The sequence below is a fragment of the Lunatibacter salilacus genome (assembly GCF_009797935.1).
GTDB classification, from domain to species: Bacteria; Bacteroidota; Bacteroidia; order Cytophagales; family Cyclobacteriaceae; genus Lunatibacter; species Lunatibacter salilacus.
On sequence record NZ_VOLC01000024.1, the window covers coordinates 57,672 to 106,568 of the forward strand.

Consider the following 48,897-nt stretch of genomic DNA (forward strand, 5'->3'; position numbering starts at 1 on the left):
TATACAAATTTCAAAAATATGGGGGTAACCTTATTTTTGATCTTGATAGTTATTCTTCCAGTATTTTATTATCTAGGAGTTTTTGGAGGGTATGAAGGATTTAAATTTTCTACCTACGAATATTATATTGGCGATGAGGAGTTGGAGAAGGAGCCGTTTGACAGAAGTGTCTTTACATATAAAGATGAAGAAAAAATTAATTTGGGCGTGTTGGATATGCCCCTGTACGTAAGGGTAAGTTTGGACCAATACAGGGGAATTGTCTCCGAAAGCCCTTCCTACATCGAAGTGAACAGTCCCACTTTTAGGGAGGTTGAGTTTTTTAGAATTTCGAACGCAGGAGAAATGGTCTCTATCGAATCGGCAGGCACTCAATTTCCGAGGCCGGATAAACTCAAAAACCCCAACCCATATTTTAAAATTTTGGATTTCGACGGATTCACGAATGATATAGTATTTAAAGTCCGCTCAGAAGTTCCAATAGAATTCGACATAACCGTTTCTCCACAACAAACATTTTTTGAGAATTATACTAGGCGGATGGTAATCATCAGTGGCTATTTTGGCATTATGGTCGCATTGTTTTTGTATAATCTCATCCTATTTTTCTCAATAAAAGACAAAGTATATCTCTTTTACTGTTTTTATATTTTATTTATTGCACTTGCTCAACTGTCCCTTTCTGGCTATTCCTATTTTTTCCTCTGGCAAAATCCTTATCTTTACGAGGTTAGCATTATTGGATTTACTACGTTGTCCAGTTTTTTTGTAATTCCCTTTTTCCGGCTTTTCCTTAAAACATCCCAGTATTTCCCGAAATATGAGAAGTATCTCTACCTAATCGTTTTTATATATGTCATAGCGTTGATATTGAGATTGATGGGTTACGTGTCTGAGAGTTATTTCATCGTTGATATTAATGGATTGATACTTGTTGTTTCATTTATTTCCATAGCTTTTATAGTAGCGAAAAGAGGATATCGATCGGCTTATTTCTTTATGCTGGCTTGGAGTTTCCTATTGTTTGGATTGGTACTTTTTATCTTGAACAACCAAGGAGTTTTGGATTTGGGAGCCTATGCAAACTTGCCCTTGCTGGCTGGAACTGCCATTGAGGCACTCTTGCTTTCTTTTGCTTTGGCGGATAAAATAAATATCCTAAAAAAGGAAAAGGAAAAGGAGCAACATGACAAAGTAGAAGCACTTAAAGAAAATGAACGGCTTATTAAAGAACAGAATATATACCTTGAAGAAATGGTGACCTCCAGAACACGTGAATTGGAGCTTACCCTTAAAAACCTAAAAGACACGCAGACCCAACTTGTAAATCAAGAAAAAATGGCGTCTTTGGGTCAATTGACAGCCGGTATCGCCCATGAAATAAATAATCCCATAAATTTTGTGAGTGCCAATATTTCCCCTTTGAAACGGGATATCAAAGACATTCTTGAACTGATGGAACTTTACAGGGAAAAGGGCAGGTTGGAATTTTCAGAAAAAAGCAAGTCCGAAGTGAGTGACTTCGAAGATGACCTGGAACTGGACTATCTCCTTGATGAAGTCAACCAGTTGCTTTCCGGTATGGAAGACGGGGCCAAAAGAACAGTGGAAATTGTTAGGGGTCTGAAGCTTTTTTCAAGAATTGATGAGCAGGACGTCAAAGAAGTCGATATTCATGATGGATTGGACAGCACCTTGATTTTGCTAAACAGTTCTATGGGGGGTAGGGTCAATGTGAAAAAAGACTATGCAAATCTTCCTATGGTAGAATGTCTCGCTGGTAAAATAAATCAGGTTTTTATGAATATCATCAGTAATGCCGTTCACGCTATGCTGGATCATCCCGTAGAAGGCAAAAACCACGAACTAGGCCTTAAAACCTCCCAGGAGGGTGACAAAGTTATCATTCAGATTTCCGACAATGGACCAGGTATGCCGTCCCATGTTCGGGATAAAATCTTTGAGCCTTTCTTCACTACCAAACCAGTTGGTAAGGGGACGGGTTTGGGATTGTCGATCGTTTATACTATCATTGAAAACCATAAGGGGACTATACAAGTTGAATCAGAAACGAACGTAGGAACAAGTTTCATCTTAACCCTTCCTATAAACCAAAATTAATAAGGCAATGATCCGAAAAATCAATGTGCTATATATTGATGATGAAGATAACAATCTAAGCTCCTTTAAGGCAAGCCTTCGCAAAGATTTTAAAATTCATACCGCTTTAAATGCGGAGGAAGGGCTGCAAATGGTACAAGAGATTGAATTTGAGGTAGTCATTGCCGATCAGCGCATGCCCGGAATGACAGGTGTGGAGTTTTTCGAGAAGTTGGTAGTGGTAAATCCGAGACCTATCCGCATTTTACTAACGGGATACTCTGATATTGTAAGTGTAATTGATGCAATTAACAGAGGGGAAGTCTATCGATTTATAGACAAGCCTTGGAATTTGGAGCAAATAAAGAACGCGATCACCAACGCCGCTGAAATATATGATGCACGGAAAGAATTAAAAGTTAAAAATGACAGGTTACAAAAACTGCACTCTGAGATGAACCAGTTTGTTTATAGCCTTTCCCATGAGCTAAGGGGACCATTAATGAGCATCTCAGGTATCTCCAAGTTGGCGAAAATGGAACCCTTGGAACCATCTATCCTGGAATACTTTGAAATGATCGACTCCGCCACATTAAAATTGGATGATTTTATCTACAAAATGCTGGATTTTTACAGGTCAACTAAGATTGAGAATAAAATTGAACTTATTGATTTCAATTTGATTTTTGACCAGCAAATGGCCGAATATCAAAAAAAATGGAGTATGGATGATGTTGATTTTTCGGTTCATATTGAGGAGCATTTTCACTTCCACTCAGATGAGGCCAAAATCCGGGTGATTCTCAACAACCTTGTCGGGAATGCCTACAAATTTCAGAAAGAATCGGGATCAAAAAAAATAAAGGTAACTATTACAACCTTTAATGAACATGCGGAAATCACGGTGGTGGACAATGGAATAGGGATCGAAGAAAAACACCAAAAAGATGTGTTCAACCTTTTTCATAGAGCAACCCAAAGGAATGTAGGATCAGGCTTGGGATTATATATGGTAAAGGAATCCGTAGAACAAATGAACGGAACAGTAATCCTAAAATCTGAACAAGGAAATGGAACCAGTGTCCAAGTAGTTCTACCCGATTTGAAATAACTGGATATTGTTTAAGTGATTTTTTTCTTGCTTTCAGTTTTGCCAACTTTAAACTTCTTTTCTTTGTTCGCTGGTAAATAGGGCGTAATTTGCGCAAAAATTACTCCAAAAAAATTCTTTTTTATGATTAATCCTTGGCACGATGTAAGTATTGGCGAGCAGTCACCCGAATATGTCACGGGTGTAATAGAAATCCCCAAAGGTAGTAAGGGTAAATATGAACTGGATAAGAAAACCGGCATGCTGCTTTTGGATAGAGTGTTGTTTTCGGCCGTCCATTATCCCGCAAACTACGGGTTTATACCCCAAACCTTTTGCGAAGACCATGACCCCTTGGACATCCTTATCATTTCCCAGATTGACATCCCCTCGATGACGCTTGTAAAGGCAAAAGTCATAGGTGTGATGCGGATGATTGATGGCGGTGAAGCAGATGACAAAATTATCGCAGTGGCTGCGGATGACCAATCGGTCAACTATATAGACAATATCGATGAACTCCCTCCGCACCTGATGAAAGAAACGAGAAGATTTTTTGAAGATTACAAAAAACTTGAAAGCAAAGAAGTGAAAGTGGAAGACTTTTTGGGAAAGGAGGAAGCTACGAAAATCATCCTAGATGCTGTTAAACTCTATGACCGTACCTTCCGTACCATTAAATAATTTTACAAAACCCAACAGCATGTTGGGTTTTGCATTTCCCAGTTTCCAGCTAACCCCATTGGCAACGATTCGGTATTTTTTGGAGGTAAAGACTAATCTACTTATCGTAGGATTAATAATGTTTTCCTTAAGCCTGAAGGCACAGGAGACTGTCGACAAATTACAGGTTTCCGGATACATGGAAGCCTATTATTCCTTTGATGTTAGCAGGCCAGTTTCTCATGAGAGACCATCGTTTTTATATAACTTCAAGCGCCATAACGAATTTTCTTTCAACTTGGCACTCGTTCAGTTGGCATATAATTCCGGTAAAACAAGGGCTAATGTGGGCGCAATGGCCGGAACCTATGCCCAATACAACTTGGCAGATGAACCGGTGTGGGCACAGTTTGTCTATGAGGCATCCGTCGGTGTACAATTGATAGAGCAATTATGGCTGGATGTGGGGATCATGCCCTCTCATATTGGGTTTGAAAGTGCCGTGGGTATGGATTGCTGGCACCTTTCGAGAAGTCTTTTGGCCGAAAATTCCCCCTATTTCCTCACTGGGGCGAGGTTAACGTATGCGATTAATAACAAATTGGAGGCAACCTTATGGGTTACCAATGGCTGGCAAAACGTACAACGTACCCGGGGCCATGAATTGCCTTCATTGGGATTGGGTGTCCAATACAAACCCACTGACGACCTGATTCTGAACTATGCAAATTACTGGGGAAACGAATCGCCTCACCCCATCAATATGTACCGTTTTTTCAATAATTTCTATGTGCAAAAATACTCCGACTTGGTAAATATGACCATCGGAGCGGATTTTGGACTGGAACAACGGGTGTTTAGGCAAGGGTTTAACTACTGGTATGGTGTTACCCTTTCACTACAAAAACCTCTGTCTGATAAATTTACGCTTGCCGGAAGAGCGGAATATTATTCAGATACCAAAGGTGTAATCCTGGCTGACGCCATGCAAGTATCCGGATTATCCTTAAACCTGGATTACAACCTTACGGAGAAGGCTGTAATCCGGGTTGAAGGAAGGCAATTCATCAGTCCTGAACCTATTTTCCAACAGACCTCGGGATGGATGAACAGGGGGAATTTAGCAATCAATACTTCCTTGGCCGTACGATTTTAGCTTAATTTCTCAAGACTTTCTTCCAAGATCTTTAATTTGGATTCTGCATCTGCTTGCTTTTGCTGTTCTTTTTCCACAACATCGGCAGGAGCACTTGCTACAAAACGTTCATTTCCTAGTTTCTTCATTACAGATTGAAGAAAGCCTTTGGTATAGTTTATCTCCTGTACAAGATTCTCTTTTTCTTCAGCCACATTTATTTTTTCCGATATTGGGATAAAGCATTCGTCAGATTTAACAACGAAACTTACGGCCTGTTCCACCTGCTCCCCAAAGGAAACAGAAGATAGATTGGCAAGTTTCACCAATATCCCTTCAAAGGATTCATAAAGGTCAGTGCGTTTTGTTTTGACAGTAAGTGCTAATGCTTCTTTGGGTGAAATACCCTTTGAGGCTCTGATGTTTCTAACCTGGGAAATCACATCAAATATGTGTTGGGCATCTTCAATCACTTTATTTTCAAAGGAAGTCATTGTTGGCCATGCGGATACGATAAGAGCCTCCTTACTTTCCCGTTCCTTGATTTGATGCCACAGCTCCTCAGAGATAAATGGCATAAAAGGGTGTAAAATCTTCAAGATATTCTCAAAATAAACCAAGGTATGCTCGTAGGTTTCCCGGTCAATCGGAGCTTGATAGGCTGGCTTGATCATCTCAAGGTACCAAGAACAGAAATCGTCCCATACAAGTTTATAAGTACTCATAAGTGCGTCCGAAATTCTAAACTTCACGAAGTGGTCTTCGATTTCTGCCAGAGTCTGTTGAAATCTGTTGCCAAACCAGTGAATGGAGGCCTTGTTTTCATTAGGCATTTCGCTTTCACTGATTTCCCATCCGCTGATCAGTCGGTAGGCATTCCAGATTTTATTGCTGAAATTCCGGCCTTGTTCCACAAGTTTTTCATCAAAGGGCAGATCATTGCCCGCTGGTGAGCTGAATAGCATACCCGTCCGTACCCCGTCCGCTCCAAAGTTTTTGATAAGTTCAAGGGGGTCAGGAGAATTTCCCAGGGATTTGGACATCTTCCTACCTAACTTATCCCGAACTATACCGGTGAGGTAGACATTTTTAAATGGCTTTTCCCCGGTATATTCATAGCCGGCAATAATCATTCTGGCGACCCAGAAGAAGAGAATTTCAGGGGCAGTTACCAGATCGTTGGTCGGATAATAATAGCTGAGATCTTGATTTTTCTTACCTGTTTCGAAAAAATCAGCGTCAAAAACCGAAATAGGCCACAACCAGGAAGAAAACCATGTATCCAGCACGTCATCGTCCTGTCTTAAATCTTCTGCAGTGAACGTTGTGTCGAAGCTGGCATTGGCCAGTTTTACTGCTTCCTCCATGCTTTTCGCTACTACATATTCTCCGTTGGGGAGGTAATAGGCGGGAATTCGATGACCCCACCACAACTGTCTGGAAATACACCAATCCCTGACGTTTTCCATCCAGCTTCTATACATGTTTTTAAACTTGGGAGGGAACAGTTTGATGCTGTCATCCATTACAGCGGCCAAAGCAGGCTTAGTAATATCTGTCATCTGAAGAAACCATTGCATGGAAAGCCTGGGCTCTATGACTGCATCCGTTCTTTCTGAGTGACCCACATTGGAAGAATAGCTTTCCTCTTTGGCCAACTGGTTAGCCTCCTTCAGTAGTTTGGCAATTTTTTTACGGGCAACAAACCTGTCTTCTCCGACCAGTATTTGGGCTTTTTCGTTTAACGTCCCGTCATCGTTGAGAATATCGATAACTTCCAGCTTATGCCGGAGGCCAATTTCATAGTCATTGATGTCGTGGGCCGGTGTGATTTTTAGGCAACCTGTCCCAAATTCTCTGTCCACATAGTCGTCCTCAATAATTGGGATGGCTCTATTGATTAAAGGAATTAATGCTTTTTTGCCCTTTAAATGGCTGAATCTATCATCCTCGGGATGAATACAAATGGCCACATCGGCCATAATTGTTTCTGGCCGGGTGGTAGCGATCGTCAAGAATTCCTCGCTGTCTTCAATGGCATACTGGATATAATACAATTTGGAAGGGATTTCCTTGACGATTACTTCATCATCGGAAAGTGCTGTTCTCCCTTGGGGATCCCAATTCACCATACGTATACCCCTATAGATCTTTCCCTTGTTATGAAGATCAACAAAAACACTGATGACGGCGCGGCTCAGGTCTTCATCCATGGTGAATTTAGTTCTGTCCCAATCGCAGGATGCCCCTAACTTTTTTAGTTGCTCCAAGATGATCCCCCCGTATTTTTCCTTCCATTCCCAAGCATGGGATAAAAACTCCTCACGTGTCAGGCTTTTTTTGTCTATTCCCTTTTCTTTGAGCATGGCCACCACTTTAGCTTCTGTGGCAATGGATGCATGATCTGTCCCGGGCACCCAGCAGGCATTTTTTCCTTCCATTCTTGCCTTACGAATCAGGATGTCCTGAATGGTGTTGTTCAGCATATGCCCCATATGAAGTACCCCGGTGACATTAGGTGGAGGGATTACGATGGAAAATGGTTCTTTGTTATGATCTACCTTTGACTGGAATAACTGATGATCCATCCAGTATTGGTACCATTTTGATTCAGAAGTACTTGGGTTATATTTAGATGCTAAAGACATACGTGTTAGATTGCTTGAACCGCAAAATTAACATAATTATTTTTTAACAATCGAAATTCCCTGTGATTAAGCGATAAAAACGGGACCTTTACAAATCAACACATCAATGCGCAAGATTTGGAAACTACTGAGTGAAGGGTGGATTTAAGATGAGCTCGCAAAATTGAGCTTAAATATGAAATTTTCAAGGGTTTAGAATTTCTACCCCTTGGCGTATTTGCTGTTTTTGAACCTTGCTAGTGCGTTGCTGTTTATGATCGGATTGCCAGACACCTTACCTGTAACATGCTTTGCTCTTTATCATATTTTTGAATCAAACACCAGAGATGTATTCGTCGAGGAGGTAGAAGTGATCAAATCGGATTAGATAAAGGGGGCGGTGTATTATGAAAATCGTTACTTTTGGAACAAGAAGCATAACTATATTGTAAGGTGTATGAGATAGTCACAATTGTCGGGGTGGTTCAGTCCCTCTTTGGAATGGTTATTTTTTTAACCAAAAGACCTACCCATACCAGTTTTTTATTTTTATCGGCATGGTTTGCCGTGATTGCAATTTTCTTAGGCTCTTTTCTTTTGCCTTTTGAAGTTGTGGACTACTTTAAACCCGGCATATTCCCAATGTTATTTCTTTTGGGTCCCTTACTTTATTTTTATGTAAGTTCTCTTACAGTGGAGGATTTCAAACCAAATTTCAAGCATCTATTTCATCTAATACCAATGGCTGTTATATCCATTCACCGTTCTACCACGTCGGTGGTTCCAATAATGAGTGCGTCGGAAGATCCACTTTTTATTTACAATAAAGTGTATTACTTTTTATTTGTTCTCAGCCTAATTTTTTATTGGTTTATAAGTCTTATACTTATCCTTAAGTTCCGCAAGAAGATCCCCCTACACTTCTCCAATTATACCCGAAACAACTCACTTACCTGGCTCCTTTTTGTCTTAACATTTTTCCTTTTATTCTTCATGGTTGATTTTGTGCGGCAATTTATTCGAATCGCATGGGACATTGAACTAGCAAGTTTTTCCCTGCTTCCTTTAAATCTGGCAGCATTTGTATTTATCATGATATTTTTTGGGATCAATCAATCGGTTATTTATCGGCCAATGAATCGAAAATTGGAGTCCGATATTCAGGATGAGAATACGGAGAGTTCAGAACCCAAATATAACCGCTCCGCCATCCAGGAAGATGAAGTAAAAGTCTTGAATGAAGATATTGTCACCTATTTAAGAAATAAAAAACCATACCTTAACCCCGATTTTAATCTTGATATGATGGCAGCGGACTTGGAAATTTCAAGACATAAGTTGTCGCAATTGATAAATACCGGACAGAATAAGAATTTTCACAGGCTTATTAACGAATATCGGATTAAAGAAGTGAAAGAAAAGATTGTAGACCCGACTTACGGACATTTTTCAGTGTTGGGGATTGCTTTCGAATGTGGTTTCAATTCTAAATCGGCCTTCAACAGAATATTCAAGGAAGAAACGGGATTAACTCCAAGTGAGTACAAGAGAACCGTTTGATCCCCATAATCCGAAAACCTTCCAGGTTTCGTTGATAATCAGCTAGGTAGTCAAATTACATGGGTGAAACTTGGAAGGTTTTTCTTCAAAATAATCACCTGGTTACAGGAAAGTACTGCGGATTTCAGGAACTGTTTGATCCATAAAGTGGTGCCAATTTATCAGTTGGGACATCGATGTAAGTTATTTCCTATAGATTTGAATATGACTTTTCAACAAGAGGAAAAGTTGAGAGGTCCCTCTTTTGGCATCACCAAATAATTTATCTTATAAACTCATAATATGAAGAAATCAGATTTCCCCTTACTTCCAAAGCAATTAAAATGGTCTGTTTTTATGCTGGATAAAGTAACAATGATTCTCCCCGTCATTTTATTGGTGGCTGCCATCTATTCTTGCGGAGAACAAAACAGTTATGAACAACCTGAGTTGGGCTACCGGTCAGCTGAACTTATGGAGATAGATGGATTACAGTTTAAGGACCTGAACAAAAATGGTCAGCTCGATAGGTATGAGGATTGGAGAATCACACCCGAGGAAAGAAGTGAAGACTTGCTTTCCCAGATGTCGTTAGAGCAGAAAGCAGGCTTTATGATGATCAACTCCCTCAGTATGCTTGGTAGCAGAAAAGCGGAAGCCTCCGGAGGTCAATTCGTGGCAAGTGACCTCGAAGAAGGACAAGTAAAGGAAGACCGATCTGAACAGGCCAACCGGCCAAATTTTATCGGCGGGATGAACACGGTGACGAGTTCATCGCAGATGGTAAAGGAATTTAATAACAGACATTTCATTCTCAGGTCCAATGAAAGTGCACGGATTATATCCGAATGGAATAATAAGCTTCAGGAACTTTGCGAAAGTGAGCCCCTAGGGATCCCGGCAATTATCACTTCCAATCCCCGAAACCATATTACTTCCAACGCCTCCGTGGGAACAGCTTTGGATGCTACAATTTTTACGGCTTGGCCTGGTGAACTGGGCCTTTCGGCTACTCGGGACCTTTCTCTGATAAGGGATTTTGCCGATTTTTCCCGTCAGGAGTGGCATGCTGCTGGCATCAGAAAGGGGTATATGTATATGGCTGATTTGGCCACGGAACCCAGGTGGTCAAGAGTAAATGGCACGTTTGGTGAAGATCCCGAGTGGGTTGCTGAAATTATCAAGGAGATTGTTCTTGGCTTTCAGGGTGAAAAATTGGGCCCGACATCCATTGCTTTGACTATGAAGCATTTTCCGGGCGGTGGATCGGGTAAAGGCGGCCAAGACTCCCACTTTGATTGGGGTAAGGAGCAAGTGTTTCCGGGAGGCAGGTTTTATGAAAATTTATTACCGTTCCGGGCTGCGATAGATGTTGGAGCTTCCGCCATTATGCCCTACTATTCCATGCCCGTAGGCACCGAATTTGAGGAAGTGGGGTATGCGTACAACAAAGGTGCACTTACGGATTTGCTTCGTGGTGACTTGGGTTTCAAGGGGATCATAAATACAGACACCGGACCACTTACACGCATGGTTTGGGGAGTAGAGGACCTCAGCCTTTCAGAAAGGTATAAAAAGGCAGTTGAGGCGGGGTCGAATATTATCTCCGGGGTTTCGAATCCCGCAGATCTTATTGAAGTCGTTAATAATGGCATGTTAGCCATGGACCACATAGATAATTCAGTGATGCTTCTTCTAAAAGAAAAGTTTGCACTGGGATTATTTGAAAACCCCTACAGTGATCCGGATGTGTCAGAGAAGCTGGTAGGTGGAGAGGACTTTCGCGAAAAAGCGGCCCTTGCGTTAAGGAAGTCCATCGTTTTATTGAGAAATGAAAATAGTGCCCTTCCTCTAAAGCCAAGTACAAAGGTTTACTTTGAAACCCTCAAAGCACCAGGTAGGGGAGAACAGGCGAGCCAGCGAAAAGTTTTGACAGAAAACGACGCCAACTATAATTTGGTATTTGTGGACTCTCCATCAGATGCTGATATTGCCATACAGTGGGTGATTCCTTCCAGCTCCCTTTTTAATTCTGAGGGGGCGCCCATATCCATTTCCCTTTCGAAATCTTCAATAAACGTTGACCAAATAAATGAGATAGCTGCAAGTGTGCCCACCATTTTAGTAGTAGACTATACGAATCCTTGGGTAATTGATGAGGTTTTTAACGATGCCGAGAAGGGTAATATAAAGGGTGTTCTTGCGACCTTTGGCACTACACCTGAGGCTTTGCTCGATGTGCTCACGGGAAAATTTAATCCACAGGGTAAAATGCCGTTTTCGACTCCTGTTTCCGATCAGGCGGTGGAAAACAATTTGGAAGATGTCCCCGGTTACCTGGAAGGAGATGGCTATGCCTTGTTTAATTATAGGGAAGGGTTGAGTTATTAGATCGAAGAAAATAGTCAATTAAATTATCCGATTGACTTTAGAAAGCAAAAATGGGAAGCTATGAATACGCTTCCCATACTGTTGTTTAGTTCCAAGTGATTGCCATTCAGAGGCTCGGGAAAAGAATATGGCTAAAGCCAAAAAAGAGTTTGTTGAAATCCATATGCCTCCAGCTGAAGCAGGAGGCAATTGATTTGCTAAAATCAATCTACATCCCACCTGATAAAAATCCTAATGTTTGCCGAAATTCAATAGGAATGCGGCTTTAGCCCATTCATTAAATTTCGACCATCTATCCGGCTTTAGCCAAACAATCGAAGCACAAAAGCAGATTATTTTATTTGAATACACGGTTCTGTACATTAATATTTTGCAGATATTTTATTAAATTTGACAATACCCTCATCAATTTTTAAAATGCCATTTGTTAAGGTTTACATACATTTTATTTGGAGTACCAAAAATAGGATGCCTTTTCTTGATTCAACAGAATTGAGAACAAAAGTTTGGAACCATATAAGGGAAAAATGCAAAGAAGAAAGAAATTTATATCGACCATATCAATGGATATTCTCTTCATTGCCACTGTTTGATTTCACTTGGAACTAATCAAACGATAGAAAAAATGATGCTATTGATCAAGGGGGAATCATCTTTTTGGATCAACAAAAACAAGCTTACCGTCCAGAAATTTGAATGGCAGGATGAATATTTTGCGGTTTCCGTTTCTGAATCAATGCTTGATAGGGTTAGAAAATATATCCGAAACCAAGAGGCACATCGTAAGCGAAAAACATTTCAGGAAGAGTATGATGAGTTAATTGCCAAATATGGCTTCAAAAGATTCGATGACAAATGATTGGCTAATGCCAAAAAAGGAGTTTATGGAAATCCTTGGTCCTCCAGCTAAAGCAGGAGGCAATTGAGGGAATGGGAAATGGCAATAGACTATTCAAAAAAATACTGGATTCAAAACTCAATTGGAATTTGGCTTTAGCCCAATCACTAAAAATCGGCCAAAAACCATCCGGATTCAGCCAAAATTAGATGCACGGAATTAAATTATTTCTTACCTTTACTATTCGTAAATAAATCTTCACTCTTTGCTTGCAGCAATAACCCCCAGGTGCGTGAACCTGGGGTTTTTTTGTTTTGGGTTCGGCTTTCCATTTTGAGCATTCCCTCCCTAAAATTGATTATAGCCCTATTAAAAAATTTCATCTTATAGATTTAAAAAAAAAATTATCCATTCTGTCCAAGAAGGTTTGATTTTTGTATTAAGGTTTGCAATCTTTTACTAGAATTTAATTCTAAAAAAAGGCTTACCTTTGTCCCATATTTACTTCGTGCAAAAGCTATGAGTGATCAGATCAAACACGAGTGCGGAATAGCCATGATCAGGCTAAGGAAACCACTTCAGTATTACATTGACAAATACAAAACTCCACTCTATGCTGCAAATCGACTATATGTCTTGATGCAGAAGCAACTCAACAGAGGACAGGACGGGGCAGGCGTAGCAAATATCAAAATAAATACCGCTCCGGGTACACGGTATATTAGCAGGTACCGCTCCATAGATTCGGAGGCTGTAACCGGGATTTTTCAAAAAATTTCAAAAAAATACAAGAAGGCCCGAAAAAGCGGCTCAGAAGCAGACCTATTGGACGCTTCTTGGATTAAAGAAAATGTTGCATTCAGCGGGGAAGTTTGGCTGGGTCATCTAAGGTATGGAACCCATGGGGAGAACAGCATAGAAACCTGTCATCCTTTTCTGAAACAAAACAACTGGAGAAGTAGAAATCTGGTTATGGCCGGAAATTTCAACATGACCAATGTAGAGGAACTTTTTGATATCCTCGTAGAACTTGGTCAGCATCCCAAAGAAAAAACTGATACTGTCACGGTAATGGAAAAAATCGGCCACTTTTTGGACGAGGAAAATCAACGGTTATTCGATAAATATAAAGGTATCAGCAACCAAGAAATAACAGAAGTTATTGAGCAAGAGTTGGATGTAGCCAGGATATTGAGGCGCAGCTGCAGGGATTTTGACGGGGGATACGCCATGGCAGGCCTAATCGGCAACGGTTCCAGTTTTGTTGTACGGGATCCTATCGGAATACGACCGGCCTATTACTATGCGGATGACGAGGTCGTTGTGGTAGCCTCTGAAAAGCCACCCATCAAGACAGCCTTCGACATTGAGTACAGCGCTATCAAGGAAATTAAGCCCGGGCATGCCCTTGTCATTAACAAAGATGGTTCCTATGGTGAATATGAAATCATTACTCCCAAGGCAAAAAAATCCTGCAGTTTTGAGCGGATCTATTTTTCCCGTGGTACGGACCCTGATATTTATCGGGAAAGAAAAAGCCTTGGTAGGGCATTGGTTCCACAAATCCTTAAAGCCATTGATTTTGATATAAAAAACACTGTTTTTTCTTATATCCCCAATACGGCTGAAACCTCCTTTTACGGAATGATCGAGGGGCTGGAGGATTACCTAAGTGCCAAGAGACGTGAAGTGCTAATTGACGGGAAACCACATTTGGGTGATCTGGAAGAACTGTTGAATTTTAGGCCCCGGGTCGAGAAATTAGTCAGTAAGGACGTAAAGCTTCGGACCTTTATCACCAACGACAGCGATCGGGATATCATGGTGTCCAATGTCTATGACACCACCTACGAAGTAATCCGCCCAGGTGTGGACACTATTGTTGTGATCGATGACAGTATCGTGCGGGGAACTACGTTGGAAAAAAGCATTTTGACTACTTTGGACAAGTTAAAGCCAAAACGCATTATTATCGTATCATCAGCACCCCAAATCCGATTTCCGGACTGCTACGGCATAGATATGTCGAAAATGAAAGAGTTTATTGCATTTAGAGCCGTGGCCGCTTTATTGTCGGACAGGGGGCAATCAGACCTCATGGAGCGGGTTTATGATAAATGCGTTACTTTTCCTGATTCAAATGAGAATTTTGTCAAGGAAATTTATGAAGGGTTCACCGATCAGGAAATTTCAGATAAAATCGCCCAAATCATTACCTCTGAGCACATCAACGCAAATGTGATGGTGGTTTATCAAACGGTAAGTAATTTAAACTTAGCTTGTCCCGACCACTTGGGGGATTGGTATTTTACAGGGAATTTTCCTACCAAGGGAGGTGTGAGAGTGGTAAACCGGGCATTCGTGAATTATATGGAAGGAAAAGGAGTTCGGGCGTATTGACCCGATTTTTCCTTTGTTTTTTACACCTAAGTTTTTATGCCACTATTTATTTATACCCTTGACTTGAAAGGGGTTCCAAAAAAATAAAAGTAGATGAGTATTGATGTATCGTTGTTAAAAACAATCTGTGATCTCCCCGGAGCACCGGGTTTTGAAAAGCAGGTAAGAGATTTTATAGTGAAGGAAGTAGCTCCATTTGTGGATGCAGTGGAGGTAGATAATTTGGGCAATGTAATAGCTATTAAGCGGGGCAAACGAAACCCGGAGAACAAGCGGGTAATGGTAGCAGCCCACATGGATGAAATTGGGTTTATCGTCACCCATATCGATGACAATGGATTTTTGCGTTTCCATACCTTGGGTGGTTTTGACCCCAAGACGCTCACGGCCCAGCGGGTCATAGTTCATGGTAGAAAAGACCTAATTGGGGTGATGGGAAGCAAGCCAATCCATGTAATGACTACGGAGGAGCGGCAAAAAGTGGCCAAAATCACGGACTATTTTATCGATTTGGGCATGGAAAAGTCGGAAGTAGAGAAATTTGTAAGGATTGGTGATCCCATTACCCGTGAACGGGAATTTATTGAAATGGGAGACTGTGTCAACTGCAAGTCTATCGACAACCGTGTCGCGGTATTTATTTTGCTGGAAACTCTCAGGAAATTGGAAGATCCGGCCTACGATGTGTTTGCGACCTTTACAGTACAGGAGGAAGTAGGGTTGCGTGGAGCAAATGTATCCGCACACTTTATTAATCCGGATTTTGGCATTGCACTGGACACGACAATTGCCTATGATGTTCCTGGTGCTTCAGCGCATGAAAAAATAACTGAATTGGGCAAGGGAACAGCTATTAAAATTATGGATGCTTCTACCATTTGTGATTATCGGATGGTAGCATTTATGAAAAAGACAGCCGAAGAAAAAGGGATCAAATGGCAGCCGGAAATACTGACCGCCGGAGGAACCGATACCGCTGGAGTTCAGCGAAACGGCAAGCAGGGAGCCATTGCGGGAGCTATCTCTATTCCAACCCGACATCTACACCAGGTAATTGAGATGGCCCACAAGGCCGATATTGGTGCTAGCGTAGATTTACTGAAAGCCCTTCTCGAAAGTATTGATACTTACGATTGGAAGCATTAGCCGTTTAATCGTTTTTTTGGGATTTTCTTCGACAAGTATTTTATTAACTCCACATAGGAAAGGTGTTCATGATTGCTTATGCTGAAGGACGTTTTATCGTCAAAAAGTAAGCTGAGTTGTTTAAATTCCCGCTTATTGGCTATCACTTTTTCTTCTTGCCATCCTAGAACCTGATTTAGCGAATAGGATTTTTTCAGCCCCTTTAGCGGAATCCGGATGTCGATCCGATCATTACCCGCAGCAATGAACTTGTACCCAGCCATCATCTTTACCAAAATCAACAAAATGGCCAATGTGAGAATGGTGCAGCAGATTAGATAAAAAAGTAAGCTATATGACCCACCTCGGTAAAAGTCTGCGAGAAGATAGCCTAAGCCAATCATCAAAATAACAACAACTAGGCTTAGTGTAATATAGGTATTGGTTTTTGGTTTACTTTGGATCATCCTCTTGTTGAATTTTCAGTAGCGTTTCTTTTGAAAAAGCGATTAGGTCGGGGAAGAAGTTATCGAAATACCTTTGGAATTGGTCGTGATGGAGCATAAGGTGTGAGGTTGCATTTTCCAAGTTGGATTTGAAGGTAGCCCGTTGCGAGATTCCAGTTAGCGCTCGTTGGATTCCGGGCTCTGTTCCATAAGCGACTAGCCAGTTTTCCTTTTTCATAAATGAAAAGGCATATTTGAATTTATCGGGAAGTATTGGTAAATACTCCTCAATCATTCCATACACCTCTTGGGAGAAATTTTCAAGGGGGACATCGTGATAGGCAGACCAGTTTTTAGCTAGGAAGTAATCAAAAAACATATCTGTAATTACGGATGAGTATCTAAAAAATACAGGCTTTAGCAAGAGCTGGGATTCTTTTACTAACGGATGGAAATCCGTGAATCGATCAATTTCTCTGTGAAGCCGAACCCCATTAATAATTTCCCTTTCAAATTGATCCTCTAAGTTTCCTTTTACAAAATCTCCAATGAAATTTCCTACCAATATTTTTGGTTGATCAAATGACAAAAAGGCGTGGGCAAGAAAATTCACTTAAAGTACGGATGTTTTTTAATTCGAAAACAAGTATCATTGTTTTGGGGTAATAGAATCGATATGACAAATATACAGGAAGAATTAAAATTAATAAAAAAACTTTTAAAAACAGAATGGAAGGAGGACCTTGAGCAATACAAGCGTAAGACATTTGGTCGCTCTTTGGCTGAGAGGAAAGCAGACGGGATTTGTTGGTATCCGGTTTCAGTTTCAAAAACAAAAACTGGTTTGGCAGATAAACTGCTTGTGGAGGTAACCCATGCGGATCCCCCTTCTTCCCACGGATTTCAGTCGGGAAAATCCGTTTCCCTTTTTTCCAACACCCCTGAAAATGATTCCTCCAGAGATCGTGTCAGTGGGGTAGTCAATTATGTGCGGGGCAATAGGCTTATGATGACGCTTGGGGTGGAAAATGCCCCGGATTGGCTTGACGGGGGCAAACTCGGTGTGGACTTGCTTTTCGACGAAAACACCTATCGCCAGATGGATGCGGCAATGGATAATGTTATAAATGCAAATCAAGGCCGATTGAATACCCTCAAAGAGATTTTGTTGGGAGATACGCCTCCCGCTACTACACTTCCCGTGAAACTGGATTTGGATGAAGATTGGCTGAATGAAAGTCAGCTTGCCGCCGTTCAGCTCGTATGCTCCGCAAGAGATGTAGCCATTATTCATGGACCTCCCGGCACAGGTAAGACGACTACCTTGGTTGCCTCCATTCATGAAACTTTGAAGCGGATGCATCAAGTGATGGTATGCGCCCCAAGTAACGCAGCTGTGGACCTGTTGGTGGAAAAGTTAGTGCAAAAAGGCATTGCTACTCTGCGTATAGGCCATCCTGCCCGGGTAGACGATGACATCCTTAACCAGACACTGGATGCGAAGACTTCCCAGCATGGAAGCTATAAAACCCTGAAGAAGCTGAAAAAGGAAGTGGCGGAACTGCGACGAAAAGCCAGGCAGTTTAAGCGGAATTTTAGTCATCAGCAACGCGCACAGCGGCAGTACCTCTATGATCAAGTCAGTCAAGCACGAAGGGAGATAGATCAGTTGGAGGACTATATTCGGTTTGATATTTTTCAACAAACCCAGGTATTTGCATGCACTTTTTCAGGAGCGGGTTCACAGGCCTTAAAGGGCATGAGATTTCCTGTGGTATTCATGGATGAGGCAGCTCAGGGACTGGAACCCGCCACTTGGATCCCCATTTTGACGGCCGAGAAGGTCGTCATGGCGGGTGACCACTGTCAGCTTCCGCCTACTATCAAGTCCTTCGAAGCAGCGGCTGCCGGACTTCGCCAAACTCTTTTTGAAAAAGTCATCGAAAGACAGCCCCAAAGTGCCCGGATGCTGGCGATGCAGTACCGCATGCCCGAACTAATCATGGGGTTTTCCAGCAAGATATTTTATAAAAATCAGCTCAGAGCAGCGCCTGTAACAGCTTCCCATAGATTAGGACCGGAAGAACCCATTCTTACCTTTATCGATACCGCGGGAAGCGGCTTTGCTGACTTTACAGACAGGGAAACCCTCAGCACTCAAAATCCTGAGGAAGCTAGATTTGCCTTGGGGGTCATGAACTCACTGCTCAAAAGAATCGGCAGTGCGGTTTTCGATGAAAATGATTGGAAGATAGGCCTAATTTCTCCTTACCGGGGGCAAGTCGAACTGCTTAAAACCTTGGTGAGGGACGATGACTCCTTTCTAATAATAAAGTCGATGCGCGAAAGGCTGACCATAGATACAATTGATGGTTTTCAGGGACAGGAACGGGACCTGATATTGATCAGTCTAGTTCGCAGTAATGCAAGGGGAGAAATAGGGTTTTTATCCGATACACGAAGAATGAATGTGGCTTTGACCCGGGCTAAACGAAAATTGATAGTAATTGGCGACAGTGCCACCTTGGGGGTACATCCGTTTTATCGTGAATTCTTGGACTATGTGGACGAAAATAAATGCTACACCAGTATCTATGAATTGATGGAGGATTAACCATTAATTGTTGGTCACAAACTTCTGGTGGTATGCTTCCGTAAGGTACCTTATTACCGCGCCAAAACTATCTGTTGCTTTTATCATGTCCTCAGGTACTTTCCGGCCATGAAGCCGACTAAGCAGCAATCCATATATAGCGTTGATGCACAGTTGAATTTCATGGCCGGGATCCTCGTCGCCTGCCTCCATGACTAAGTCAATTACGTAAGGTTTGGCTATATTGTAAATCTCAAAGTAGTCTCGGTCTGATTTTAAAAAGTTCCAGTGATAAGTGGCCAATTCACCCACTTTTTCCTGAACTTCAGACAGGTGGCCTTTATACTGGATTTTTTCCGATTTCATCTTTTCAGCCAACTCCGTAAACCAGTTCAAGACCTCCGCTTTTTCCTCGGATGAAATTGGATAATGGGCTATGACATATTGGTGGATGTCGTCTATATTGAATTGATATGCACGAATCAAGTCCTCCATTTGGTACATGTAAATGATAAATTCGGCAATATTTTCGTTTTTCTTCTGTAAAGCCAGCCGTTGCATGGAGTGTTTGGTTAGTTGCTAGTTTCTTTAAATTTGTTGAGTTCTTTCTCGAAATAGTCATCCCATTTTTTCTGCATAACAGGATTTCTTGGATTGGTACTTTCCAGATCGTAGAGCTGATCCATCTGATTCCAGGACCGGAAATGCGTCTTGATAATTTGATTCAACTGCACTTTATAGTTTTTTGGATCAAAAGCATACCCCTGGGCATCCTTAACAATTCGATGGCCGATGATCTGCGCAATAAGAAAATGACCGTTTTCGTGGTGAAGAACTTGAGCCTTGGTAGCAGCGTCGTTATTGGCAAGGAAACTTTCAGTGACCTGTGACAACTCCGGTTGATGCTGTACTTTTGCCCGTACATCCAGACTAGCGTGCTTGCCTCTTGGCGTTACTCTAAGAATTTCTACCTCACAGGTGCTTAGGCAGATGGCATTGATAGTAGATTTACCTTGAATTACTTTTACCACCTTGAAATCTTCCCAGCCAAGCGTACGGTTTGGATTGATGGCTACGGTGCTGGCAAGCTTCTCACCTGGTCTAGCATTGGAGCCGAGAAGGGTCAGGCTTAACAACAAAATTAAGTATACAGGTATATGGGATTTCATGTAGCTATTATTATGGACAGATACTACTCTTAAAACAACAAGAGCAGATTTAGGTTTCATCTAAACTGAATTTAGGAAGTTAATATCCTGATGACTTCAAGAATTAAAATTACCAAATAATATTAAAACCCTAACTATTTGCTATTTTTGCACCCAGTATGAATATGCAAAAAATAAGAAATTTCTGTATTATCGCCCATATTGATCATGGGAAAAGCACCCTGGCTGATCGTCTCCTACAATTTACCAACACGGTAACCGATAGAGAGATGCAGGATCAACTGTTGGATAATATGGACTTGGAGCGGGAGAGAGGCATTACGATCAAATCTCACGCTATCCAAATGAAATACACCTACAAGGGAGAAGAATATACCTTGAACCTGATTGATACCCCTGGACACGTGGATTTTTCCTACGAAGTGTCCCGGTCAATTGCGGCCTGCGAAGGAGCTCTTCTTATAGTGGATGCTTCCCAGGGTATAGAAGCTCAAACTATTTCTAATTTGTACCTAGCGATAGGTCAGGACCTTGAAATTATTCCGGTCTTGAACAAAATTGACCTCCCCGGTGCACAACCCGAGGTAGTAGCCGAAGAGGTCATGGACTTGATAGGCTGTGACAGGGAAGATATTATTCTGGCTTCGGGAAAGGAGGGCTTGGGGATAGAAGATATACTCAATGCAGTCGTTGAAAAGGTTCCCGCTCCAAAAGGGGACGAGGAAGCACCCCTACAGGCCATGATATTTGATTCAGTTTACAATCCTTTCCGTGGCGTGGAGGTTATCTTCCGAATTTTCAACGGAACCATCAATAAGGGGGACAAAATCAAGTTTGTCAATACAGGCAAAGAATATGAGGCGGATGAAATTGGAATCTTAGGTATCCAACAAAAACCGCAACAGACCATGAAAGCGGGCAATGTCGGATATTTGATATCAGGGATTAAGGTAGCGAAAGAAGTAAAAGTAGGGGATACCATCACGCATGTGAAGAGGCCCTGCCCAGCTACGATCCAGGGGTTTGAAAACGTAAAACCAATGGTTTTTGCCGGGATTTATCCTGTAGAAACCACCGATTTTGAAGAATTGAGAGCTTCTATGGAGAAGCTTCAGCTGAATGATGCCTCCCTTGTCTGGGAACCGGAAACGTCAGCTGCCTTGGGTTTTGGATTTAGGTGCGGATTTTTGGGGATGCTTCATATGGAAATCATTCAGGAGCGACTGGAAAGGGAATTTGACATGACCGTCATTACCACCGTTCCTTCGGTCCAGTTCAGGGCCATGATGAACAACGATCAGTATAAAATCGTCAATGCTCCTTCGGATATGCCAGAACCCACCCTATTCAAACATATTGAAGAGCCATTTGTCAAGGTATCCATAATCACTGCAGCCGATTATGTTGGCCCGGTGATCCAACTTTGTATGGATAAGCGGGGCCAATTAAAGAACCAGGTTTATCTAACCGCAGAACGGGTGGAACTCACTTTTGAGATGCCCTTGGTGGAGATTGTGTTTGATTTCTTTGATAAGCTCAAAACTATTTCTAGGGGATACGCCTCATTGGACTATGAACTTATAGGATTTAGGGCTTCCCATATGGTCCGCTTGGACGTAATGCTTAACGGTGAACCGGTAGATGCCTTATCTGCCATCGTTCACAGGGATAAAGCGTATGAATGGGGTAAGCGACTTTGTGAAAAATTAAAAGAACTCGTTCCAAGGCAGATGTTTGAGATTGCCATACAGGCGGCCATAGGAGCCAAAATCATCGCCAGGGAAACTGTCAAAGCCCTCCGGAAAAATGTATTGGCAAAATGCTATGGAGGAGATATATCCCGGAAGAGGAAACTATTGGAAAAGCAGAAAAAAGGGAAGAAACGAATGCGTCAAGTAGGAAATGTGGAAGTTCCACAGGAAGCCTTTATGGCTGTTCTGAAACTTGATTGATGTTATTTCGGTTTTATTAGTTCTCATCTAGTCAAACTACTAAAATATCCTACCAATTCTGGATCGCTTATATCAACAGGCAATCCCGTTTATAATTAATAGGCCTGTGCTAATCCAATAGGGTTTGCGAGCTATGCCTATTTATAACTTTTAACTAATTAACTCACTAATAATGGCAGTACGAATAGACGGAAAAGTAACTTCAGAGGAGATAAAGGAAGAAATTGCTTCCCGTGTAAAGGAAATCAAGGCAGAGGGCGGGAAAATACCCCACCTGGCTGCGATTTTGGTTGGGAATGATGGTGCCAGCCAAACCTACGTGAACGCAAAGGTAAAGGCCTGTGAAAAAGTTGGATTTCAGTCTACGTTGGTGATGCTAAAAGACTCCATTTCCGAAGATGATTTGTTAGATGAAATACAAAAAGTCAATGATAATGCGGATATAGATGGTCTGATTGTCCAGTTGCCACTTCCAAAGCATATTTCCGTGGAAAAAGTGACAGCGAAAATTCTACCGGAAAAGGATGTGGACGGCTTTACACCGGCCAATGTCGGAAGGATGGCATTAAACTGGCCCACGTATATTTCAGCTACTCCCTATGGTATTTTGGAATTGTTGAAAAGATACCAACTAGAAACAAGTGGAAAGCACTGCGTGGTGATCGGAAGAAGCCATATTGTAGGCTCTCCCATGAGTATATTGATGGCACGCAATGACAACCCAGGCAACTGTACGGTGACAATCACTCACAGTAGGACCAAGAATTTGGCTGAAGTGGCTAGATCAGCGGATATTTTGATAGTGGCGTTGGGAAGGCCGGAATTTGTCACGGCAGATATGGTAAAGCCGGGTGCAGTAGTAATCGATGTGGGCATACACCGGATAGAGGATGCTTCAAAAAAGAGTGGATATCGGTTGATCGGAGATGTCAAATTTGAGGAAGTTGAGCCCATTGCTTCGGCGATTACTCCCGTGCCAGGTGGAGTCGGTCCGATGACCATTGCCGCTTTACTTTACAACACGCTCCTGGCTGCTGAAAAGAAAATTTATTCATAAGCTTAGCGTTATATAATTTGTTACACCAGCGGTTCAATCACCCGCTTTATCAAAAATTTGATGGAAAAGAAAGAGGCGGTAGCCAAAGGAATGATGCTTCCCTTGATGGAAGCATTTTATACGATACAGGGGGAAGGTACATTTTCGGGTCATCCGGCGTATTTTATACGACTAGGTGGCTGCGATGTTGGATGTGTGTGGTGCGATGTGAAAGAATCCTGGGAAGCAGGGAAGTGGCCTGTTGTAACTATTGAGGATATCGTAGCGGGTGCTTTGGTCTACCCGGGACGTTTGGTGGTGATTACGGGAGGTGAGCCTTTGATGTATGAACTGGGGCCGCTTACCAACCTTCTTAAGGAAAATGGTTTCACCATCAATATGGAAACTTCGGGGGCACACCCCTATTCAGGTACCTTCGATTGGGTCTGTTTCTCACCAAAAAAATTCAAAAAGCCCCATCCGTCGATTTACGAGAAGGCTGATGAACTTAAAGTAGTGGTATTTCACCCGAGTGATTTTGAATTTGCCGAGCAACACGCAGCAAGGGTAGCTCCCAACTGTGTCAAACTACTGCAACCGGAATGGTCAAAATCTTCGGTTTTATTGGAAAAAATCATAACTTATGCCAAAAATCACCCTGTCTGGCAAATTTCCCTTCAGACACATAAGTTTATGGAAATCCCCTAGTAACCCATTATGCCCCGTTTTCTATTTTGGATATGTTTTCTAATGCCCTTGCTGCCTCTTGTCGCACAGGAATATTCCATTATAGATCGCCGGGCTATCAAATCTTATGAGGACGGAGAACAATTCTCATCCCGCAGACAATGGCCAGAAGCCATGGGGAGCTATCGAGCGGCCTACGAAAGAAGCCACGATTTTTTTGAAGCCTACCTAAGGCATGCACAAGTATTGTTGACCACGGGAAACCCCTCAGAAGCACTTCAGGTAGCGGAAAGAGGGGAGCGTCGCATTAAAGACCAAAACCTGTTCAAAGGAAGGTTTGGTTGGCTAATTTCCCAGCTACTGGTGGAAGTCGGGGAATTTGAATCAGCAATTGCCAAATTGAGAACGATTGAGGAGTTTTTGGAAGAGGAATTTCTCCAATCCGAAAATTATCTGGAGCTAAAAAAGCGAATGGATTTCATTGCCTTTGAAATCACAAATCAAAGGGATATTATCAAGGAAAAACTACCTGAACCTTTGAATACCTTTCAACTCCAATATTTCCCCGTACTTACAGCTGACAGCAAAAAGATCCTTTTCACCAAAAGAGACGGGTTGAAAAATTTTGAGCATGAAGACATTTTTGTATCCTATCTGGAGGATGATCAATGGACAGAGCCTCAGCCCATTTCGCAGACCATCAATACCACCTATAATGAAGGCACTTGCACAATTTCTGCGGACGGCAACATTTTGATTTTTACTTCCTGTGACACCCCTGACTCTTTTGGAAGCTGTGACCTATATATCACCCAAAAGGTAAGTGACAAGTGGCAAAGGGCATCAAATATGGGGAAAAATGTAAATTCCAGGTTTTGGGATTCTCAACCTTCTCTTTCGGCAGATGGCAGAGTTCTCTTTTTTTCATCCAATCGCAGAGAGGGATATGGGGGAAATGATATTTGGTTTAGCGAACGTAATGAAGACGGGAGTTGGTCGGAAGCAAAAAATCTAGGTCCTCATGTGAATACTTCCAGGGACGAGGTGTCGCCATTTATTTTCTTCAACAACGAAGTCTTGTTTTTTGCCTCTGATGGACACCTTGGCTTTGGGGGAAAAGACCTGTTCATGTCTACTTTTTCAATGGGAGAATTTGGTCCACCTGTCAATCTTGGCTATCCCATCAATGATCAGAAAGACCAATTGGCACTATTTATCACAGCACAGAAAGATTATGCATATTACACAGAGAATTCCTACCAAGATGGCAAGGCTGACAGTTCATTTTTGTATCGCTTTAATTTTCCCAAAGAAATTGACTTAGGCGAAAAAATTATTGTTTCGGAAGGAAGGGTTTTGGACAGGAAGACTGGAGAGCCTATCGATGCCCGGCTTTCTCTGGTTAACCTCGCCAACGACAGCACCATGTATGAGTTTCTATCCGATGGCAAGACAGGGGAATTTGTAATGTTATATCCGGATAAATCTCTAACCGGACTTTATGTGGAGAAAAAGGGCTTTATACCAAAAATTTATAATGTAGACCGGGATAGTCTCAAAAACCGAAGTAACATTCAGATAGAGTTGGATCCAATTGAGCGTGGAAAGAATTTTGTCTTCGAAAACGTTTATTTTGATACTGACAAGTCAGAGTTAAAGGAAGCATCAGTCAGTTCGCTAAATCGGCTGTCTAATTTTTTAAGGCAACATCCCCAGGTAAATATTCAAGTGGAGGGGCATACTGATAATGTTGGGGTTACCGATTATAATTTAGCCCTAAGCTTGAGGCGGGCGCAGAGCGTAAAGGAATATTTGGTGGACCTTGGTATTCCATCGGAAAGAATGGAAACTTTGGGAAAAGGGGATAGTGAGCCGATAAAACCAAATGATTCTGAAGAGAATCGATCATTTAACCGCAGAATAGAAGTTATTATCCAATAATTTTTTCCCATAGCAATAGACAGCTCAGTTAGAAAGCAAAAGGCGAATAAAGATTTTTTTCTTACTGCACATCAATATATTTAAACCGAATCGTTATTATAGCGTTAATTCTAAAGCGATTTAAAAAAATACATAAACTTTCGGTTTAATTCATCTACCAGTTTAATGTTTTGCGTAGTTTTCTTTCTTCCTAGGTCGAATGGACACCTTCGCACAAGACTTTTTGTAAATTAATGGGGTATAACCGATTATTTGTGAGGTTTAATTTGATATATTTAGATGAGTTTAAACGATTTAATGCTAATTTATGAGGACAGCTTTACTGGCAGTATTAATCATTCTATCAGCTACATCCTTAGTTCATTCACAGAGTAGAATTGTACGGGGGATAGTTACTTCTTCGGAAGACGGAGGCCCCATACCTGGCGTTACGATACTAATTAGGGGAACCACCCAAGGTACTATTACTGATTTTGATGGACGATATGAAATTTCTGTACCAGCGGACAGGAATATATTGGTTTTCAGATTTGTGGGTCTCCGAAGCCAGGAAATAGCAATTGAGAACAGCGTCTCTGTCGATGTAATCATGGAGCCTGATATAGTATCACTAACCGAATATGTGTTTACTTCCTATGGCGATCAAACAAGGCGTGAGGTTACGGGAGCGATCTCCTCAGTAAGGGGGGAAATTTTCCAAGATTTACCCATGCAGTCATTTGATAGGGCCATGCAGGGAAGAGTCGCCGGCGTGCAGGTCACCTCATCCTCCGGGCAGCCGGGTGGTACCTTGAATGTGCAAATCAGGGGAGTCGGTTCCATCAATGCCGGTACGCAGCCTTTATATATTGTCGATGGTGTTCAGATTGCCGGGGGTAACCTCTCCGGTCAGGGATCTCAAAATGCATTGGCATCAATTAATCCGAATGACATAGAATCCATAGAGGTATTTAAAGATGCAGCTGCAGCTTCCATTTATGGTGCGCAGGCCTCCAATGGAGTAGTGCTTATTACAACCAAAAGAGGAAAGCAGGGAAAAACCAACGTGCGTTTGAGCGTGCAGGAAGGCATCGTTCAGCCTATTGCGTTTTATGACGTTATGAATGCCAATCAATTGGCTTCCATAAAGCGTCAAGCCTATATCAATGCAGGATTAAATCCGGCAGAAGCTGAACAAATCTTTGGGAGCCCTGGTGATAGGGAAATTCAAAATTCGGATTGGATCGGAGAGTTGTTCAGGGATGGCAGATTGAGTGTCTATGATTTATCCATATCGGGGGGGGATGAACGTACCCAATTTTTTATTTCAGGTTCACACACGTTCCAAGAAGGACAAATTATCATGTCCGATTACTCAAGGTCTACAGGTAGAATGAATCTTACTCACCGGGCAAATGAACGTTTTTCAATTAATGCAAACATATCATTGTCCCAACAAATCACGAACGGATCCATTGATCGGGGTAACTTTGTAAACAGTCCCTTTGTCGCAGGATATGTATCCCGGCCCAACGTACCCATTTACAATGAGGATGGGACATTTGCAGATTATCCCAATGAGCACCTCTTTGGGTATAATATTGTACAAGGGGTGAACCAAGAGCTGAGAAGGGGAACAACCTATCAGTCAGTTTCCAATATTCAGATGAATTACCAAATTTTGCCTTGGCTGGCATTTACAGCGTTTGGAGGCGTTGATTTCTCAGACACTAGGGACGAAAATAACAGGCCATCCACAATTCCGGCGTTCTCTGCGTATGGCGGATCTTCCTCGTATTCGGACCGGAGGATAGTTAATACCAATACAAACGGCAATTTTAACATCAATAAAAGGTTTAAAGATGTTCACGCTGTTTCAGGCATTTTGGGATATGAATACAAAGCCGAAACCTTTGAATCCAATTCGGCAACCGGTAGAGGTTTTCCGAATCCAGCACTCAGGTATCTGCAAAACGCCGCTGTTCCCTTTGCTGTAAGCGGGTCATATACCGAATATCGAAGGACTGGGTTTTTCTCCCAAGCAAAATATGACTATGACGACAAATATACCTTTGATTTGACTGTAAGAAGGGATGGATCGTCCCGCTTTGGCGAGCAAAACCAATGGGGAACATTCGGCGCAGTTTCAGGAGGGTGGAGAATTTCTTCTGAGAGGTTTATGGATAATGCCCTATGGGTGGACAATCTGAGATTGAGAGCATCATATGGTATTACCGGTAACTCGGAAATTGGCAACTTCGCGTCACGGACATTGATTGGTTCTTCTGGTCAGTATCTGGGTCTGGGCGCCTTACGATTCAGTCAGTTGGGAAATGATTTGCTGACATGGGAAGAGGCCGGGTCAATCAATTTTGGTGTTGACGGATCCTTCTTTAATGGGCGAATAAACGCAACCGTGGATGTCTGGAGAAAGGACACTCAAAAATTACTATTTGAGACACAGCTCCCCATCGACTCGGGATTTGGTGCCATTACTAGAAATACTGGAAAGCTTAGGAATCAAGGTGTGGATTTCGATCTGCAAACGACTAACGTGGTTTGGGGGAGGTTTAGATGGAATACTGGATTTAACATTTCTGTTTTTTCCAATGAGTTGTTGGAATTGTATGAAGGGTTAGATAGAATAGGTAATGATTTGATTGTGGGCAAACCAATTGATTTTTACTACGGCTATGAATTTGCCGGAATTAACCCAGCCAACGGGTCTCCCATGTATTATGATGAAAATGGAGAGTATACTTATTTGGTCTCCGACGATGACCAAAAATATCTAGGTAGTGCGCTGCCATGGAATTTTGGCGGTTTATCCAATACATTTATATATGGCCCCTTTTCCCTGGAGGTGTTTTTTCAATATCAGTATGGAAATTTAGGATTCAATCAAGACTTATATAACCTGGCTCAAGCTGGTTCTATTGGTCAGGATAACCAAACTGTCGATCAAATTTATTTTTGGAGAACTCCTGGGGATATTACTAACACGCCAAAACCTTACGAAGGGGGGCGAGTTCCGGGTCACTCCGGTTACCAGCAGTTTTCTACCAAACAAATTTCAGATGCCAGTTATATTCGATTGAAGCAAGTAACATTGGACTATAATGTACCTGCTTCAATACTCCAAAAGGTAGGGATAGAGCAGGCGAAAGTGTTTGTGCAGGGGCTTAATTTGTGGACATTGACCAAATATAACGGGTTGGATCCAGAAGTAAATTCGCTTGGATCTACCTACGGAACATATCCCAATTCCCGACAAATCACCGCTGGTTTAAATCTGAATTTCTGATTAATCATGGAAATGAAATCAATACTTATAAAAACGACAGCAGTTATTTCTATGGTGGCAATGGCCTGCACGGATCTTGAAACCAATCCGAGACAAAGCCTTACCCCGGAGGTAGCGTTAAACAGCGTAGAAGGATACCAAGCTGTAGCTAATTCAATGTATCGGTTAGCAAACAACTTTTCGTATTATGGACAGCAAATGATGATTGCTCCCGACATCCTGGCCGACAACCTTAGACTTGTGGCCAACACAGGGAGGTATCAGGGAGAGGAGGCAAACGGAGACCGCGATCATATCGGGTTATGGAATGGAGTAGTGTATGGTGCAATCAACGATGCTAACTTAATTATCGAGGGGATCGATGACGAAGAGGTAAGAGGAGATCAGCAGGACAAAGATTTTATAAAAGGGGATGCTTATTTCATGAGAGCACTTTTTTATTTTGATTTGTGCAGGGTTTATGGATATGAACCAGGCAAGGAAGTGAATGGATTCAACCTGGGCCCCATCCTTCGGTTGAACCCTACATTGGTTGCGTCGGATGCGGATTTTCGTGAAAGAGCCACTGTCTTGGAAGTTTATCAACAAATAGAAAGTGATCTTCAAAATGCACTGAGTTTGACTTCTCCAGTTGCCGTTGGTACTGAGGGGGTTTATTATGCAAATACAGGAGCGGCATTGACACTATTGGCAAGGTTATATTTATATTGGGGAAGGATGGAAGATGCCGCGGCTGCCGCCACTTCAGCCATGAATTTGCTTAATTTGCGTAGCAATGGAGACGGTTTGGTCGAGCCGGGGAATTATGTACAGGGATTTTCCAGAGCCCCCCATCCAGAGTCTTTGTTTGAGCTTGAAATACGCCTTGTTGACTGGACGAGCGTAGATGGAGTAAATAATTCCCTAAACTCCCTCACCTCTAATACCGACCCGGCCGCCCAATTTATCTTGGGAGCATCCAATGAGCTGATGGAAACCTATGAACCCGGAGACGTTCGGAGAAACTGCTGGATAGAAACTACCAGGGAGGGAATTGACGGCCCGGTATATGCCAGTAGAAAATGGACAGGATATAAGGGTGATTTTTTGGAGAACTTACCGATCATTAGGGCCTCGGAATTGTACCTCATCCGTGCTGAAGCCCGCTTTCAAACCAATGCTGCGGGAGCAAGGGAGGATATTAATGCGCTACGGTCAAAACGGGGTCTAGGTCCTATAGATAATTTACTGTCAGGACAGGCACTGTTCAACCGTATCATGTTGGAACGTCGACAGGAATTTGTATTGGAAGGCCATCGTTTTTTTGACCTCAAGAGAAATGGAATGAATATTACCAAGCACGGGAATTTTCTTGAAGTTCCCTATACGGATTATAGAATTCTTTCCAATCTACCCTTGGAACAAATTTTACTTAACGAAGATTTAGTTCAAAATCCAGGTTACTAAACGATGACGATGAAATCTACCTTTTTATTATTCCTTATCCCCCTTCTTTCCATGGTGGTTTATACTTCTTGTATGGAGGAGTCCGGATATACGATTCTTTGGGAGGGTTTTGAGGTTGAATTTGAAGAGGCATCCAGACCCAATGGAGCTGTCCAACGCATTTTCACCAAAAATTCAAACAATCAAGTCGACCAATCAGCAGTAAGGGTGAACCTTGTAGGTGCGCATGTTGCTGAATCCATCAATGTGTTAATTGGGGTAGATCCTTCTTCCACTGCTGTATTGGGAGTGCACTACAGGCTTCCTTTTATGGAGGTAACAATCGCCCCGAATACCAGTTTTATTGACGTACCCATTGAGATTCTTACTGGTAATTTGGAGTCGGATGAAACTCCTGATTTAATCCTTCGGATATTGGATGCAGGTCCTACCAAGATAAGTGCAAATTACAACACGGTAACGGTAGAAATCCGGCTAGCTTGTCCATCAGATTTGGCAGGTAGATACAGTACTGTTAATTCAGGAACTGGAGGAACTATAAATTCTGAGGTGGTCATCACCGAAATAGAGCCGTTTACCTACCGCATATCGGATATCACCGGGGGCGTTTATTCGCAAATATATGGAGGCGAGGATAATCCGGCTATATTTACTGAACTCTGTGATGTAATTACCATCGTTGACCAGCCTGATGTTGTCTTTGGAACTGAAGGTTTTAACGGTTCAGGCAGAGTGAATGCCGACGGCACTATCCGAATTTCATGGAATAATGGAACTGATGAGGATAGCGACAGCGGAGTAACGATCTTGACGCCAATCCCTTAACAATTGCTATCCGTCAGTGATATGAATTCGAATAAAAGATAATTACCTTCCCCCTGGAAGGGGGAATGAACAAAAGTAAGAAATATGAAAAAGGGGATCTTATGTGCCATATTCGTGGTACTATCTCTCACATCAAAGGCACAGAATGTTTTTTCCCAACACACTGACCTACTAGAGGTGAGAAGAGAGGTGTTTGAGCGCTTACGTCAAAATGTACAACAGTATTCGCTAAGCCCCAAGGAGAGAATAGAAATTTCCAGTCGGATTGGTATTCCCATGACTATTTCACTTGAAGGAGACCGGGTTGCCAGATTTCAATACCTAGACGGCGAAAATCACCCCGTGTATTACACCACCCATAATGTAACCGCGGCCATTACCAACGGAGCAAGGACATTGCAGACAGGGGGAAGTTTGAATGTGGAATTAGAAGGTCAAGGTATGATTGTGGGTATTTATGATCAAACAAGGCCAAGGGTCAATCATTCGGAATTCGGAAACCGCGTAACTCAATTAGACGGTTCCACCGAAACGATTAGCAACCACGCTACCCATGTGACGGGGACGATTTTGGCAAGCGGTAACAATGCAAATGCGAGGGGAATGGCACGGGCAGCTACAGGTTGGGCATTTAACTGGGATGCTGATGTGTCGAAAATGATGCAAAACTCCTATGATCCGGATTTGAACCCAAGCGGACATTTGATATCCAACCACTCATATGGGATTCTTGTTGGCTGGTTTCGGGACAATAGCGGCAACTGGGCTTGGTCTGGAAATGAAAGCATCAGCTCCAGAGAGGATTATAGGTTTGGATTTTATACCGCCAAGTCAAGGCAAATAGATGAATTGACATTTGCGAAACCCTACTATACGGTGGTGTGGGCAGCGGGCAATGACAGAAGTGACATCGGCGATGGAACGAGGGAGGCAGATGGACCGGGGGATTCCATAGGTCCTGAGGGGGTAGCCAAAAACAATATCACAATTGGGGCGGTAAATGGAATATCCAACTATACCGGCCCGGAATCCGTGGTAATGAGCTCCTTTTCAAGTTGGGGTCCTGTAGATGACGGAAGAATAAAGCCTGACCTGGTGTCAATGGGGGTCAACGTATTTAGCACGGCTATCATCAATGACGGGGCAGCAGATGGCTATGCCACCCTAAGTGGCACTTCCATGGCCGCACCAAACGTAACCGGCGCAATGCTTTTGCTCCAGGAATTATACCGGAATAGAAATGCAGGAAGGTATATGCGGTCAGCTACACTAAAAGCTCTCACCATTCAAACGGCGAAAGAAGCAGGGATGAATGAGGGGCCGGATTACATGAATGGCTGGGGTTTGCTGGATGCGGAAGCTTCCGCTAGAATGATTATAGACGAAAATGGATCATCCAAAGCCATAAGGGAATTGGTGCTGGACAATGGTCAGACTTACGAATTCGATTTTATCTCCGATGGAATAGAACCTATCAAAGTTACTATAGCATGGACAGACCCTCCTGGTACTTCTCCTTCTCCTTCTCTGAATCCAAGGACGCCGATGTTGGTCAATGATTTGGATATCCGGATCATTGCGGAGGACGGTACCGTATTTTTCCCTTGGACGCTAAATCCCAATGGTGGAGTAAGTGCAGTCGCGGCAAGAAATGCGGATAATTTCAGGGATAATGTCGAGCAAATTGAAATAAAGACACCAAGTTCGCAAAGGTATACCGTTCGTGTGAACCACAAGCGTGCACTTCAACATGCAAGACAGCCCTACAGTTTGGTTTTTTCCGCAGGAGTAGTAGACGGACAGGTAAACACCCTTTATTGGATAGGGCAAAATGCAAATTGGAACAATCCCAATAATTGGTCACTAAGCAGCAATGGGCCCGCAGCGGGAATAGTACCGAACGACGGTACCAGGGTAGTTATCGACCAACCAGTTGCCCAAGGCGTAATTAATTTATCCGCAAACACCCAGGCATTCAGCGTGAATTTATTTGGTAACAGCCCTTTTAACTTAAATTTAAATGGAAATACGCTGACGTTGGAAAGCGGCTTACGTTCTAGCAATCCGGAGGCTGGAATTTCCAATGGTACACTTGCTTTCGAAGCATCTAATACCAACGAAAATGTATTGGATTTCGGCCAAGTCGCCCTATCCAACGTCGATGTAAATGTTAATGAGGGAAATTGGCGTGTGCTTACTTTACCTACTATCAGTTCGCTTGTTTTTAATGATGCTACGGTAAATTTGGACCTAGCCGGTATATCTGTGGGAAATCTCCAAGTAATGGGAAATTCTGCATTGACCGGCAGGTTGGGACAAGTAACATTTACAGAGACTTTGGAAGTAGATGAAAATGCTTCTTTTAGCCCTGAATTTTCTTTTAATTTTAACGGAACTGACGGTGTTTTTGAAGATGCAAGCAAGGGTGAATTAGATCGACTTATAGTTACTAAAGGTTCATTGTCTGTACAGTCCATTGGGCAAAGCCAGTCAATTCGGGTTCTAAGTGGAGAGCTTGAAATCCTCCAAGAATCTGTGGAAACGAATGTGATTGAGATGAACAGGGGTGTTTCTCTAGTTCTGCCCAATAATGGTGCGTTGACAATTATGGAAAATATCCTGTTCGGCTCCGGCTCCGGTACAACCACCATATCCGCTGCGGGGAAAGCCCGAATCATACATAATGTCTACCGTAAATACTGCGCGCAGCAGGTATCTGTGACTAACGTGGATCTGGAAGGACAGGCAGTTGTTAACTTTGGACCAAATGCCAGTTTAGTCAATTCGGCAAACTGGCTCAACATTGCCTGCGACAATGTACTGTTTCCCAATTTCGAAGTGAGATTCAGCTGTGCGGGGGGCCTTACTGAATTTATCAACCTCACGGAAGGAACAGTAACTTCCTATTCTTGGAGTTTTGGAAATCTTGGAAGTTCGACGTCAATGAACCCCACTTTTATCTTCAATAATGCCCGATCATACAACATTGTGTTGACAGTGAGAGGCCCGGGTGGGACGAGTACTTTCGAGCAAACTGTTGCCGTATCTCCCAATACCTTGGCGCAGCCTCAGATCGTCATCAATGGATCTCAACTTACCTCCCTAGTTCCCGCAGGCCGGTACCAATGGTATCGAAACGGCAATAGAATAGACGGAGCTACGACAAGGTCATACATGGCTGATGATGGAGGGTCTTACCAAGTAACAGTGATCGACGACGCATGTAATAGACTGTCGGCTCCTGTTGTGATTTCCAGTCTGGAAAATGAACCCGACCTGGGAAGGCTTGGCTATTCGATTGGCCCCAATCCGGTGACGGACAAATTGGTAGTGGGAATGCGAAATAGTTATCTCGGTGAGGTTGTCTTCGAAATATACTCGACTTCAGGCAAGTTGATGCGAAAATATACAATGGACAAGGCTCAGTTTGAGGCAAGTCTGGAACTCGATATATCATTTTCAAATGGTCTTTATGTGTTAAAAATTAGGACAGGCCAATCAGTGGTCACGAAAAAAATCCTTAAAGAATAAACAGTTATGTTTCCCATAACTGGAATGGATGAAGAGCTAATGTAAATCTTCTTTCTTTTTTTGTAACTTTGCACTCTGAATTGAAAGAAGCCATGATACATGTCTGTAGAAAGGAGCATTTTAATGCTGCCCATAAATTATGGAACCCAAACTGGAGCGAGGAAAAAAACAAGGAAGTTTTTGGCCCTTGCGCCAATGTAAATTGGCATGGTCATAATTTTGAGCTTATCGTAACTGTCAAAGGCAGACCGGATCCGGAAACAGGCTTTGTAGTGGATTTAAAGCAGCTCAGTATTCTGATTCGCAGAGAAGTAATTGACAAAGTAGACCACAAGAACCTAAACGTTGACGTGGATTTTATGGCGGGCAAAATGGCCAGTTGCGAAAATTTGGTCATGGAATTCTGGAGGATTTTGGCCCCGGAAGTTGACAAGATTGTTACGTCGGGTGGATTGTATAAACTTACGCTTTATGAAACCCCCCGAAATTTTGTGGAATATTTTGGTGAGTAAATTTCCCTAACGACAAAATACCTTGAAATACTACCTCATAGCCGGAGAGCGATCGGGCGACCTACATGCATCCAACCTGATGGATGAGCTTACCCGCATGGACCAAAAGGCGATTTTTCGGGGTATGGGCGGAGGATATATGGAAAAAGCAGGGTTACAGGTTACCGCACATTATGAAGAGATGGCAATGATGGGCTTTGTTGAGGTCCTGTTAGGTTTCCGAAAAGTTATCCGGTATTTATCGTTGATTAAAAAGGATCTGCTGAATTTTAAACCGGATGCGCTGATTTTAATCGATTATGGAGGCTTCAATATGAAGATCGCCAAATTCGCCTCTAAAGTTGGCATTCCAGTTCATTATTATATTCCTCCGAAAGTTTGGGCGTGGAATCAGCGAAGGGCGCTAACCTTAAAAAAACACGTAACATCCCTATACACCATCCTTCCCTTTGAACCGGACTTTTTTTCCACATTCGATTGGGAAGTACCTTATGTCGGTAACCCGGTCCGCGATGAATTGGTGAAATTCAGTCCCAATATTACTTTTAAATCACACAATAACCTAGATGGCAAGCCCGTCATAGCCCTACTCCCAGGAAGTCGTAAGCAGGAAGTATCAGGCATGCTGTCAACGATGTTGGGTGTAGTAAGGCAGTTTCCGCAATGGAGTTTTGTAGTGGCAGGGGTGGACAACTTACCCGCTGACATTTACCAAGATGCGGAAAAACATGGAATTAAAACGGTTTTTAACCAAACCTATGACCTTTTAAATATTGCGCATGCTGCCGTGGTCACATCCGGTACGGCTACTTTAGAAACCGCACTTTTTAATGTTCCCCAAGTAGTGGTCTATAAGACCAGTCCAATAACCTATAGTATTGCCAAGCATCTGGTAAAAATCCCCTTTATCTCATTAGTCAATCTCATCGCAGGCCATGAAGTTGTTCGTGAGCTTATTCAGGATGCGTATAATGAAGCCCGATTGGTTGAAGAACTTTCGGCAATTGCAGAGAAAGGGTTGCAAAGGCAGGCTGTATTGAAAGGGTATTTGGAGGTTCAAGAAAAAATTGGGCATAAAAAAGCCTCGCAGGAAACTGCAAGGCTAATTGTTGAAAGTTTATCAATGGCTTAAAATCAAGCGACTTGAAGTTTTTTGAATTTTGATTTGTCAAATTGTGACCTGGCATAATCACCATCTATAACCAATTCCTTGACTGAATCATCAGAGGGTAATTCATACATGGCGTCTGTGATTATGGCTTCACAAATAGATCTCAATCCCCGTGCCCCCAAGTTAAATTCTACGGCTTTCTCCACAATAAAATCTATCCCGTCTTCTTCAAAGGAAAGTTCTACATCTTCCATGGCCAGCAATTTAATGTATTGCTTGGTTAGCGCATTTTTTGGCTCCGTTAGGATCTTTTTCAAAGTTTCCCTATCCAACGGATCCAAATGAGTTACCACCGGAAGCCGCCCTATAAGTTCAGGAATTAATCCAAAAGATTTCAAATCTTGTGATGTGACATATTGCAGGAGGTTATTTCTGTCAATTAATTCAGTTTCAGATTTTTTACTGAAGCCCATAGGCTGGGTATTAAGCCTGCTGGCAATATGCCTGGTGATACCGTCAAATGCACCTCCGCAAATAAAGAGTATATTGTCAGTGTTCACCGCGATCATCTTTTGATCCGGGTGTTTTCGTCCTCCTTGTGGTGGGACGTTGACCACGGTTCCTTCGAGCAATTTCAATAACGCTTGTTGAACACCTTCACCGCTCACATCCCTTGTAATAGATGGATTGTCAGACTTGCGGGCTATTTTGTCCAATTCGTCGATATAAACAATTCCCCGTTCGGCGGATTCAACGTTATAGTCGGCGGATTGTAAAAGGCGCGTCAGGATGCTTTCCACATCTTCCCCTACATAACCTGCTTCAGTCAGCACTGTCGCATCGGCTATGCAAAAGGGAACTTCCAATATTTTGGCCAGGGTTTTTGCCAAATAGGTTTTACCCGTTCCAGTATCCCCGACCATGATGATGTTGGATTTTTCAATTTTGATTTCATCCTCGTCAGTTTCCTTTTGCCCTAGGCGCTTGTAGTGATTGTAGACAGCTACAGTAAGGATTTTTTTCGCTTCTTGTTGCCCGATTACATACTGGTCCAAGTATTCTGTCAGTTCTTTTGGCTTTCGGAGTTTGAACTTCGGCTTTTTAACCTGTTTTTTGGTTTTGTCTTCTTCACCCAGGATTTGATAGGCCTGATCGATGCAGAAATTGCATATATGGGCAGAAATGCCCGAAACCATCAGGTCTACGTCTTTTTTATTCCTTCCACAAAAGGAACACGTCGTTTGAGCCATTTTCAATTATTTTGCTTTTTTTATAAGTACTTCATCGATGAGTCCGTACTCCTTCGCTTCATCGGCACGCATCCAATAATCGCGATCTGAATCTCTCTCTATGATTTCTGTACTTTTGCCACTATGCTCAGCCAAAATATCATACAATTCCTTTCTCAATTCTAAAATTTGCTTTACGGAAATCTCCATATCTTTGGATTGACCTTGCATGCCACCGGATGGCTGGTGGATCATAATTCGGGAGTGGGGAAGTGCGGCCCGCTTCCCGGCAGCTCCTCCTGCAAGAAGTACCGCACCCATAGATGCCGCCAGACCGGTACAGATTGTACCTACCTCTGGGGCAATATACTGCATGGTATCGTAGATTCCTAACCCAGCATATACAGAGCCTCCAGGACTGTTGATGTACAGTAAAATGTCTTTTTTAGAGTCTGTTGATTCTAAAAATAATAACTGGGCCGTAATGATGTTGGCGACATGGTCGTCTACACCAGTACCTAAAAAGATGATCCTGTCCATGATCAATCGGGAAAAAACATCAATTTCCCTGAAATTAGTAGGCCTTTCCTCGATTACCGAACGTGTCATATTCTCAACATAATCGGTATATTGATCGAAGGCGCTTCCGTTTACCCCTTGGTGCTTGACAGCAAAATCCCTAAATTCTTTTTTGTTAAGCATATTTTTGGTTTAATGAGATTACAAAAATAAAAAAAAGCCCTTATAAATTAAGGACTTTCAATTTAACAATTTATTCTTTGAATTAGTTTTCTAAAAGTTCATTGAACTTTTCTACTGATATAACCTCCTCTTTTGGTGAGGTTTTTTCTTTCACAAATGCGATTACCTTTTCGTTTTGGACGGTAGTTAACATCTGCATGTAATGCTGTCCATCATTTCCTTGGAGATAATTATTTACAAACATGTCCATGTTCTCTTCCAACTGAGCACTCATCCCTGAGGCGCCAAACTGTCCGCGAATCATTTCCCTGGTTTTTTCAATAACTTCCTCTTGTTCGGCTTTGATATTGTTTTTTTCGGCAATGGTATTGGAAATCAAGCTCCAAGTCAGTTGGCGAACATAGACTGGAAACTCTTTCTCCACTTCTTCTTCTGAAAGTTTGTCACTATTTGCCTTGATCAGCCATTCCTTTAAGAATTCTTCTGGAAGGTCGATGGAGGCTTTTGCAATTAGCGCTTTTTTGATTTCTTCCTCAGAAAACAATTTCAACTCTTTATTGTAATTTTCCCCTAATATCTCCTTAATTTTCGCAAGAAATTCCTCTTCGGAAGTCACCTGATTGGGTCCGAATACTTTGTCGAAAAGTTCTTGGTTAAGTTCTGCCTCTTCGGTACGGTTAATATTCTGTACTGTGAAGGTATAATCGCCCGAAATATTGGCAGCTTCGTCTTCAGAAATAGATAAAATCTCAGCTAAATCAGATTTTACTGCCTTGGACGGATCAAACTCGATAACAGCACCTTTTTCAACACCAATAAACTTTTTGACAGAACGGCCATCCAGTTTTGAAAGCGGCAGAGACAATGTCTTCTCGAATGATCCGTCAACAGCTTTCAAGTCTCCGTATAGAAAGTCGTTTTCTTCGCTGATGTCGGGATTAGTCATTTTCCCGTATTGTCTCTTAATATTGGTCAAGGCATCGTTAACTTCCTTGTCCGAAAGTTCTATCGTATAGGTTTTGGCATCAAGTTCGGATTCCAAATCTATGTCAACCTGATCTACAAATCCGATTTTGTAGGAAAATTCAAACTCCGTTTGCTTCTTCCAATCCAAATCTGTCGCACCATCTGTCTGGGGAAGAGGGTCTCCGAGTACTTTGAAGGACTGCTCTTTTATGTATTCATTTAGTGAAGTAGATAAAATTTGATTGATTTCATCCACAAGCACAGAGGTACCATACAGATTTTTGACCATGGAAACCGGTGCCTTTCCTGGCCTAAAACCCTTGATAGTTGCTTTTTTGGCGTAGTCTTTTATTTTTGAATCTACTTTTTGTCCATAATCTGCTTCTGTTAACTTAATTTTGATAGAAGCTTCATTGGCAGCGTGCTTGTCTAATGTAATTTCCAAAGGAATGATGTTTAAAGTTACCAATAACAAAAACCCCCAATCTGGATCTTAACCCTATGGGCACCTGATCCAGATCGAGGGATTGTAATGTGCGGATAGAGGGACTCGAACCCCCATGCCTTACGGCGCTAGATCCTAAGTCTAGTGCGTCTACCAATTTCGCCACATCCGCAAATAATACTCGTGTATCTGTTGAGCCGTTACTTATGTAACAAAAAAAGACACAAGAAACATGCCTAAACCGAAACATCTGCCATTTTTGGCATTTGCTACCCTTGAAGCACGTTTTTCTTCAATGTGGATGCAAATGTAAGCATGAATTTCAAAGATTCAATAAGTCAGAGAAAAAAAATATAAATTATTTAGCAAAAGGCACCCTTTAGTTGGTAGATTTGTTACTTTAGATCATATGATTAAGATAGACATAGAGGAAGAACGTAGGGAAATCCTAAAAAGGTATAGGAGACTTTTACGTGTAGCCAAACCACTATTAAAAGATGGGGATGCCAAGCTTATCAAGAAAGCATTCAATGTATCTAACGATGCGCATAAGGACATGCGTAGGAAATCCGGCGAACCTTATATCTATCACCCGCTTGAGGTCGCTCTGATCTGCGTGGAGGAGATTGGATTAGGGACCACCAGCATCATTTCCGCACTCCTTCATGATGTAGTGGAGGATACCGAAATAGAGCTTAAAGATATAGAACGGGAGTTTGGGCTGAAGGTGGCGCAGATCATCGATGGTCTCACCAAAATTTCCGGTGTTTTTGAATATGGGAGTTCGCAGCAGGCGGAAAATTTCCGTAAAATGCTCATCACCCTTTCTGACGATGTACGGGTAATTTTAATCAAACTTGCTGACCGGCTGAACAACATGCGTACATTGGACAGTATGCCACGCCATAAGCAGTTGAAAATTGCCTCCGAGACCAAGTACCTGTACGCCCCGCTTTCCCATCGCTTGGGGTTATATAGTATCAAGTCCGAGCTGGAGGATCTCTATCTGAAGTTTACAGACAGGGAAACCTATGATTCAATTATCCATAAGATCAATGAAACGAGGGTATCCCGTAATAAATTCATTAAGACTTTTATTGCTCCCATTCAACATGAGCTGGAGCATCAGAAGATTAAGTTTACCATTAAAGGGAGGCCAAAATCTATTTTTTCCGTCTATAATAAAATGACCAAGCAGAATATTCCTTTTGAGGAGGTTTATGATCTGTTTGCGATTCGAATTATTGTGGATACCGCTCTTGAAAATGAAAAGGCGGATTGTTGGCAGGTTTATTCCATTGTGACAGATTTTTATCGGCCAAATCCCGACCGTCTTCGGGATTGGATCAACACCCCGCGTGCCAACGGATATGAATCCCTTCATACCACAGTAATGAGTCAGACAGGTCAATGGGTGGAAGTTCAGATACGGACTCAACGAATGGACGATATTGCCGAAAGGGGCTATGCCGCACATTGGAAATATAAGGAAAAGGAAAATTCCCCTGAGAGAGGGGCCGCCGGGTTGGATGATTGGATTACCCAAGTGAGAACCATTTTGGAAAACAATGACGGCTCTGCGATTGAGTTTATGGACGATTTCAGGGGTAATCTTTTTGTTGATGAAGTATTCGTCTTTACACCAAAAGGAGACTTGAAAGTTTTACCTTCCGGTGCCACCGCATTGGATTTTGCCTTTGAGATCCATTCGGAGGTAGGGGTAAGGTGTATAGGAGCTAAGGTCAACCAACGCCTAGTATCTATAGGGCATAAGCTAAAAAATGGGGATCAGGTAGAAATACTGACTTCGAAAAAGCAGAAGCCAAACGAGGACTGGCTGAAATCGGTCGTTACTTCCAGAGCCAAGGCAAAAATAAAGGATGCCCTGAAAGAGGAGAAGAAGCAGGTTGTTCTAGATGGAAAAGAAATCGTACAGCGGAAACTCAAACAGATGAAAATGGAGTTTTCGTCAGTAACAGTGGAGCAACTCAGGGCCTATTTTGAAACCAAAACGACTTCTGAATTCTATTATCGGGTAGGAAAGGGAATCATCGATCCGACATCCATCAAAAGCTTTAGGGATTTCAAACAGGAAAAGAGGCTGAGAAAAAATCCGATGATACATGTCACGGATGAATCTTCTTTTACCAAGGAAATAAAGCATCTGAAAGGCCCGGAACATGACCAATTGCTTATCGGTGAGGACATGGACGTGGTTGATTATATTCTGGCAAAATGTTGCAATCCTATTCCCGGTGATGATGTGTTTGGTTTTGTCACGGTAAATGAAGGTATCAAAATTCACCGTACCTCTTGCCCAAATGCCCTAGAATTGCTGTCGAATCATGGAAACCGCGTCATTAAGGCCCGTTGGACGAGTCAACAGGAAATCGCATTTCTCGCTGGACTTAGGATTATCGGAACAGACCGGGTCGGACTGATTAGTGACCTGACCAAGGTAATATCCAATGAGCTAAAGGTAAACATGCGGTCCATCACGGTTGATTCAGACTCCGGCCTTTTTGAAGGCAGTATCAAACTATACGTACATAGTACAAACCACCTGGAAAAACTCATCCAAAATTTATCTACAATTCCGGGGGTTCTCAAGGTGTCTCGCTTTGATTGACCTACCGATCTGGGACTTTCCCGATAACTAACGTATATTTGTAAAAAAATTCAGCATGCCCATGGTTTTAACCGAAAGTCCATATGAAAAGGTAAAGAAGATATTTACCGCTTATTTGGAAAATAAAAAACTTAGAAAGACTCCTGAGAGATTTGCGATTTTAGAGGAGATTTACGGTAGAGGGGGTCACTTTGACGTGGAGTCCCTTTATATAAGTATGAAAAACAAAAACTACCGTGTCAGCAGGGCGACGGTATATAATACGTTAGATCTATTGGTGGAGTGCGATCTGGTTACAAAGCATCAGTTTGGGAAAAACCTGGCCCAATATGAGAAATCATACGGCTATAAACAACATGACCATCTGATTTGCACGGAGTGTCATCAGGTGAAGGAGTTTTGTGATCCAAGAATCCAGAATATTCAAAATACCGTGGGGGAGATATTACAATTCAACATTATCCACCACTCCCTTATTTTATATGGAAACTGCACAGACAGCTCCTGTGAATTTAGGCCGAAAGTGAAAATTAAGAACTAACTACCTTCCTTTCCCTGATTTAGTAAGAAAATTCCGCAAAGTCATCAGATAAATTTTTGAAACCCAATGAAAGTCCAATACGAAACAGCCAGAATAGCTGACAAATTTATATTAAAATTGCAGGGAGACCTCATAGGAGATGAATCTGGCCCCAAACTAGTAGAGTTGGTTTCAGATTCGCTTAATGATGGGATCAAAGTGTGTATCATTGATCTCAGCCAGGTGCGGTACATCAGCTCCAGTGGGATTGGGGTATTGATTACGATGTTGACCAAAATGAGAAATGTTGGTGGAGAAGTATTTCTTACCTCCCCATCTGAACATGTCAAAAAATTACTGATCATTACAAAATTAAACAACATATTTACTGTGTACGATAGTCTGGAAGACGCGCTAAGCAAAATTGCTTAGCACAAAAGCAGGCTAAATTCTTATAAAATTCTCTTGCAGTTGGCAATTTTTGCCGTAATTGCGAATCTTTTAAAAAGCACAGTAGAAATTAAATACATAGCATATAATGAAAATGGATGTTCTTCTAGGCCTACAATGGGGCGATGAGGGTAAAGGTAAGGTTGTAGATTTCCTGGCTCCCAAATATGATATAGTTGCAAGGTTTCAAGGAGGTCCGAATGCAGGACATACCTTGGAATTTGACGGAATCAAACATGTGCTTCATCAGATTCCAAGTGGGATTTTCCGGGAAAAATTAAAAAACATCATTGGAAACGGTGTTGTGCTAGACCCGGTAGTGCTTAAAAAGGAAATTGAAGGGTTGAAGAAATTCAACATCAAGATTAGTGAGAATTTGTTTGTCTCTAAAAAGGCAACTATTATCCTACCAACTCACAAATTGCTTGATGCAGCCTACGAGAAGTCAAAAGGAGACAAAAAGATTGGATCTACACTGAAAGGCATAGGGCCAACATATCAGGATAAAATTGGTAGAGTGGCTATTCGGGTAGGTGACATTCTCTCCCCCGATTTCAAAGAAAAATACCAAGCCCTCTTGGAGAGACACCTTTCCATCCTGAATTACTATTCGCATGACGTCGGAGAGCTTCCCGAGTTGGAAAAAGCTTTTTTTAATGCGGTTGAATTTTTCAAACAACTCAATCTTGTGGAGACAGAGTATGAAGTCAACGAGGCATTGGATTCAGGCAAAAAGGTCTTAGCTGAGGGAGCTCAAGGATCCCTGCTCGATATTGATTTTGGAAGTTATCCCTTTGTGACAAGTAGCAATACGATGACCTCCGGTGCCTGTAGTGGATTAGGTGTCGCACCAATGCGTATCGGGGATGTATTTGGCATATTCAAAGCGTATTGCACAAGGGTCGGAAGCGGTCCGTTTCCAACCGAACTTTTTGACTCGACGGGAGAAGAAATGAGGAGAGAGGGAAATGAGTTCGGTTCCACGACCGGAAGGCCAAGAAGATGCGGTTGGATTGATCTTCCCGCATTAAAATATTCCATCATGATTAATGGAGTCACCCAGCTTTTTATGATGAAGGCCGATGTTTTGAATATCTTTAAGGAAATTAAAATATGTACCCACTATCTCCTGGAAGATGGATCAAAGGTTGACAAACTTTCATTTGATTTGGGAGAAAAGGAGGTAACACCGGTCTACATTACGATGAAGGGCTGGGACCAATCTTTGAGTCATGTGAGTTCTTATGATGAATTTCCAGAAGAACTCCGACAGTATACAGAATATCTGGAGCGAGAGCTTGGTGTACCTATTAGCATGGTTTCAGTGGGTCCAGACAGAAAACAAACCATATTAAAATAGACCGTTTGAAATATATTAAAAGGCGTCCCTTAACAATAAGTGGATGCCTTTTTTGTTTTAGACCAGATTTGGTTAATTTGTTGGCTGATTGGAATTTCCGATTCCTACTGGATATAGCTAACCGAATTTACTTGAGCTTAAAGGGAATGTTTGTTATTGCGCACCTTGTCATTGTGACGGGAGTGCTTTGGAGTGCCCAGGCAAATGCCCAGGTGGGGTTTCCTTATTGCGAGACCTTGCAAGATGGTAATGTCCAAGCTACGACGGTTTTTGGAGGCCAAGCTACCTTAGCCAACGGTGTGTTGCGGTTGACCGATAACAGTATTGGAGTAGGGGGACACGTGTATATTGATATTCCATTTTCTTCTTCTTTTGGCATAAAGGCATCCTTTGAATATTTCGTCTACGGAGGGACCGGCGCGGATGGCCTTACTATTTTTCTGTTTGATGCAGCGGTAACCAATTTTTACCCTGGGGAATTTGGAGGTGCTATTGGATATGGGCCGGGTGAAAACACTCCCGGGCTTTCCGGGGGATATGTGGGCATAGGTTTGGATACCTGGGGAAATTACGGCAACCAAACTGGAGGTTCAGGGGGATTTCCGGGAGGACCCTTTGATCTCCATCCGCACAGCGTAGTAATTAGAGGACCCTCAAATAATGGTTATCGGTTTATCGCCGGAAAAAAAGTGAATGAAGGTGGTGCGCTTGGCTTGGCGGCGAATGACAGATTCCCGCTCAGTTCAGGTGCCCAACGTGTTACAGATCCAAATACCGTGGGATATAGAAAAGTTTTCGTTGACCTGAAGCCAGCAGCTTCTGGAGTTGGGTACGAACTCTCTTTAGACATGCAAGTAACTACCACACCGGGAATGCCTCGCATGGTCTCAATATTGGAATCAGTTCCCTATCCCTATGCCTCTCCTTCAAATTTAAAAATTGGCTTTGCTGCTGCAACCGGAGGGTACACCAATTTTCACGAGATCCGCAACTTACAGGTGGATGTGTCTGATGAAGAAAGCCTATTGGAACCTATAGGCACTGACTTGCAGGAATGGGCTTCCTGCGAAGGTCAGGAAAATGAATTTGAAATCGATGCTTCATCCATTACCTTGCCCAATGAAAACTCAAGAATCCAGTGCCTGCAATTCTATGAATCGTTGGAAGATATTGAGGCGGAAGCAGGCGACCTATGTTCACAGGGAAAGTGTCGACCGGAAAACAGAAAATTTGAGTTTCCACAAGGAACAGTAAGTGCGGCTGAGGAAGGGGGGAAATTTACTTTTTTTCCTTTTGCAGGTACAGATGGTGAAAAGGTGACGCTATATTATACAGTTACCGACAACTATGGGAAATCTTCCAGCGGGAATGCGTTGACATTCTCCATCAATACCTCCCCAGAGGCTATACTTTTATTGGCGGATAATCTTCCTTTGGAGAGATGGAACCTTTGTCCTGGTGAAGAACTGCAATTAACTGCCGTTGGGGAGGAGGACTATGTGTCGCATGAATGGTACATTGATGAAACTCTTCAGGACGGCGCAGACGGTATGCAGTTTACAGCTACCCAACCTGGGAGTTATCAGGTATGGGGATATAATTCCCAAGGTTGCCCAGCCAAATCCTCTCTTCTAGAGATAGAGCAACCCCCATTTCCCGAATTGGACATCATTATGCCGGTCGTCGCCTGTTTTCCCGAGCAGCAACTAAATGTAAGGCAATACATCCTTGATATTGATGAAACTCAATTTGATTACCGGATTAAGAAGTCAGATGGGGAATTTCTTGTAAACGGGGAAATGGATACCGTGTATACGGATGGAGATTATGAGCTCTCTGTTAAGTTCAAAGACATGGATTGTTGGTCAGAGCCCTTCGGTTTCAAGATTACTGTTGTGGACGTCCCAGTAGAAGCATCGTTTGATTATGGAATCAACGGATCAGACAGAAAATCTGATGAGCAAGGCGGTGTGCTTATCGATGATCCCATTTGGTTTACGGATGCATCCTCGGGTCAACCTGTTGCCTGGAATTGGGATTTCGGTGATGGAGAGACCAGTTCGCAAAAAAATCCGGCCCATGTATTTGGGGAAAAAGGTGATTTCTTGGTGACACTCACGGCAGTCAACGAGGCGGGATGTGAATCAGTGGCCAGCATGAATGTTGGAATTAATCGCTCCTACCGGGTGATGTTTCCTACTGGCTTCACACCCACGAGTGATCAAAATACCCACTTTAGACCAAAAACAAAGGGTATTGTTGAAATGGAACTGTTAGTGTTTAACGGTTGGGGCGAACTGCTCTTCCAATCTGATGATTTGAATACGCTTGGATGGGATGGTAACGTAAATGGTTCAGCGGCTCCTCCGGGCAGTTATGTCTTTCGGGTAAATATGGTGGCGAGTGATGGTGAAGCGGTGGTCATGTCTGGGAAGTTCTTAATGGTAAGATGATGAAAAAAGTAGTTTTTCTGCTGACATTGATCTGTAAACTCCAATGTACCCTTTGGGCGCAGGATGTTCAGTTTTCCCAATTTTATGCTGCCCCGCTGTATTTAAATCCCGCCTTTGCGGGGAGTACAGAATGGACTCGGGTTGGATTAAACTTCCGAAACCAATGGCCCTCCTTGGATCATTCATTTGTGTCAATGTCCGCGTATTTGGATCATTTTATTGAACACAAAAACAGTGGAGTAGGTGTAATCGTAAATGGAACCCGGGAGAGTTTTGCCCAGCTGCAGAATATGGAAGTTGGGGTTATGTATTCATATCGGCTACGTTTGGGGGAATTTCGCTTTTTACATGTGGGTGCTCAAGGCAGTTTTGTCAACAGGTATGTTAATGTAGAGCAAATCATGCTAGGCACGCAGCTGGACATAGACAGGGGTATAATTAATCAGGATGCCAGCACTTGGGTCACGGATGACAGTCAGCGCAGCCATGCGGACATAAATACCGGTCTTTATTATTACGAAGAACGTTTTTGGCTGGGAATTGCCGCCCACCATCTGACGAGGCCGTATATTTCTTATATGGAAATGGAAATGGACAGGTTACCTATCAAGTATTCGGTACATGGAGGAATAAAAATACCCCTGCAGGATGGAAGGATTAAGGAATATCTGAACAATATAAATCAGGAGCGAAGTTTGTCTTTTGCCTTCAATTATAAGCGTCAGGGGGTATTTGATCAATTGGATATTGGTGCGGAGTTTTATTTTCAGCCTGTGATCCTTGGGGCATGGTATCGTGGCCTGCCATCAAAAAACGCCATGCCAAACAATGAAGCCATTGTGGCACTGCTTGGTTTTTCTTTGCCCAATGACATGGACTTGGGATATAGCTATGATTTCACTATCTCTAAATTGGGTCTAAGAAATGCGGGGGGTGCGCATGAATTATCCTTAAGGTATACTTTTTTAAATTATAAACTAGGCAAAAAAAGGGATAGGGTTATACCGGGATTTAAGTATTGATAGAGCTTATCAATTTTTGTCCCTGACTTTCAGGGGTTTTTATGGGGGAGGTTGATTTTTTTCAAGAGTGTTCTTGTGAATTGGGTTTTTCTTTGCACCTTTGCAATCCCAAACGGGGGAAGAGGAATTGAAATACGGAACAAATTGGAGGTATTTGGAAGGTTTAGGCCGAAAAAACTTCAGAATATTTTGTTTTTATTCCTTGTATGTTGAAAATATTTTCCGATCTTTGCAAACCCGAAAGCGGGGTGTTTAAATCAGAAGGGTTAGGGGAGGTATAAACGCCAAGCTGTCCAGAGAAAACAAACGGGGAGAAAAAAACAAAATTTTTCTTTTTGTGTTTCGGAAAATTTCACTTACCTTTGTCAACCCAAAGCGAACGAGCTTCGGGAAAAATAGATTGAAACCAGGCGGAAATGTCCGTTTCCATCGGTATCCGGTTCGCCGCCCCCTCGGGGTCGTCGTGTTTCCGGAAGGCCGGCAAGTTCTTTGAAAAGCTGTTCAAAACAATAACAAAAACAAACATTAAAACAGGCCCCGTGCCGGTTTCCCGTTATGGGGTTCCGGCAGGGGGCCCGGATATCCGGGCCGGAAACATTAGCCCCGCTATAAGCGGGGCAACAAACACTTTACAATGGAGAGTTTGATCCTGGCTCAGGATGAACGCTAGCGGCAGGCCTA

General features: G+C 42.5%; 33 protein-coding genes, 1 tRNA gene and 1 pseudogene (1 of these 35 cut by a window edge). 26 read left to right on the plus strand and 9 right to left on the minus strand.

Annotated elements, in window-relative coordinates:
* The 4 genes from FQ608_RS24145 to FQ608_RS24160 form a co-directional block, all read left to right on the plus strand.
* On the plus strand, positions 1–2,121 hold the 3' portion of the coding sequence (locus FQ608_RS24145; protein ID WP_158861066.1) for a 7TM diverse intracellular signaling domain-containing protein. The gene continues 12 nt to the left of window position 1, outside the view; only the last 2,121 of its 2,133 coding nucleotides appear in the window; its start codon lies off the left edge, out of view; its stop codon occupies positions 2,119–2,121.
* A 7-nt stretch (positions 2,122–2,128) separates the two neighbouring features.
* Entirely contained in the window at positions 2,129–3,211 is a 1,083-nt protein-coding gene (locus FQ608_RS24150) for a hybrid sensor histidine kinase/response regulator (protein ID WP_158861067.1), read from the plus strand.
* Positions 3,212–3,334: 123 nt separating this feature from the next.
* Positions 3,335–3,874: an inorganic diphosphatase gene (locus tag FQ608_RS24155; RefSeq protein WP_158861068.1), complete on the plus strand. Its 540-nt coding sequence runs from the start codon at positions 3,335–3,337 to the stop codon at positions 3,872–3,874.
* On the plus strand, positions 3,846–5,009 hold the full coding sequence (locus FQ608_RS24160; protein WP_234364369.1) for a porin: 1,164 nt from the start codon (positions 3,846–3,848) through the stop codon (positions 5,007–5,009). Before FQ608_RS24155 ends, FQ608_RS24160 begins: the two co-directional genes overlap by 29 nt.
* Here the strand turns inward: FQ608_RS24160 and FQ608_RS24165 are convergent.
* Positions 5,006–7,636 carry a valine--tRNA ligase gene (locus FQ608_RS24165; protein ID WP_158861069.1) on the minus strand — a complete coding sequence of 877 codons (2,631 nt, stop codon included), beginning with the start codon at positions 7,634–7,636 and terminating at the stop codon, positions 5,006–5,008. The genes FQ608_RS24160 and FQ608_RS24165 overlap by 4 nt on opposite strands.
* 432 nt (positions 7,637–8,068) lie before the next feature.
* Between FQ608_RS24165 and FQ608_RS24170 the strand changes: the two genes are divergently transcribed.
* The 5 genes and pseudogenes from FQ608_RS24170 (at position 8,069) to FQ608_RS24190 (ending at position 15,929) form a co-directional block, all read left to right on the plus strand.
* Positions 8,069–9,175: a helix-turn-helix domain-containing protein gene (locus FQ608_RS24170; protein WP_158861070.1), complete on the plus strand. Its 1,107-nt coding sequence runs from the start codon at positions 8,069–8,071 to the stop codon at positions 9,173–9,175.
* Positions 9,176–9,457: 282 nt separating this feature from the next.
* Positions 9,458–11,545, plus strand: a complete 2,088-nt coding sequence (locus FQ608_RS24175) for a glycoside hydrolase family 3 protein (RefSeq protein ID WP_234364370.1) — start codon at positions 9,458–9,460, stop codon at positions 11,543–11,545.
* A 417-nt stretch (positions 11,546–11,962) separates the two neighbouring features.
* Positions 11,963–12,404: pseudogene (gene tnpA, locus FQ608_RS27655) on the plus strand (IS200/IS605 family transposase).
* Between the two features lie 498 nt (positions 12,405–12,902).
* Positions 12,903–14,783, plus strand: a complete 1,881-nt coding sequence (locus FQ608_RS24185) for an amidophosphoribosyltransferase (RefSeq protein WP_158861071.1) — start codon at positions 12,903–12,905, stop codon at positions 14,781–14,783.
* A gap of 93 nt (positions 14,784–14,876) precedes the next feature.
* On the plus strand, positions 14,877–15,929 hold the full coding sequence (locus FQ608_RS24190) for a M42 family metallopeptidase (protein WP_158861072.1): 1,053 nt from the start codon (positions 14,877–14,879) through the stop codon (positions 15,927–15,929).
* On the opposite strand, the gene FQ608_RS24195 is transcribed toward FQ608_RS24190, so the two are convergent.
* Together FQ608_RS24195 and FQ608_RS24200 are read right to left on the minus strand one after the other, a co-directional pair.
* The gene (locus tag FQ608_RS24195) at positions 15,926–16,375 is read right to left on the minus strand and encodes a hypothetical protein (protein ID WP_158861073.1); all 450 of its coding nucleotides are present in this window, start codon (positions 16,373–16,375) and stop codon (positions 15,926–15,928) included. The genes FQ608_RS24190 and FQ608_RS24195 overlap by 4 nt on opposite strands.
* On the minus strand, positions 16,362–16,967 hold the full coding sequence (locus FQ608_RS24200) for an acyl carrier protein phosphodiesterase (protein WP_158861074.1): 606 nt from the start codon (positions 16,965–16,967) through the stop codon (positions 16,362–16,364). Before FQ608_RS24200 ends, FQ608_RS24195 begins: the two co-directional genes overlap by 14 nt.
* Positions 16,968–17,030: 63 nt before the next feature.
* On the opposite strand from FQ608_RS24200, the gene FQ608_RS24205 reads away from it, so the two are divergent.
* On the plus strand, positions 17,031–18,968 hold the full coding sequence (locus FQ608_RS24205; RefSeq protein WP_158861075.1) for an AAA domain-containing protein: 1,938 nt from the start codon (positions 17,031–17,033) through the stop codon (positions 18,966–18,968).
* Positions 18,969–18,971: 3 nt separating this feature from the next.
* On the opposite strand, the gene FQ608_RS24210 is transcribed toward FQ608_RS24205, so the two are convergent.
* Together FQ608_RS24210 and FQ608_RS24215 are read right to left on the minus strand one after the other, a co-directional pair.
* A complete protein-coding gene (locus FQ608_RS24210) occupies positions 18,972–19,508 on the minus strand; it encodes a DUF4924 family protein (protein ID WP_158861076.1) in 537 nt (178 codons plus the stop codon).
* 11 nt (positions 19,509–19,519) lie between these two features.
* Entirely contained in the window at positions 19,520–20,176 is a 657-nt protein-coding gene (locus FQ608_RS24215; protein WP_234364372.1) for a hypothetical protein, read from the minus strand.
* Between the two features lie 98 nt (positions 20,177–20,274).
* On the opposite strand from FQ608_RS24215, the gene lepA reads away from it, so the two are divergent.
* The 10 genes from lepA (at position 20,275) to lpxB (ending at position 36,461) form a co-directional block, all read left to right on the plus strand.
* Positions 20,275–22,068 (plus strand): translation elongation factor 4, encoded by a 1,794-nt coding sequence (gene lepA / locus FQ608_RS24220; protein ID WP_158861077.1) that lies wholly within the window; start codon positions 20,275–20,277, stop codon positions 22,066–22,068.
* A 172-nt stretch (positions 22,069–22,240) separates the two neighbouring features.
* Positions 22,241–23,125 carry a bifunctional methylenetetrahydrofolate dehydrogenase/methenyltetrahydrofolate cyclohydrolase FolD gene (folD, locus tag FQ608_RS24225; RefSeq protein WP_158861078.1) on the plus strand — a complete coding sequence of 295 codons (885 nt, stop codon included), beginning with the start codon at positions 22,241–22,243 and terminating at the stop codon, positions 23,123–23,125.
* 60 nt (positions 23,126–23,185) lie between these two features.
* The gene (locus tag FQ608_RS24230; protein ID WP_158861079.1) at positions 23,186–23,812 is read left to right on the plus strand and encodes a 7-carboxy-7-deazaguanine synthase QueE; all 627 of its coding nucleotides are present in this window, start codon (positions 23,186–23,188) and stop codon (positions 23,810–23,812) included.
* 9 nt (positions 23,813–23,821) lie between these two features.
* Positions 23,822–25,732 carry an OmpA family protein gene (locus FQ608_RS24235; RefSeq protein WP_158861080.1) on the plus strand — a complete coding sequence of 637 codons (1,911 nt, stop codon included), beginning with the start codon at positions 23,822–23,824 and terminating at the stop codon, positions 25,730–25,732.
* A 307-nt stretch (positions 25,733–26,039) separates the two neighbouring features.
* Positions 26,040–29,015 (plus strand): SusC/RagA family TonB-linked outer membrane protein, encoded by a 2,976-nt coding sequence (locus FQ608_RS24240; protein WP_158861081.1) that lies wholly within the window; start codon positions 26,040–26,042, stop codon positions 29,013–29,015.
* A gap of 12 nt (positions 29,016–29,027) precedes the next feature.
* Positions 29,028–30,461, plus strand: a complete 1,434-nt coding sequence (locus tag FQ608_RS24245) for a RagB/SusD family nutrient uptake outer membrane protein (protein WP_234364373.1) — start codon at positions 29,028–29,030, stop codon at positions 30,459–30,461.
* A gap of 9 nt (positions 30,462–30,470) precedes the next feature.
* Positions 30,471–31,286: a DUF4843 domain-containing protein gene (locus FQ608_RS24250; RefSeq protein ID WP_199856462.1), complete on the plus strand. Its 816-nt coding sequence runs from the start codon at positions 30,471–30,473 to the stop codon at positions 31,284–31,286.
* A gap of 84 nt (positions 31,287–31,370) precedes the next feature.
* Positions 31,371–34,817 (plus strand): S8 family serine peptidase, encoded by a 3,447-nt coding sequence (locus FQ608_RS24255; RefSeq protein WP_158861083.1) that lies wholly within the window; start codon positions 31,371–31,373, stop codon positions 34,815–34,817.
* 92 nt (positions 34,818–34,909) lie between these two features.
* Positions 34,910–35,329 (plus strand): 6-pyruvoyl trahydropterin synthase family protein, encoded by a 420-nt coding sequence (locus FQ608_RS24260; RefSeq protein ID WP_158861099.1) that lies wholly within the window; start codon positions 34,910–34,912, stop codon positions 35,327–35,329.
* A gap of 22 nt (positions 35,330–35,351) precedes the next feature.
* Complete coding sequence (gene lpxB / locus FQ608_RS24265; protein WP_158861084.1) at positions 35,352–36,461, plus strand: lipid-A-disaccharide synthase; 1,110 nt, start codon at positions 35,352–35,354, stop codon at positions 36,459–36,461.
* Positions 36,462–36,463: 2 nt separating this feature from the next.
* On the opposite strand, the gene clpX is transcribed toward lpxB, so the two are convergent.
* From clpX to FQ608_RS24285, 4 genes are all read right to left on the minus strand, one after another.
* Complete coding sequence (clpX, locus tag FQ608_RS24270) at positions 36,464–37,690, minus strand: ATP-dependent Clp protease ATP-binding subunit ClpX (RefSeq protein WP_158861085.1); 1,227 nt, start codon at positions 37,688–37,690, stop codon at positions 36,464–36,466.
* Positions 37,691–37,696: 6 nt separating this feature from the next.
* Positions 37,697–38,371, minus strand: coding sequence for a ClpP family protease (locus tag FQ608_RS24275; RefSeq protein WP_158861086.1), 675 nt, complete (start codon positions 38,369–38,371; stop codon positions 37,697–37,699).
* 82 nt (positions 38,372–38,453) lie between these two features.
* Complete coding sequence (locus FQ608_RS24280) at positions 38,454–39,782, minus strand: trigger factor (RefSeq protein ID WP_158861087.1); 1,329 nt, start codon at positions 39,780–39,782, stop codon at positions 38,454–38,456.
* Positions 39,783–39,872: 90 nt separating this feature from the next.
* Positions 39,873–39,954: transfer RNA gene (locus FQ608_RS24285), tRNA-Leu, on the minus strand.
* 237 nt (positions 39,955–40,191) lie between these two features.
* Between FQ608_RS24285 and FQ608_RS24290 the strand changes: the two genes are divergently transcribed.
* The 6 genes from FQ608_RS24290 (at position 40,192) to FQ608_RS24315 (ending at position 48,216) form a co-directional block, all read left to right on the plus strand.
* A complete protein-coding gene (locus FQ608_RS24290) occupies positions 40,192–42,411 on the plus strand; it encodes a RelA/SpoT family protein (RefSeq protein WP_158861088.1) in 2,220 nt (739 codons plus the stop codon).
* 61 nt (positions 42,412–42,472) lie between these two features.
* A complete protein-coding gene (locus tag FQ608_RS24295) occupies positions 42,473–42,952 on the plus strand; it encodes a Fur family transcriptional regulator (protein WP_158861100.1) in 480 nt (159 codons plus the stop codon).
* Positions 42,953–43,018: 66 nt separating this feature from the next.
* Positions 43,019–43,363, plus strand: a complete 345-nt coding sequence (locus FQ608_RS24300) for an STAS domain-containing protein (RefSeq protein WP_158861089.1) — start codon at positions 43,019–43,021, stop codon at positions 43,361–43,363.
* Positions 43,364–43,469: 106 nt separating this feature from the next.
* Positions 43,470–44,741, plus strand: coding sequence for an adenylosuccinate synthase (locus FQ608_RS24305; protein ID WP_158861090.1), 1,272 nt, complete (start codon positions 43,470–43,472; stop codon positions 44,739–44,741).
* Between the two features lie 146 nt (positions 44,742–44,887).
* Entirely contained in the window at positions 44,888–47,194 is a 2,307-nt protein-coding gene (locus tag FQ608_RS24310) for a PKD domain-containing protein (protein ID WP_158861101.1), read from the plus strand.
* Entirely contained in the window at positions 47,191–48,216 is a 1,026-nt protein-coding gene (locus FQ608_RS24315; RefSeq protein WP_158861091.1) for a PorP/SprF family type IX secretion system membrane protein, read from the plus strand. Before FQ608_RS24310 ends, FQ608_RS24315 begins: the two co-directional genes overlap by 4 nt.
* Positions 48,217–48,897 lie beyond the last annotated feature (681 nt).

Coding starts and splice junctions, on each gene's coding strand:
- FQ608_RS24175 (WP_234364370.1), top strand. CDS start 9,458: ATGAAGAAATCAGATTTCCCCTTACTTCCAAAGCAATTAAAATGGTCT.
- FQ608_RS24305 (WP_158861090.1), top strand. CDS start 43,470: ATGAAAATGGATGTTCTTCTAGGCCTACAATGGGGCGATGAGGGTAAA.
- FQ608_RS24230 (WP_158861079.1), top strand. CDS start 23,186: ATGGAAAAGAAAGAGGCGGTAGCCAAAGGAATGATGCTTCCCTTGATG.
- FQ608_RS24250 (WP_199856462.1), top strand. CDS start 30,471: ATGAAATCTACCTTTTTATTATTCCTTATCCCCCTTCTTTCCATGGTG.
- FQ608_RS24255 (WP_158861083.1), top strand. CDS start 31,371: ATGAAAAAGGGGATCTTATGTGCCATATTCGTGGTACTATCTCTCACA.
- FQ608_RS24190 (WP_158861072.1), top strand. CDS start 14,877: ATGAGTATTGATGTATCGTTGTTAAAAACAATCTGTGATCTCCCCGGA.
- FQ608_RS24210 (WP_158861076.1), bottom strand. CDS start 19,508: ATGCAACGGCTGGCTTTACAGAAGAAAAACGAAAATATTGCCGAATTT.
- FQ608_RS24150 (WP_158861067.1), top strand. CDS start 2,129: ATGATCCGAAAAATCAATGTGCTATATATTGATGATGAAGATAACAAT.
- FQ608_RS24290 (WP_158861088.1), top strand. CDS start 40,192: ATGATTAAGATAGACATAGAGGAAGAACGTAGGGAAATCCTAAAAAGG.
- FQ608_RS24275 (WP_158861086.1), bottom strand. CDS start 38,371: ATGCTTAACAAAAAAGAATTTAGGGATTTTGCTGTCAAGCACCAAGGG.
- FQ608_RS24295 (WP_158861100.1), top strand. CDS start 42,473: ATGGTTTTAACCGAAAGTCCATATGAAAAGGTAAAGAAGATATTTACC.
- lepA (WP_158861077.1), top strand. CDS start 20,275: ATGAATATGCAAAAAATAAGAAATTTCTGTATTATCGCCCATATTGAT.
- FQ608_RS24260 (WP_158861099.1), top strand. CDS start 34,910: ATGATACATGTCTGTAGAAAGGAGCATTTTAATGCTGCCCATAAATTA.
- FQ608_RS24300 (WP_158861089.1), top strand. CDS start 43,019: ATGAAAGTCCAATACGAAACAGCCAGAATAGCTGACAAATTTATATTA.
- FQ608_RS24245 (WP_234364373.1), top strand. CDS start 29,028: ATGAAATCAATACTTATAAAAACGACAGCAGTTATTTCTATGGTGGCA.
- FQ608_RS24310 (WP_158861101.1), top strand. CDS start 44,888: ATGTTTGTTATTGCGCACCTTGTCATTGTGACGGGAGTGCTTTGGAGT.
- FQ608_RS24215 (WP_234364372.1), bottom strand. CDS start 20,176: ATGAAACCTAAATCTGCTCTTGTTGTTTTAAGAGTAGTATCTGTCCAT.
- FQ608_RS24160 (WP_234364369.1), top strand. CDS start 3,846: ATGACCGTACCTTCCGTACCATTAAATAATTTTACAAAACCCAACAGC.
- folD (WP_158861078.1), top strand. CDS start 22,241: ATGGCAGTACGAATAGACGGAAAAGTAACTTCAGAGGAGATAAAGGAA.
- FQ608_RS24185 (WP_158861071.1), top strand. CDS start 12,903: ATGAGTGATCAGATCAAACACGAGTGCGGAATAGCCATGATCAGGCTA.
- FQ608_RS24195 (WP_158861073.1), bottom strand. CDS start 16,375: ATGATCCAAAGTAAACCAAAAACCAATACCTATATTACACTAAGCCTA.
- clpX (WP_158861085.1), bottom strand. CDS start 37,690: ATGGCTCAAACGACGTGTTCCTTTTGTGGAAGGAATAAAAAAGACGTA.
- FQ608_RS24235 (WP_158861080.1), top strand. CDS start 23,822: ATGCCCCGTTTTCTATTTTGGATATGTTTTCTAATGCCCTTGCTGCCT.
- FQ608_RS24315 (WP_158861091.1), top strand. CDS start 47,191: ATGATGAAAAAAGTAGTTTTTCTGCTGACATTGATCTGTAAACTCCAA.
- FQ608_RS24205 (WP_158861075.1), top strand. CDS start 17,031: ATGACAAATATACAGGAAGAATTAAAATTAATAAAAAAACTTTTAAAA.
- FQ608_RS24240 (WP_158861081.1), top strand. CDS start 26,040: ATGAGGACAGCTTTACTGGCAGTATTAATCATTCTATCAGCTACATCC.
- FQ608_RS24155 (WP_158861068.1), top strand. CDS start 3,335: ATGATTAATCCTTGGCACGATGTAAGTATTGGCGAGCAGTCACCCGAA.
- FQ608_RS24165 (WP_158861069.1), bottom strand. CDS start 7,636: ATGTCTTTAGCATCTAAATATAACCCAAGTACTTCTGAATCAAAATGG.